Origin of the sequence: Planococcus beijingensis (assembly GCF_016820615.1) — a bacterium.
GTDB lineage: Bacteria > Bacillota > Bacilli > Bacillales_A > Planococcaceae > Planococcus > Planococcus notacanthi.
Genome location: NZ_JADHDZ010000005.1, coordinates 173,015 through 229,724, shown reverse-complemented (window position 1 = coordinate 229,724; position 56,710 = coordinate 173,015). Strand labels below are relative to the sequence as shown.

At 46.0% G+C, this 56,710-nt stretch carries 48 protein-coding genes (1 of these 48 only partly in view); 29 read left to right on the top strand and 19 right to left on the bottom strand.

All coding sequences use genetic code 11. From position 1 onward, the window contains the following. Window positions 1-133: 133 nt before the first annotated feature. On the bottom strand, window positions 134-955 hold the full coding sequence (locus IRE19_RS14190; RefSeq protein WP_203340916.1) for a CPBP family intramembrane glutamic endopeptidase: 822 nt from the start codon (window positions 953-955) through the stop codon (window positions 134-136). Between the two features lie 361 nt (window positions 956-1,316). On the opposite strand from IRE19_RS14190, the gene IRE19_RS14185 reads away from it, so the two are divergent. Both IRE19_RS14185 and IRE19_RS14180 read left to right on the top strand, forming a co-directional pair. Beyond that, window positions 1,317-1,826, top strand: a complete 510-nt coding sequence (locus tag IRE19_RS14185; protein ID WP_191716283.1) for a YfiT family bacillithiol transferase — start codon at window positions 1,317-1,319, stop codon at window positions 1,824-1,826. A gap of 378 nt (window positions 1,827-2,204) precedes the next feature. Further along, window positions 2,205-3,017, top strand: a complete 813-nt coding sequence (locus tag IRE19_RS14180) for a TspO/MBR family protein (RefSeq protein ID WP_203340915.1) — start codon at window positions 2,205-2,207, stop codon at window positions 3,015-3,017. 72 nt (window positions 3,018-3,089) lie between these two features. Here the strand turns inward: IRE19_RS14180 and IRE19_RS14175 are convergent, their stop codons facing one another. Then, window positions 3,090-3,965 (bottom strand): YitT family protein, encoded by an 876-nt coding sequence (locus tag IRE19_RS14175; RefSeq protein ID WP_191716281.1) that lies wholly within the window; start codon window positions 3,963-3,965, stop codon window positions 3,090-3,092. 398 nt (window positions 3,966-4,363) lie between these two features. Here IRE19_RS14175 and IRE19_RS14170 point away from each other — a divergent pair, with 398 nt between their 5' ends. After that, window positions 4,364-4,912: a flavodoxin family protein gene (locus IRE19_RS14170; RefSeq protein WP_203340914.1), complete on the top strand. Its 549-nt coding sequence runs from the start codon at window positions 4,364-4,366 to the stop codon at window positions 4,910-4,912. A 298-nt stretch (window positions 4,913-5,210) separates the two neighbouring features. Further along, entirely contained in the window at window positions 5,211-5,990 is a 780-nt protein-coding gene (gene nadX / locus IRE19_RS14165; RefSeq protein ID WP_203340913.1) for an aspartate dehydrogenase, read from the top strand. A gap of 122 nt (window positions 5,991-6,112) precedes the next feature. Here the strand turns inward: nadX and IRE19_RS14160 are convergent, their stop codons facing one another. Next, complete coding sequence (locus tag IRE19_RS14160; protein ID WP_203340912.1) at window positions 6,113-6,817, bottom strand: IclR family transcriptional regulator; 705 nt, start codon at window positions 6,815-6,817, stop codon at window positions 6,113-6,115. Between the two features lie 105 nt (window positions 6,818-6,922). Here IRE19_RS14160 and IRE19_RS14155 point away from each other — a divergent pair, with 105 nt between their 5' ends. The 4 genes from IRE19_RS14155 to IRE19_RS14140 all read left to right on the top strand — a co-directional run bounded on the left by IRE19_RS14155 (window position 6,923) and on the right by IRE19_RS14140 (window position 12,007). Next, complete coding sequence (locus IRE19_RS14155) at window positions 6,923-8,335, top strand: sodium:solute symporter family protein (RefSeq protein WP_203340911.1); 1,413 nt, start codon at window positions 6,923-6,925, stop codon at window positions 8,333-8,335. Window position 8,336: 1 nt separating this feature from the next. After that, window positions 8,337-9,689 (top strand): hydantoin-5-propionate amidohydrolase, encoded by a 1,353-nt coding sequence (locus IRE19_RS14150; protein WP_203340910.1) that lies wholly within the window; start codon window positions 8,337-8,339, stop codon window positions 9,687-9,689. A gap of 18 nt (window positions 9,690-9,707) precedes the next feature. After that, window positions 9,708-10,889: a Zn-dependent hydrolase gene (locus IRE19_RS14145; RefSeq protein WP_203340909.1), complete on the top strand. Its 1,182-nt coding sequence runs from the start codon at window positions 9,708-9,710 to the stop codon at window positions 10,887-10,889. Between the two features lie 143 nt (window positions 10,890-11,032). Next, entirely contained in the window at window positions 11,033-12,007 is a 975-nt protein-coding gene (locus IRE19_RS14140; RefSeq protein ID WP_203340908.1) for an alpha/beta hydrolase, read from the top strand. A 73-nt stretch (window positions 12,008-12,080) separates the two neighbouring features. Here IRE19_RS14140 and IRE19_RS14135 read toward each other — a convergent pair whose 3' ends face one another. Continuing rightward, a complete protein-coding gene (locus tag IRE19_RS14135; RefSeq protein ID WP_203340907.1) occupies window positions 12,081-13,385 on the bottom strand; it encodes an acetamidase/formamidase family protein in 1,305 nt (434 codons plus the stop codon). Between the two features lie 126 nt (window positions 13,386-13,511). Between IRE19_RS14135 and IRE19_RS14130 the strand changes: the two genes are divergently transcribed. Both IRE19_RS14130 and IRE19_RS14125 read left to right on the top strand, forming a co-directional pair. Then, on the top strand, window positions 13,512-13,712 hold the full coding sequence (locus tag IRE19_RS14130; protein WP_203340906.1) for a hypothetical protein: 201 nt from the start codon (window positions 13,512-13,514) through the stop codon (window positions 13,710-13,712). 220 nt (window positions 13,713-13,932) lie between these two features. Beyond that, window positions 13,933-15,465 carry a glycine betaine uptake BCCT transporter gene (locus IRE19_RS14125; protein ID WP_191716269.1) on the top strand — a complete coding sequence of 511 codons (1,533 nt, stop codon included), beginning with the start codon at window positions 13,933-13,935 and terminating at the stop codon, window positions 15,463-15,465. Window positions 15,466-15,688: 223 nt separating this feature from the next. On the opposite strand, the gene IRE19_RS14120 is transcribed toward IRE19_RS14125, so the two are convergent. After that, on the bottom strand, window positions 15,689-15,928 hold the full coding sequence (locus tag IRE19_RS14120; protein WP_203340905.1) for a hypothetical protein: 240 nt from the start codon (window positions 15,926-15,928) through the stop codon (window positions 15,689-15,691). A 15-nt stretch (window positions 15,929-15,943) separates the two neighbouring features. After that, window positions 15,944-16,453, bottom strand: coding sequence for a glycine/sarcosine/betaine reductase selenoprotein B family protein (locus IRE19_RS14115; protein ID WP_203340904.1), 510 nt, complete (start codon window positions 16,451-16,453; stop codon window positions 15,944-15,946). Between the two features lie 290 nt (window positions 16,454-16,743). Between IRE19_RS14115 and IRE19_RS18535 the strand changes: the two genes are divergently transcribed. Next, window positions 16,744-17,262, top strand: coding sequence for a YcxB family protein (locus IRE19_RS18535; protein WP_203340903.1), 519 nt, complete (start codon window positions 16,744-16,746; stop codon window positions 17,260-17,262). A gap of 123 nt (window positions 17,263-17,385) precedes the next feature. Here the strand turns inward: IRE19_RS18535 and IRE19_RS14105 are convergent, their stop codons facing one another. Next, the gene (locus IRE19_RS14105) at window positions 17,386-18,462 is read right to left on the bottom strand and encodes a CdaR family transcriptional regulator (RefSeq protein ID WP_203340902.1); all 1,077 of its coding nucleotides are present in this window, start codon (window positions 18,460-18,462) and stop codon (window positions 17,386-17,388) included. Window positions 18,463-18,593: 131 nt separating this feature from the next. On the opposite strand from IRE19_RS14105, the gene IRE19_RS14100 reads away from it, so the two are divergent. From IRE19_RS14100 to IRE19_RS14070, 7 genes are all read left to right on the top strand, one after another. Further along, window positions 18,594-19,724, top strand: coding sequence for a glycerate kinase (locus IRE19_RS14100; protein WP_203340901.1), 1,131 nt, complete (start codon window positions 18,594-18,596; stop codon window positions 19,722-19,724). A 13-nt stretch (window positions 19,725-19,737) separates the two neighbouring features. After that, complete coding sequence (locus IRE19_RS14095) at window positions 19,738-21,087, top strand: GntP family permease (RefSeq protein ID WP_203340900.1); 1,350 nt, start codon at window positions 19,738-19,740, stop codon at window positions 21,085-21,087. Between the two features lie 232 nt (window positions 21,088-21,319). Continuing rightward, on the top strand, window positions 21,320-22,516 hold the full coding sequence (locus IRE19_RS14090) for a M14 family zinc carboxypeptidase (RefSeq protein ID WP_238943236.1): 1,197 nt from the start codon (window positions 21,320-21,322) through the stop codon (window positions 22,514-22,516). A gap of 316 nt (window positions 22,517-22,832) precedes the next feature. Beyond that, window positions 22,833-24,335 carry a phytoene desaturase family protein gene (locus IRE19_RS14085; protein WP_203340899.1) on the top strand — a complete coding sequence of 501 codons (1,503 nt, stop codon included), beginning with the start codon at window positions 22,833-22,835 and terminating at the stop codon, window positions 24,333-24,335. Window positions 24,336-24,681: 346 nt separating this feature from the next. After that, on the top strand, window positions 24,682-26,028 hold the full coding sequence (locus tag IRE19_RS18515) for a M20/M25/M40 family metallo-hydrolase (RefSeq protein WP_284700319.1): 1,347 nt from the start codon (window positions 24,682-24,684) through the stop codon (window positions 26,026-26,028). A gap of 24 nt (window positions 26,029-26,052) precedes the next feature. Beyond that, the gene (locus IRE19_RS14075; RefSeq protein WP_203340898.1) at window positions 26,053-27,498 is read left to right on the top strand and encodes a M28 family metallopeptidase; all 1,446 of its coding nucleotides are present in this window, start codon (window positions 26,053-26,055) and stop codon (window positions 27,496-27,498) included. A gap of 291 nt (window positions 27,499-27,789) precedes the next feature. Next, the gene (locus IRE19_RS14070) at window positions 27,790-28,023 is read left to right on the top strand and encodes a hypothetical protein (RefSeq protein WP_203340897.1); all 234 of its coding nucleotides are present in this window, start codon (window positions 27,790-27,792) and stop codon (window positions 28,021-28,023) included. Window positions 28,024-28,117: 94 nt separating this feature from the next. On the opposite strand, the gene IRE19_RS14065 is transcribed toward IRE19_RS14070, so the two are convergent. Further along, window positions 28,118-28,603, bottom strand: a complete 486-nt coding sequence (locus IRE19_RS14065) for an SRPBCC domain-containing protein (protein ID WP_203340896.1) — start codon at window positions 28,601-28,603, stop codon at window positions 28,118-28,120. A 148-nt stretch (window positions 28,604-28,751) separates the two neighbouring features. Beyond that, window positions 28,752-29,336 (bottom strand): helix-turn-helix domain-containing protein, encoded by a 585-nt coding sequence (locus tag IRE19_RS14060; protein ID WP_203340895.1) that lies wholly within the window; start codon window positions 29,334-29,336, stop codon window positions 28,752-28,754. A 302-nt stretch (window positions 29,337-29,638) separates the two neighbouring features. Between IRE19_RS14060 and IRE19_RS14055 the strand changes: the two genes are divergently transcribed. From IRE19_RS14055 to IRE19_RS14030, 6 genes are all read left to right on the top strand, one after another. Next, window positions 29,639-33,412, top strand: a complete 3,774-nt coding sequence (locus IRE19_RS14055; RefSeq protein ID WP_203340894.1) for an AAA domain-containing protein — start codon at window positions 29,639-29,641, stop codon at window positions 33,410-33,412. A 4-nt stretch (window positions 33,413-33,416) separates the two neighbouring features. Continuing rightward, window positions 33,417-34,187 (top strand): hypothetical protein, encoded by a 771-nt coding sequence (locus IRE19_RS14050; protein WP_203340893.1) that lies wholly within the window; start codon window positions 33,417-33,419, stop codon window positions 34,185-34,187. 172 nt (window positions 34,188-34,359) lie between these two features. Beyond that, window positions 34,360-34,875 carry a hypothetical protein gene (locus tag IRE19_RS14045; RefSeq protein ID WP_191716249.1) on the top strand — a complete coding sequence of 172 codons (516 nt, stop codon included), beginning with the start codon at window positions 34,360-34,362 and terminating at the stop codon, window positions 34,873-34,875. 298 nt (window positions 34,876-35,173) lie between these two features. After that, window positions 35,174-35,536, top strand: a complete 363-nt coding sequence (locus IRE19_RS14040; protein WP_203340892.1) for a hypothetical protein — start codon at window positions 35,174-35,176, stop codon at window positions 35,534-35,536. Window positions 35,537-35,855: 319 nt separating this feature from the next. Beyond that, window positions 35,856-37,808, top strand: a complete 1,953-nt coding sequence (gene ltaS, locus IRE19_RS14035; RefSeq protein ID WP_203340891.1) for a lipoteichoic acid synthase — start codon at window positions 35,856-35,858, stop codon at window positions 37,806-37,808. 153 nt (window positions 37,809-37,961) lie between these two features. After that, entirely contained in the window at window positions 37,962-38,768 is an 807-nt protein-coding gene (locus IRE19_RS14030) for an alpha/beta hydrolase (protein WP_203340890.1), read from the top strand. A gap of 67 nt (window positions 38,769-38,835) precedes the next feature. Here the strand turns inward: IRE19_RS14030 and IRE19_RS14025 are convergent, their stop codons facing one another. The 5 genes from IRE19_RS14025 to IRE19_RS14005 form a co-directional block, all read right to left on the bottom strand. Beyond that, complete coding sequence (locus IRE19_RS14025; RefSeq protein ID WP_203340889.1) at window positions 38,836-39,399, bottom strand: DUF4256 domain-containing protein; 564 nt, start codon at window positions 39,397-39,399, stop codon at window positions 38,836-38,838. A gap of 240 nt (window positions 39,400-39,639) precedes the next feature. After that, on the bottom strand, window positions 39,640-40,737 hold the full coding sequence (locus IRE19_RS14020; protein WP_191716244.1) for an ABC transporter ATP-binding protein: 1,098 nt from the start codon (window positions 40,735-40,737) through the stop codon (window positions 39,640-39,642). Between the two features lie 147 nt (window positions 40,738-40,884). Next, on the bottom strand, window positions 40,885-42,363 hold the full coding sequence (locus tag IRE19_RS14015; protein ID WP_203340888.1) for a UDP-glucose--hexose-1-phosphate uridylyltransferase: 1,479 nt from the start codon (window positions 42,361-42,363) through the stop codon (window positions 40,885-40,887). Continuing rightward, entirely contained in the window at window positions 42,360-43,361 is a 1,002-nt protein-coding gene (gene galE, locus IRE19_RS14010; RefSeq protein WP_203340887.1) for a UDP-glucose 4-epimerase GalE, read from the bottom strand. Before galE ends, IRE19_RS14015 begins: the two co-directional genes overlap by 4 nt. A gap of 2 nt (window positions 43,362-43,363) precedes the next feature. After that, a complete protein-coding gene (locus tag IRE19_RS14005) occupies window positions 43,364-44,545 on the bottom strand; it encodes a galactokinase (protein ID WP_203340886.1) in 1,182 nt (393 codons plus the stop codon). Between the two features lie 128 nt (window positions 44,546-44,673). Between IRE19_RS14005 and IRE19_RS14000 the strand changes: the two genes are divergently transcribed. The 5 genes from IRE19_RS14000 to IRE19_RS13980 all read left to right on the top strand — a co-directional run bounded on the left by IRE19_RS14000 (window position 44,674) and on the right by IRE19_RS13980 (window position 51,239). Then, on the top strand, window positions 44,674-45,828 hold the full coding sequence (locus IRE19_RS14000; RefSeq protein ID WP_203340885.1) for an ROK family transcriptional regulator: 1,155 nt from the start codon (window positions 44,674-44,676) through the stop codon (window positions 45,826-45,828). Window positions 45,829-46,109: 281 nt separating this feature from the next. After that, the gene (locus IRE19_RS13995) at window positions 46,110-47,162 is read left to right on the top strand and encodes an aldose epimerase family protein (protein ID WP_203340884.1); all 1,053 of its coding nucleotides are present in this window, start codon (window positions 46,110-46,112) and stop codon (window positions 47,160-47,162) included. Between the two features lie 48 nt (window positions 47,163-47,210). Continuing rightward, window positions 47,211-48,107 carry a PucR family transcriptional regulator gene (locus IRE19_RS13990; protein WP_203340883.1) on the top strand — a complete coding sequence of 299 codons (897 nt, stop codon included), beginning with the start codon at window positions 47,211-47,213 and terminating at the stop codon, window positions 48,105-48,107. A gap of 150 nt (window positions 48,108-48,257) precedes the next feature. Continuing rightward, the gene (locus IRE19_RS13985) at window positions 48,258-50,483 is read left to right on the top strand and encodes an MMPL family transporter (protein ID WP_203340882.1); all 2,226 of its coding nucleotides are present in this window, start codon (window positions 48,258-48,260) and stop codon (window positions 50,481-50,483) included. Between the two features lie 189 nt (window positions 50,484-50,672). Further along, entirely contained in the window at window positions 50,673-51,239 is a 567-nt protein-coding gene (locus IRE19_RS13980) for a hypothetical protein (protein ID WP_203340881.1), read from the top strand. Between the two features lie 94 nt (window positions 51,240-51,333). Here the strand turns inward: IRE19_RS13980 and IRE19_RS13975 are convergent, their stop codons facing one another. The 5 genes from IRE19_RS13975 to IRE19_RS13955 form a co-directional block, all read right to left on the bottom strand. Then, the gene (locus tag IRE19_RS13975) at window positions 51,334-51,723 is read right to left on the bottom strand and encodes a hypothetical protein (protein WP_203340880.1); all 390 of its coding nucleotides are present in this window, start codon (window positions 51,721-51,723) and stop codon (window positions 51,334-51,336) included. 15 nt (window positions 51,724-51,738) lie between these two features. Then, window positions 51,739-53,133, bottom strand: a complete 1,395-nt coding sequence (locus IRE19_RS13970) for a sensor histidine kinase (RefSeq protein WP_203340879.1) — start codon at window positions 53,131-53,133, stop codon at window positions 51,739-51,741. Then, entirely contained in the window at window positions 53,130-53,801 is a 672-nt protein-coding gene (locus tag IRE19_RS13965) for a response regulator transcription factor (protein WP_191716220.1), read from the bottom strand. Before IRE19_RS13965 ends, IRE19_RS13970 begins: the two co-directional genes overlap by 4 nt. 75 nt (window positions 53,802-53,876) lie before the next feature. Further along, a complete protein-coding gene (locus IRE19_RS13960) occupies window positions 53,877-55,976 on the bottom strand; it encodes an MMPL family transporter (RefSeq protein ID WP_191716219.1) in 2,100 nt (699 codons plus the stop codon). A gap of 197 nt (window positions 55,977-56,173) precedes the next feature. After that, window positions 56,174-56,710: the 3' portion of a hypothetical protein gene (locus IRE19_RS13955; protein ID WP_203340878.1), read on the bottom strand. Its footprint extends 183 nt past the window's final position; 537 of the gene's 720 nt are visible here — the last part of the coding sequence; its start codon lies beyond the right edge, outside the window; it ends in the stop codon at window positions 56,174-56,176.

Here is a 56,710-nt window from a genome sequence, read left to right as displayed (position 1 = left end):
TATAAAAAAAATAGTAGGACAAACCAATGCCTTGGTTCGTCCTACTAATCTTAGTATGTTTTTTATGATGTGCTCGGATTATTTAAAGGATTGGTGCTGAAAAGAGGATGGCACGTTTTACTTCATCGCTATTTTATTTCCATAGAACGATGGTTTCTTTGATCCGGTTTTCCAATCCTCGTGCCAGCCGCGCGATGATTACTAGCAGTACTGCCAAACTCACGATCAACACAACAAGATTCGGTGTGCTCTTCGAATACAAATCATTGATATTCGATACCATGAGCCATTGCGGGAAAAATGGATTCATGAAGCTTTGATAGACGGCGATCAGGTTGTTGGCGATATGGAGAAAAATCGGCACGAGCAGATTGCCGGTCTTTAAGTAGAGGAGCGAAGCGACCACCGCGAATAGGAATGCGCCGAAGAAGTTGACGTGGAAAAGGGCGAAAATCATACTCGACAAACCGAGCCCGCTCCAAAAGCCGAATGTTGCCATCAATCGGTTTAAAATCAGTCCCCGAAATACGAACTCTTCTGCGATCGGTGCGATGATCGACAAGATGAAGCTGGTCGCGATTAAGTACCACAAAGCATCAGGGAACGGCTGCGGCGTCAGCGCGAAATTGACCGTAGCGGGAGCGATGGGCAGGAGTGCTCTTAACTGCAGCCAGTAGACACTCATGGAAAATGCCAATACCAGCGCGGTAAGGCCAAAAATCGGCAATACCCACTGGAGGATGTTGCGGAAGAAAACCAGTTGGCGCAGTTTGACGCCCCGGTTTTTAAAATGATAGCTAAGAAATGACACAGGCAAAACGATATAGAAAATCAATTGAAGTGCGACACTGATGAGGAGCACGTTTTGTGTAGCCTGCAGTATGATGAAAATCGCCACAATGAATGCACCCGCCATCCAGCCGTGTACAAATCGGGATCTTTTTTCCTCGAACATCCTCAACGCCGCCTTTCGTTTCAGGTTGCAATCGATAGATACCATGAAAAATATAAATGATTTCGCAATATGCTTTTGAGAGAAAATTATTATTAAGTCAAATTAATAACTTTAATTTATTTTAATAATAGCATGGCTTTAGACTTTAAAAATATTTATCCGACTCTAAATGGGCGATAAAAAAGTTCTGTAGTAGAAGAACCTTAAATTTGTTTTGCTTGATCTCGTAAGCCCAAACAACAAAAGGATAGATTGGCGGTTTTCGTATCTGGACTGTTGGTTTACAAAATTAGGTTCCATTGGTATATTGAGCGTGAATGCGATAGTCCGCAAATACGAATAAGGAAAAGAGGTTGGAAGAATGGATGTAAAATTCCCTATTGGAAAATTAGAAGTTCCTGAAAACGTGAAAGCTGAGCATATCGAGGAATGGCTCGGGAAAATCGGAAATTATACCGTGCGGTTGCGGGAAGTGGTCGATTCTTTGAGTGAAGAGCAATTGGGCAAAAAGTATCGGGAGGGCAGCTGGACAGTTCGTCAGCTTGTGCATCATATTGCAGATTCCCAACTCAATATGTACCAGCGCCTGAGACTGGCTTTGACGGATGACAACCCAACGGTTCCCGCTTTCAATCAGGAAAAGTGGGCGGAACTTCCGGACAATGAATTGCCGGTGGAAAGCTCGATCCGCATCCTGGAAGGGCTGAACGAACGGATTGTGGCACTTGGGCAGCAACTGGATGAAAAGCAATTGGACCGTGTCTTTACCCACGAAACGAACGGTGAAATCAGTGTCGCTACCAAACTGGCGAAACTCTGCTGGCATGAAGAGCATCATTTTGAGCATATCAAGATCGCTTTGGGAAAATGAGTTGTTCCTTTATTTCAATCGACATTAAGGCTGAATAAGGAATGGGCATTTACGTGATTCCGCACAAGAGCTGAAAGCCGCTAAACAACTCTAATCGAATGCTTACGCAAACGAAAATTCATATTCTTAACTTTCCACACCTGAGGCAGTACACTATCGGGTGTGTTTTTTTATTCATGTGATGACATTCAAGGTTCTGAAAAAGAATGCTCGTCCCTATTTTCATTTCTTTTACGGCGAACAGTTTTAGGGATTAACCAATTAGGGAAGAGAGAATGTAGAAGGCTTGTATAACGAATAGTTACTGTTGACTGGATTCGGCTGTGTAAAGCACAATTCACGGAACAATAGAAAAAACGACTGAAAGGGTGCGTTAGGATGAATGAAAGTACGGTGAAAAAAACAACGATCTTCACCATAGTAAATTTGGTTTTATATTTTTTGACGCTCGGCGTTAATTACCTCGGTTCTTCCGGATTTTTCAATGGCCAAAGCCAAGGAGATATCTCCGACCAATACTTGACGCTGATTTCCCCAGCGCCTTTTACGTTTTCGATTTGGGGCGTCATCTATAGTCTGGTGCTGATTACGCTGGTCTATATGTTTATTAAACGGAAAGATGCAAAAGTCAGCAAGTTGGCCTTGTTGATCACGCCATGGTTTGTCTTACTTTCGCTGTGCAACATGGGTTGGATCATTGCATTCTCTTATGAGCGATTGGGCATTTCCACGGTTTTGATCATCGGCATGTTGTTCTCATTGCTCGTCATCATCGGGAAAATCTATACGCATCGTTTTGAAGTTCCATCGACGCTTGCAGGACTGAGCTTCACGTTCTATTGTGCATGGGTGACCATCGCGACCGTCGTCAATGTCTCGTTGCTTTTGGTTCAGCTGGAATGGAACGGTTTCGGCATTTCTTATTCAGTTTGGACGCTGATCATCTTGGCGGTTGCTGTCGCATTTGTCCTCATTTACTTGAAGAAGTATAAAAATGCGGCCTATCCACTGCCTTTGGCATGGGCGTTTTTCGGAATTTATGGTTCGTATGCGAGCGGGCGGGTCAATCCGGAATTAGCAACGACCATCCAAGGCTTTTTGATTGCCGGTATCGTGATTTTTCTGATTGCGGCAATCTGGAGATTCATTAAGAACGGAAACTCTCTCTTCTTGAGACATTCGGATCAATAAAGTTTTTAAAAATAAAAGCAGACACAAAAGCTCTTTTTCGGAGTTTTGTGTCTGCTTTTTCTTTCTGCCCAATTAATGAATATCCCGTTTCCTGAAACTTCCGCCCCGAACTTCGGCTACATCGTAAACTGCGACGAATGCGTTCTTGTCAATTTCAAAAATGATTTCTTTCATTTTGCTGTCTTCCAGCCGATTGATGATGCACGTAACTTCTTTATACTGTTCGTTGGTGTAGGCACCTTTCACGAAACTGTAAGTGGCATTGCGTCCAAGCCGGTCGTAGATGGTCTGGACAAGCAATTCCGGTTCTTGCGAAATGATTTTATACGTCTTGGATCCGCTGAAACCTTCTTCAACCAGATGGATCACTTTAGAGGCAATGAAATAGGCGATTCCTGAAAGAAACGCGCCTTGCAGGCCGAACACAAAGGAGACGACAATAAAGACAAAGATATTCAGGAACAAGATCATGTCACTTGTCCCGAATGGCAATTTGCGTGAAAGCAGCACGGCCAGCATATCGATGCCATCGAGCGCCCCGCCGTTGCGGAGTGCAAGGCCCATGCCGAAACCGATGATGATCCCGCCGATCACCGTAACCAATAAGGTGTCTCCTTCAATGATGGTCGGGATGTGGTGCATAATTGTTGTTGCGTAAGCAAGGGAAGCGATGCCGATGATGGAGTAGATGGCAAAGCTTTTTCCAATCTGCTTATAACCTAAATAGACGAATGGAATGTTCAGTACAGCAATCAGCAAGCCAAGCGGTAAGCCGAATAATTGGGAGCCGACGATGCTGAGGCCTGTGATTCCGCCGTCTGAGACATTGTTCGGAATCAAGACAGCTTCAAGGCCGTACGCGGTGATGAACGCACCGATGATGATGGGCAATGCCCGTAATATCACTTTTGCTTTGTTCGCTTTTCGTTTCGTGTCTGGTGCAGTCATTTTAATCCTCTTTCCTATCGTTTCATGATGGTAGTTTTTCTCTCTAACTATTTAAATATAATCCTTTTATTGTTATTTTAGTAGAGTGAATTTGAAAAAACGCAATCTGGTACAGATAAAATCCCAACGAATCTTTGTTCAATAGGGAAAGAGAAATTCTGGTGGATGTCGATGAAATATGGTTTTTGCCATCGTATTTGATTGGTTTGTATTGTGAAGACGTTAGATTGACAGAGTCTTGAAATTGTACTATTATGACTTTGAATTTTATAAGAGATTACCGGTTTTATTAGGAATAAATGCACTCTGCCAAAAAACCTTAAAGCCAAATTTTCGGAAGAGACTAAGCCGCCAGCCAGCCATGGTTCCTCAATGCCAAATACTTAGGAGGTTCTCCCATGAAATCGTTAATCGTCTATTATTCCCACTCAGGAAATAATGAAAAACTGGCAATTGAACTGCGCGACAGAATCGGCTGTGACATGTATGAAATCAAAGAGAAAAAGAAACGGAAAGATTTGGCCATCCTTATGGATTTCCTGGTGAAGCGCAATTCGCGCTTGGCTCCGTTGGATTTTGATGTCAGCGACTATGGACCGATTATTCTCTTGGCACCTGTGTGGGCAGGAAAAGTTGCCGCACCGATGCGGACATTCATCCAAATGGAAAAAGACAAGTTAACGGATTATTCCTTTATCACCTTATGCAGTGGTGCAGCTGGACAGCGGGAAAAAATAGCAGCCGAACTATCCGCTCTGACGCCGCAAAAACCAACAGCAGTTGCTGAACTGTGGATCAACAACCTGCTTCCGGAAGAGCAGCGTAATAAGATCAAGTACGCCACCAACTTCCGCGTTGAAAAGCAGCATCTGCAGCAATTTAATGAAGAAATTCAATTTTTTATTGAAATGGCCTTGCATACCCGAAAAGAAAAGGTGCTCCTGTAAAGCAACAGACTGTAGACCCGAGTCGTTTAATCGAGTGGGTATACAGTCTTTTTTGGCTATAGAGAGAAGCAGATAGATAATGGAGATTGACCGCAAAGTTACAGGTGAAAATGAAAATGCTTTCTGTGAATGAAGGAATTCGGTTACGGTAAGAATAGAATATAAGAAAATGCCATCTTTAAATATGTGAAGATGGCATTTCTCTGTTTAAGGGTATAGGGAAGTATGCACAGTTTTATGGATCAGCGAGAAGGGGGAGGCAGAAAGTTTTCGCCTATTTACGTAAGGAGGGCCAATCATGGATATTGGAATCATCGGAACCGGCAATATTGCTACGTATTTATTGGAACAAGTGAACCATAACGGGCTGGCGAACGGAAGAATAACCGCAGTTTTTGGGCGCAACGAGGAGGCAGGCCATCGGTTGAGTGAACGGTTTCAAGTCGATTTCTATACAGATCTTCAAGCATTCTTGAAATTGCCGCTTGATATCGTAGTGGAAGCAGCTACTGTGGAAGCGGCCAGCCTCTATCTGAAAGATGTGGTGGCTCATAAGAAAGACCTCGTTGTCAGCAGCATCGGGGTGTTTAAAGAAGCTGCTTTTTTTGAAGAATTGAAAAGTCTGGCGGAGTCTTCGGGTACGTATATCTATTTGCCGTCCGGTGCCATCGGTGGGCTGGACATCCTGCAATCGGCCAAAGCGGCTGGCGGCTTGGAACGGGTCCAAATCACGACCAGAAAATCACCCGCTTCGCTTGGCGTGGAAGCGGACGAAGAGAAAGTGATATTCGAAGGATCCGCATATGAAGCCGTCGGGAAATTTCCGAAGAACGTCAATGTGGCACTGGTGCTTGCGATTGCTGGAATCGGTGTCGACAAGACAAAAGTGCGTATCATCGTCGATCCGGCCATTGAACAAAATACCCATATGATCGAAGCGGAAGGTGAATTCGGGAAGATGCAGCTGCAAGTCGAAAACAACCCGATGCCAAGCAATCCGAAGACGAGCCTTCTTGCGGCATTGAGCATTCTGGCCGTTCTGCAGAATAAAGATTCCGCGTTGAAGATCGGGAACTGAAGATAAGCAGATGGGCAGTGAAGGCAGACTTCCTACGGATCGTCTTACTTGCCATTCATTGAATTCATAGCAAAAGACGTCTCCTGCAAAGCCAATAATGGCTATGCTGGAAACGTCTTTTGTTATTCCATCATCAAAGAAATGTCTGCAGCCGCTTCTTTCAAACGATAGATATACTCTTCTATTTTGTCTTCGTTTATCCGGAAATCCGGTCCCGCAATAGATAGGCCACCAAGTATATATTTACCTCCCCGAAGAATTGGGGCAGAGATGCCGATGGCGCTCTCGTCGACTTCGGAATTAGTCAGTGAGTATCCATTCTTTCTGATTTCAGCCAATTCCCGCTCCATTGTTTCTTTATCTGATGGGGAAGAGGCGGAGTTGATTAGAAATTGCTGGTGTTCTTCAGCTAAATAGGCCAGCAGGATTTTGGAAGAAGCTCCTCTGAAAATATCGAGAACTTGCCCTTCTTCGTAGGAGTATCTTAGGTTGTGCTTGCTTTCCAAATGTGCCAACACGACTACTTTAGAACCTTTGACTGCGGTCAGGTTGATGGATTCGCCTAAATCGTCACTGAGTTCCTGCATGATCGGCAATGCTGCCTCAATTAGCGAGGAGAAGGAATTTTCTTTAACGCGTGAAATTTCATCGACCAGCCACCCTGGTGCATAAAGGCCCTTTCCTACTGTTTCCAAAAGTCCTGCTTGAAGCAGTCCTTTGATTTGGCGGTATAAGGAACTTCTGGGGATACTGGTTTCAGCCAAAATCTTATCGATATGAAGTGGCGAACTGTTTGTATGGAAAAGCTGCAAAATTTGAAAGCTCATCTACCCACTCCTAACAGTCCCATAATTCGAGACATTTTATTTGTCTTAATATTCTTTATAATATACGATTCCACATAATAAATCAAAGCACAAAGGGGTTAATTTATGAGCACAAATGTAATTTTGTTTCTAACTATCGGGATTGTGTTGTTTGGGATTGTTCTTTTTTCTTATTTTTTGGGACGAAAAAAACAAGGGATTGAAAATTGGTATGTAGGAGGCCGTTCACTTCCGCTTTATGTTCAAATCGGCACTCAGTTTGCGACGGTCATGGGAGGCGCTGTAATTGTTGGTCTGGTGGGAACGGCCTATTCGAGCGGTTGGTCGACGTTAACGTATGGATTGTTGACCATGATTGGTTTTATTCCGTTCCTGTTTATGGCGAAATGGCTTCGAAATAGTGAGTTTGAAACAATGCCGGATATCATCAAAACAATTTATGGAAACCATCCGGTTTTATCTGTCTTAACGATTTTGAGTACCTTGATTGTTCCGTTCGGGTGGATGATTACACAGCTCGTCGGTTTCGGAAAGATCTTCTCGACCATTACTGGGGTGGATGCATCACTGATGGTAACGATTTTTGCGGTCATCAGTTTGGCATTTGTCTTGCCTGCAGGAATGACTTCAGTGGCTTGGACAGATTTTATCTTCGGTTGTGCGATGGCTGTCGGAGCTATCGTTGCTTTCTTCATGGCGATGGATATGGGCGGTGGGTTCCAAACCATCATGACAAATACACCAAACGAGATTTCGGATTTTCCTAGCGGGCTTGTCGGTGTGGGAATGGGGACAGTGCTGTTTTGGGTATTTGGAGTCATGCCAGGAAATTTGACCAATCAGCAATTATACCAGCGTATATTCTCTGCAGATAACTCAAGAAACGCGACCATTTCCATTGGTGTAACCGCTCTATTGTTTGCGCTTGCAACATTTTGGTCGTCTACAATTGGTTTGACTGTACGTTCTCTTAATCCTTCTTTGGATAACCCTGAAAATGCGACTGGTTGGTTTTTGACCCAGACACCAAGTTGGTTTTTGATTATGTTTGCTGTATTCATCGTGGCCACAATCATGTCTACTTTGAGCAGTGCGGTCCAATCAGTCGTTGTGACTATCACGAAAGACATTTACACAAATTACGTTAATCCAAAAGTGGAAGAAAAGAAACTGGTTTCGGTATCACGAATCGTATCAGTAGTTGTCTTGGCATTGGCGGTTTCGCTGGCAAACTTCTATCCCCAGGCACTCAGTTGGATCGTCGCGTCATTCGCCTATTCGGTATCGGCATTGCTCGTTCCCATTCTGGGAGGGTTTATCCTGAGAGATAAGAACGTCTTGGATCATCGTGCCGGAATCGCCAGTATTGTCATGGGAATAGCAGGTTCTGGAATTGCCCATTTCCTTGGTTCAGACTTGTATGTCCTATATGGCTTGATTGCATCAATGGTGGGGTTAATCGCATCGTATATCGTTTTATCGGTCGCGAACACATCCACGAAAGTGAAGGAGAATTAAAATGAAATTCGAAAAAGTAATCAAAGGACATATTGTGGCACCTAATGAAGATTTCTTAGGTGAAATTGGAATAAATAGTGGAAAGATAAGCGGAATTTCAAAGACAACAGGTGTGCTTGAAGGGGAAGATGTTCATGATTACGGAGAAAACTTCATATTCCCTGGATTTATCGATGCCCACGTCCATTGCTACAGCAATCCAAATGAAGGAATCAAACAGGCTTCTTTTGCAGCGGCGAAAGGCGGAATCACAACTTTCCTGGATATGCCGTATGATTTGCCGGTCCCAGTAGCGAATGCCGAAGTGCTGAACAAGAAAATCGCAATCATCAATAAAGAGTCCGTAGTTGATATCGCCTTATGGGGAACAATTCCAAAAGAAAATGGCACAAAAGTAATCGATGAGTTGGCGGATGCCGGAGTGGCAGCCTTTAAGTTATCGACCTTTGAAACCGATCCATATCGTTTTCCGAGAATCGCGGACGCGGATATTTTGGAAGCAATGAAGAAAACGGCGGAGCGAGATTTGGTCATCGCTTTCCATGCTGAAAATGATGAATTGCTGACACGGTATATCGAAGAAGCCCAAACGAACAATCAGTTGAAACCGATTTACCACAATTTGACCAGACCACCAGTGACAGAAACGACTGCGGTCATCAAGTTGCTGGATATGGCTTCCTGGACAAATGCAAAACTGCATATTGTCCACGTCAGCCATGGGAGAAGCTTGGATTACATCAATTGGTTCAAGCAGCAGGGAACCAATGTCACAGCGGAAACTTGCTACAATTACTTATTGTTGACTACGGAGGATCTGAAGAAACACGGTCCTAAAGCAAAAATTAATCCACCTCTGCGACAGCCTCAGGAAGTGGCGGAACTTGAAGGCTATTTGCTCGATGACAGCATTGACTTTATTACATCTGACCATGCACCGTGGCAAAAAGCGGATAAGTCAATCGGTGATGACGATATCTTCAAAGCGAAATCAGGAACTCCGGGTCTGGAAATCATGATTCCGTTGCTGTTTGATTATTTAATACGGAGCAAGGAGCTGTCTGTAAGCCACTTTGCTGATTTGCTGGCACTCGCTCCTGCCAAGCGTTTCAATCTACTCCACAAAGGATCAATTGAGTTGGGGAAAGACGCTGATATTACGGTTATTAAAAATAATACAGCATGGGAAATAGATGAAAATAACTTTCTCTCCGTATCTGATGTTTCGCCTTACCATGGCCATCAAGTAAACAATCAAATTGAAGCGACATTTGTCAGAGGACAAATGGTGTACTCCGCTGAGGTGGGTGTGAACGAGCGTGCAACTGGCCGTTTTGTTAAACCAAACGAATGATTGGAGATGTAGCAGGAAATGAAAGTGAACAATCAACGATTAATGGAACTCTTAGCTGAAGTGAATCAAATCAGCTCAGACGGTGAAGGCATTACTCGTCTGGCTTATACGGAACAAGAACAAACAGCTTTGGACTGGTTCATTGAAAAATGCCGGCAGTATGCTATCCGAACGCATCGTGACGCCATCGGTAATGTATTTGGAACTATAGGGCCGGAAAGTGGGAACGGTATTCTGATCGGTTCGCATTTGGATTCGGTCAGAAATGGAGGCGAATACGATGGGGCATTGGGTGTGGTTGCGGGATTGGAAGTGTTAATCACATTGGCGGAGAGCGGAGAACCATTGGACAGACCTGTAACAGTTGTGGCTTTCCGTGGTGAAGAAGCCAATATTCTGGGCGGCACATTTGGAAGCCGTGCATTTTGTGGACAAATTCAGTTTGACGATGATTTTATCCAAAGGCTGGCCAATACACCATTTACTCTTCAGCAAGTGAAAGAAACAGCAGGTACGGAACATTACAGTAATTATTTGGAGCTTCATATCGAACAGGGTAAAAAATTGGAAGTCAGCAGTACGGATATCGGAATCGTCCACGCGATTGCTGGAATCAAGCGGCTTGACGTCACGGTTCATGGAGAAGCTGCGCATTCGGGTACTATGGGGATGAATGAACGGGATGATGCGTTGATCAGCACAGCGAAGATTCTATTGGAGTTTGAACGAATCGTTAAAACATTCGGCGAGCCGAACGTTGGAACAGTGGGAGAATTGGCTGTTCACCCGAATTTAGCCAATGTGGTGCCGGGACAAGTTGATTTCACGCTCGAAATCAGAGGCACAGACATCAAAATGATGCGTGAAATTGCGGACCGATTTTCAAGTTACGCAACTGTCCATCACAAGGTGACGATCAATCCGAATATCGAAAAAATCCCTTCTGACCTATCGGAAAAATTAATTGCGACAACCAAACAGGTCTGCAAAGAAACTGGAGTGGATTACCAGGTGATGATGAGCGGAGCCAACCATGATGCCAACTCATTGGCAGCGGTTATGGATTCAGGCCTCATCTTTATTCCTTGCCTTCATGGCATCAGCCACAACCCAAAAGAATATGCAGCTCCCAGTAATATTGAAAAAGGTACCAATGTACTACTGGGAAGTGTTTTGAAGTTGGCTGCGGAATTAAACTAGTGGATTTCATGTCTCAGCATCCCACCACATTCGAAGCGGACTTCGAATGTGGTTTTTATTTTTCAAACTTTTTAATTTGAAAAATTTGGCTTACTATTTAAGAAATATGAAAGAAATGCAGATTGTTTGAAAGGGGAGAAAACATGAAATTTTCGTGCGCAATGGTCAATAAGCAATTGAGATTCAAAGGGATGCTGCTGGATAAGTTGGTAACGAAATCGTCGGAAGAGGCGTTTATCCAGTCGATGCACAATTCGAAAAAACAGATGGATAAACGGTTTAAAGGGAGAGACAAGGAAGGCTTGGTGTGCAGCGAAGAGTGGGTGAGCCGCGGAGATGGTTCTTCTATTCGTGTACGAATCTATAAACCGCTCCGGCGGGTGAAGAATATACCTGGAGTCTTATGGATTCACGGCGGCGGTTACGCGCAAGGAGTTCCGGAGATGAGCGACGACTTGTACAAGCGTTTGATCGACACAAGCGACTGTGTCATTGTGGCACCGGATTACCGGCTGTCGATCGACGCGCCTTATCCGGCAGCGCTGGATGATTGTTACAAAGTCCTGTTATGGATGAAAGCCCATGCAAAAGAACTGGGAATTCGCGACGATCAGCTGATGGCAGGAGGCGAAAGTGCGGGTGGTGGATTGACGGTTGCACTGGCATTGCTTGCGCGTGATAGAGGAACTGCAAATCTGGCATTCCAGATGCCGCTTTATCCAATGCTCGATGACCGGATGCTATCGGAATCCGCACGTGACAACAACGCCTATGTGTGGAATTCAGACACGAACCGGTGGGGCTGGAAATTGTATCTTGGTGAATTGTTCAACAAAGATGTGCCCATCTATGCCGCTCCCGGTCGTGCAGCGGATTACCGCAACTTGCCGCCAGCTGTCACGTTTGTCGGAGACATCGAGCCGTTCCGTGATGAGACGATCCAGTATGTCAATGATTTGAAAGCTGCCGGTGTTCCTGTCGACTTCAGAATGTACAGAGGCGCATACCATGGCTTTGACATCATCAGTCCAAAAGCAGACATCAGCAAGGCGGCAAGGGACTTTTTGATGGAATCTTTCAAGTATGCGGCTGTACATTACTTTGCGCCTCAACGTTAATCAACTAGGGGAGATTGTGGCTATCTTATAATAAAAATAAACCGCCATTCCTTTTCCGGAATGGCGGTTGTTTCTATTGTCCGTATTGGGTTTTTACCAGCTCCAGCAGATCGGTTTTGCTGAGGTATTTTTCGGGAGCCAGGAAGGTCACGGTGACGACGCCCGGATGGCGGCCGATTTCAATGGCGCCGGTGATGGTCGAACGGTTCATGATTTCAGGAACAGTGACGCCGAAGAAATCTGCAGCTCGCTGGAGTCCATTTTCCGTAGCATCGTTCAAGTTCGGCCCGGATCCGATAAAAGACACCGGATAGGATTCTTCGATTTTGGTGACGTTCCAGGTGTCTGCAATCTGCTGGGCGGATTGTTTTTCCACTGCGGTGAAAGGTTTCGCCGTGTACGGCAAGTCTTCAACGTTCGGCAGCAAGATCGGTCCTTTTATGTTCAAGCCTTTCAGCACATGAACCTGGAGGTGGGCGATGCCCGAAACGTCTGCAGTGTGGCCAGCGATTTCACCGTCACCTTGCATGGCGTGCATATCGCCGAGGTAAACACCGCCGCCGGGAACTTTCACCGGACAAATCAATACAGCGCCGGCACGCACCCGGTTGACGTCCAGATGGCCATCTGTCCGGTGGGTTTCCAACTCTTCCTGTGTGCTCTTGTAATCATGTGCAGCACCTACCAGAAAAGAACCGAAATCGCCGGCGTTGTGGGAATCGGGGGTCGGGCGTGATGGTGTGGTCCCTAATTGGCCAAGAAATGGCCGCATGCGTGCCATCGTGCCGACTAAGTCGTGCGGTGCGAACGTCACCACTGGATTCTGAACGGAAGCTTCGGGTGTTTTCATGAACGTCCGTCCAGCTTTCGCAATGGTTTCGGCAGCTTCCTGAGGCAAGGTCAAGCCGACATCGCCTTTTTCACCGAAAAAGATGGTATAGCCATTGGTGAAGACAAAAGGAGTCGCATCCGCTCCGCAGTTAGCACAGCGTATGGCTTCCATGCCGATGCCTTTGATGACAGTTTCCGGATTTTTTGTGCCGCATTCCGGACACTTGGCGGCTACGTAGCCATCGCCGTCTGCGCGGTCTTCGATCATTTGGTCGTTGCCGGAAGCCGTGGCTTGTGAAGTTACGGTAATGGATTGAATCCGGATGGCAATGGCATCTCCGGGTTCAGCCCCTTCTACGTAGACGGGCTTGGTCACTTCGTGGCCGCCTTTAATGCTTGGCGTAATCATCGGTCCCCAACAGCCCGGCGCCGTATTGGCGATGATCGTTCCGCCGTCTTTTACTGGTCCCAGCATTTCTTTTCCGGGATCCAGAATGCCATCTACAAAATGATTCACGAATAATGTCTCAACCGCTGTTTTATTCACAAAAATCCTCCTCTTCCCTTAAATTGTCTGACTACTTGAATTATAGTATGTGGAAAACATCTTTAATAGTTTTCAGCTTCGGCATGTACCGTTTTCTGAAAAGAGCTATAAAGGAGGTGCTGCCTAATGATGAAAATATTCGTACTGTGTTTAGCTTGTTTCTTTGGAATTTCAGGTCTGTGGTTAGCGTGGATTAATCTACATCTAGTGGGTGGGGGTGAAAGTGAGGCGGAAATCATGTATAATGGTCTGATGGCTCGTTACAAAAACATGGGAAAGATCACGGGAAGAGTGGTTTTGGCTGACAAATGCCATTCGCTTCCGTGATGAAAAAGCAGGGAGACAGACCGGTTTAACAGGTGTTAGGAACAACTAGTTAAGTGGAAAACTGTCCGGTCCGTTAGCTGGCCGAAACAGTTTACAAGGGTTAAATACGATTGCTTCTTCAAAAAAAATAAGAGTTATATTGGTTTTTGCATGTATACATATGTTGTCCAATGGAAGTAAACCCGCCGCTAATAATTTAAGACGGGAGCTATACGTTAAGATGAAAAAAGTTTCAGGAGTATTTTTTAGTTCAGTGGCTATCATGTTGGTGCTTGTTTTGTTCGGTATCACCATGCCGGATACACTGGAAAAAGTAACAGGCAATATGCAGGCGTTTATCACGACGCATTTTGGCTGGTATTATTTATTGGTTGTCACGTTTTTTGTAGCAGTTTGTGCTTATTTCTTATTCAGCCCAGTTGGCCGGATCAGACTTGGGAAACAGGATGAAAAGCCTGAATTTTCACGCCCGACTTGGGTTGCGATGATTTTCAGTGCCGGTGTCGGCATTGGATTGATTTTTTACGGTACAGCTGAACCACTCAGCCATTTTGCAATCAGTTCACCAACGGGAATCACGGGAACCGAGGAAGCCGCAAAAGACGCCATGCGGTATACGTTTTTCCATTGGGGCATCCACGCCTGGGCGATTTATGGGATTGTCGGACTGACCGTTGCTTACTTTACGTTCAGAAAAGGCGAACTCGGCTTAATCAGCAAGACATTGCGCCCGCTATTAGGCGATCGTGTTGACGGATTCGTCGGAAAAGCGATCGATGTCATCGCTGTGGTGTCAACCGTAATTGGGGTAGCGACTACCCTTGGCTTCGGTACCGCGCAAATCAACGGGGGCTTGACCTACTTGTTTGGCATTCCAGCAAGTTTCTTGATGCAGCTTGTCATCGTACTTGTGCTGACGGTTTTGTTTTTGGTTTCAGCATCAACCGGTCTGAGCAAAGGAATCAAGATTCTAAGCAACGCCAATATGGGATTGACGGCTGTCCTGTTTGTTTTTGTATTGATTTTTGGGCCGACTTTATTAATTATGAATTTATTCACAGACACGCTTGGTGCGTATGTCCAGACATTCGTCAATATGAGTTTCCGCTTGGCTCCGTTCAATGAAGAAGGCCGCGAGTGGATCAATGGCTGGACCATCTTCTATTGGTCTTGGTGGATTGCCTGGTCACCGTTTGTCGGTATTTTCATTGCCCGGGTTTCAAGAGGCAGAACCATCCGGGAATTTGTCGTTTACGTCTTGTTGATTCCTTCGCTTATCGGGTTTATTTGGTTCTCGACATTTGGGACAGCAGCAATTTCAGGAGAAAATACGGGTGCTGTGGCTCTTTCCTCATTACCGACTGAAGCTTCGCTCTTCGGTTTGCTGGAGCAGTATCCATTCAGTTTAGCGTTGTCGATTTTGACCATTCTGATCATCATCACTTTCTTCGTCACATCTGCCGATTCAGGCACTTATGTTCTGGGAATGATGACGTCGAATGGATCACTTTTCCCGAGCGTTCGAATCAAATTGATTTGGGGCTTTTTCCTTTCTACTACAGCGCTTGTCCTTCTCTATTCGGGAGGGCTGCAGGCATTGCAGAATACCATGATCATTGTGGCTTTCCCGTTCTCCATGGTTATTGTTTTGATGACTTTCAGTCTGATCAAAGCAGTCAACCTGGAAGCGAGAGAAATGGGTATTGGCCAGTTGAAAAAGAAAGAATCCAAAAAAGAAGTAAAAGTTCGATAAGAAAGAAGGAGTTTGCAGTGTACGATCTCCCAAAAGACACGTTGACGAGCTGAACATTTGGTCTGTTGTCTCTCTTCCTGCTTATTACTCTTTCATTGGTGAAAATTGAATCATAAAAAAGGGGATACCAACGACTCAACGAGTTGTGGGTATCGCCTTTTTTGTTGAAACGTATTTGGAAGAGGAGACGAAGTTCATCAACTGGAACTGCATCTCCTCTTCTTTATGATTTGTCCTGGTAGATAGCTCTTGTACCAGGAGGCAGAGTCAACAATTCCAGCAATTGATCCACCACTTTTTTTCTTGTCTCAAAGTCGAAAGGCTCGCCGCATGGACGGCCCATTTTAAAGGGAACATAGAGCGTGCGCGGAGCTCCGACTTTGTCCGTGATTTCCGGGAACAAGGTGACCATCGCGGTTGGAATATGTGAAACTTCTAAAGCCCGGGCATACAGCCCAAGCACGTTATGGCAAGATCCTCAGCCAGGCACCAGAAGTGCTGCATCAATGCCTTCGTTATTGAACAGTTCGACCACTTTTGGAATGAAATCTTTTTCGGCTATGGCCGTATCCAGAATGCCGCCGTTCAATCCAATGTTCACATTGGAAGCCACGCCAACCTTTCCATCCGCTGCTGCTTTTTTCAGCTGCTGGAGCGGAAACACGATGGACGGATCGGTTTTGGCGAACTTTGTATCGATATAGATATGCGTCACTGTCAGTTCCTGTTCGGTGACGTCATTGGGGATGAGCCGAAACGAAGGGTCTCCGGCCGGGTTGTCCACGTCAAACGGTTCGTCCGATTTCAAGTGGACGCCAGCAGTCGAAACAAGTGCCACTTTACACTGAGACAATGGCTTTTGCAAAAAGGCTTCGGGCAGACTTTTGTTTTCTTTCATATGGTTCATGGTGAATTTCTGGTAGGCCTTCGTGAAATTACTTGAAAATGTCCGTGACAGCTTCGATTTGACTTGTGTCTTCATTTTCATGATCAGCCATTCCTCCAGTTTCATTCGTTTACTGGATAGTATTCGCTGGCTTCTCGGAAATTCCTTTAAGATTTTTGTGATTTTATTGCGTGGCCATACAGCTGCTGTTTTTCTTCACCGTTTAGATCCATTTTCATGAAATGAGAAGAGTGGAAATAACATAAAAAAGTAACTGGAAATGTGTTAGGAATTATTTCCTGCTATGTTACTATTAGACTGTGTAAACGAGTCAGCTGGTGTTGAGGTGAAGACTTGGAAGCAGATCTGAAAAGTGGAAGGGAGCCGGACAGGTGGAGTTCAACTACAATATATCCGAAGAGGCCTATCTGCAATTTAACGACTACTATGCAAAGAATTCAGAGACAGTGAAGAAATCGTTGATGATTCAACGAATAACAGTACCGATCATGTATTTGGTGATGGCCGTTTTTTTGTCTTTTGTATTGGATATGCCGGTTCTCTTTTTAATGATTCCGTTCTTTATTCTTGGGGTTTTATGGGCTGTTTTTTATCCTGCTTATTTCTATCGCCTGATCCGGCGCAATGCCCGGAAGATGGTTCGAGAAGGGAAAGGTGAAGGGATATTGGGAGACCATACAATGATTTTTACCGAAGAGGGCCTTCGGGAAATCAGTTCTACAGGTGAAAAAATGCAGTCTTGGTCAGGAATCGAAAAAATAGGCGAAGACCCATCCAACTTTTATTTATTCAATAGTGGAATGTCTGCTTATATTGTATCTAAAAATAAGATGGATGATGTTGATGGCGTCAGAAGATTATTGCATAGCAAGATTACTAAAAAAGTGTAAGTCCTATACTCATCCACTAAATGTCATGTATCGATACAGTGGCAGCTCCCCCAACAAAGCAGCCCGGCAGATGATTCCATCCGCCGAGCTGCTTTGTCATTTAAAAGAAATCGATAACCCGCTTTAGCTTCTTAGCGCCAATGCCAAATACATAGCGACCGCGTCTTTGAACTCCGACGGGTCCAACCCGGTAATGTCCCGGATCTTTTTCAGGCGATAGCCCAAGGTATGGCGGTGGATTTTTAAGCGGTCAGCGGTTTCACCCTGGCTTTGATTAGCGGCGAAGTAGGTGGTCAGTGTCTGGCATAGGGATTCGTTCAATCCTGCAAGAATTCTGCCGGTGAATTTGGCGACTTCATCTTCGGGATTCCGTTTCAACAGCGCCAACAATTCCACATCTTCGTAATAAATCAATTGCTGGCCGGGGGTTCCGAAATCCAGGGCATTCCGCGCTGCCAGGTAAGAAGTCCGGACATCGAATATGCTGTCGACCATAATGCCGACGCCGATTCTGCCCGGTGCGTTCTTTTGCAGAAAATGAAGCATATTGTATAGTTTGGCTTCCAACTCGGATGGATTGTCATTTGCCACCAACAGGAAAATTTCATTGAGTTGAGAATGGCCAGCGACAACGGCATGTCCTGAAAATTGTTCTTCCAGCTGTTCGATAATCCGATGGTAAAGGGAAGGCATTTTCTTCAGTTCAATCAGTAATGTGACAAATGAAATCTTGCCTTCCAAGCCCATTTGGAAAATCCGTTCATGCACAGCGGCGGACAAGGGCTTGCCGCTGGTCAGTTCATCGAATATCAACTCGTTGCGTTTTCGGTTCCATTCGACATGGGAAGTGATGAGGGATTGGTGGACCATCATTTCCGTCGTCAATTGGACCAGCGTTGAAATCTCCTGGAGTTCTTCCGGCTTGCCGGTGATGCCGATGACCCCGACTAATTTTCCTTGGAAGTGGATTGGCATATTGATGCCCGGTTTCACGCCGTGCCAATTGTTTAAATCCTCTTCTGCGATGGATAATGTCTCACCGCTTTTGGCTACATTCGCGGCGCCTTCGTGAATCTTTTCGATTCGTTCGGCTTCGCCTGAAGCCAAGATCATGCCATTGGGGTCCATGACGTTCAAATTGCGGTTCAGGCGGATCATGGTTTGTTCGACGATTTCTTCGGCTAACTGTTTTGTGATCATAACTTCTCCTCTATGTATATTTATTCTAACTATTCCGCCAAAAATATATACATCAAGTATAATGTATCTCCCTGACCTTTTCATTATAATTTTATGTAAGCGCTTTAACAGAATGGCAAGGAGGTTTTGCAGTGAAAATCATAGTAGCACCCGATTCATTTAAAGGCAGCTTGTCTGCAACAGGCGCGGCTCAGGCAATGGCGGCAGGAATCCATGAACTGGACAGTGGAGTAGACGTGGTTCTGCTGCCTGCAGCCGATGGCGGTGAAGGGACGATGAACACGATGGTGGAAGCGACTGGCGGAAAATTGGTCGCTAAGCAAGTCGAAGATCCGATTGGAAGAACAATTTCTGCAAGCTACGGGATTTTGGGCGATGGCAAAACCTGTGTGATTGAAATTGCGGAAGCGTCCGGATTGCCCTTACTTAAAAAACATGAACGGAATCCGCTCATCGCTTCTTCTTATGGCACGGGCGAATTGATTCGGCATGCATTGGACGCTGGTTTTAGGAGCTTCATCATCGGACTCGGCGGCAGTGCCACAAACGACGGCGGTGCCGGGATGCTCGAGGCACTCGGCATGAAACTGTTGGACGAGAACGGCAAGGCATTGGCACGCGGCGGAGGGGAACTTGGGCGACTGGTGACACTGGATCGTTCTGGATTTGACTCGCGCATTGCAAAAAGCACATTTCTGATTGCTTCTGATGTGGAAAATCCATTGGTCGGTGAACACGGAGCTTCTGCGGTATTCGGACCGCAAAAAGGAGCGACTTCTGAAAATGTTCGGCAACTCGATGGCAACCTGCGAAATTTTGCAGACATCACCGAAAGGCTCACCGGCGTGAAACTCCATGATAAAAAAGGAGCCGGTGCAGCAGGAGGTGCCGGTGGTGCGATGCAGGCGTTTTTCGCAGGGGAGATGAGGCGCGGCGTCGATGTGGTGTTGGAGGCAATTTCGTTTCAGCGCTATGTGGAAACAGCCGACTTGATCATCACAGGAGAAGGCAGAACAGACAGCCAGACCTTATCCGGCAAAACACCTTTTGGCATTGCAGAAGCTGCGAAAACAGGGGGCAAGCCCGTAATCTTAATTTCCGGGATGGTCGACCGCCGAAGCCTTGTCTTGCTGAAACCGTATTTTACCGAAATCCACTCGGTGGTGGGCGGTGACATAACGGCGGAACAATCGAAAAAAGATGCGTTCCGCCAGTTGAAACACAAAACACACAAGGTCGTTGAAACGTACCTGAAAAAATAAAAGGGGTGTTGAGATGTTATTCGTGATTATTGCTATAAGTGTTGTATTGGTTGTGTTGTTGACAGCCGTATTGAAACTCCATCCTTTCCTGTCCTTATTGATCGGCGCATTCTTCATGGGAATCGCCTCCGGCATGCCGCTTGCGGATGTCGTACTCAGCGTCAACGAAGGCTTTGGCGGATTGATGACCAGCATCGGGATCGTTATCGTCGCCGGTACCATCATCGGTGTCATTTTGGAAAAATCCGGTGCTGCTTACCGGATGGCGGAAGTGGTTTTGCGCCTGATCGGAGAAAAGCGGCCGCAGCTGGCTATGTCGATCATCGGCTTTATCGTTTCAATTCCTGTTTTTTGCGATTCTGGATTCATTATTTTATCAAGCTTGAAAAAAGCCTTGGCGAAACGTGCGAAAGTGTCGATCGCTTCCATGTCAGTAGCGCTTGCCACCGGTTTGTATGCGACGCATACATTGGTGCCGCCTACACCTGGGCCGATTGCAGCTGCCGGCAACATCGGTGCTGAAAATTACTTGGGAACAATTATTCTGATTGGTTTGGTTACCGCGATTCCTGCGACAATTGTCGGTTATTTCTGGGCAGTCAAAGTCGCTTCGAAAATCGAAGTGCCGGAAGATACCATCAAAAGCGGAGATTTGAGCTATGAAGAAGTCATCAAATCCTTTGGGGAAATGCCTTCTACATTTAAAGCCTTCCTGCCGATTGTGCTTCCTGTCGTATTGATTGGAGCAGGTTCGATTGCCAGTGTCCTTGGCGGAGAAGATTTGTTGACCAATATTTTGAAGTTTTTAGGATCACCAACTGTAGCTTTATTGCTTGGTGTATTTGCGGCTTTCTTCTTGCTTCCGAAATGGAACGAAGAAACCTTGTCTGGTTTGGTTGGACAAGGGCTGGTCAGCGCAGCACCGATCTTGTTGATTACAGGAGCTGGTGGAGCATTCGGCCGTGTCATCACGAATTCGGGCGTGGCAGACGTCATTTCAGGAATGGACCTGTCTGCACTGGCAGGCGGTTCGGTGTTCCTGCTGATTCCATTCTTCATTGCTGCAGCATTGAAGACAGCTCAAGGGTCTTCAACGGCAGCACTTGTCATCACGTCGACTTTGGTTGCGCCTCTTTTGCCTTCACTTGGCGTTGAAGGGGCAGTGCCGCTTGCGCTTGTCGTCATGGCTATCGGAGCCGGTGCGATGACGGTGAGCCATGTAAACGACAGCTTCTTCTGGGTCGTTACACAGTTCAGCGGAATGAAAGTGACGGATGCGTATAAAGCCCAAACTGCCGCTACGTTGCTGCAAGGGGTAACAACAATCGTCTTCACGATGATTTTATGGACGATTCTTGTGTAAATAATAGTAAGTGTATGCGAAACCATCTTTCTTTGGAAAGGTGGTTTTTGTGTGGCATTATTTAGTGGGCCGAAGTATTTACCTTGTTCTATGCCTATTGATGCAGAAATATGAAAGTGGATAAAGCTTAAATGATACTAAAGAATTGAATATTCTAAATATATTTACTATTTTTTATTTTATTGCTATGCTATTTTCCAGTTAAGTAAAACAAAAGAAGGAGTGGGTGTTTTTGAAGAGAAGATGGGCGAGTACGGTTGGGGTATTAGGGTTATGTACGGCATTAGCGATGCCGGTGTATGCGGTTGAAAATGAGGCGAAGCCTGCACAGCATCACCATGATAACAGCATCTCTGGATTTATCGACTATCAGGAGCTGCAAAAAAGCTTGAAGCAAATTGAATCCAACAGTAAAGGGACCGTCCTAGTGAACGTAGCAGGACAATCGCATGAAGGCCTGGACATCTATACCGCGCGCGTTGGAACCGGGGACAAGGTTCTTTTAGTGCAAAGTGAAATCCACGGCAACGAAAAAACGGGTACGGTCGCTATTCTTAACTTGCTGAAAACCTTGTCCAACAACTCGAAACAGTCAAAGGCAATCCGCGAAGAAGTGACGATCGTCTTCATGCCGATGATGAATCCCGATGCGTCGGAAGCGGATAAACGCCGCAACAGCCTGACGTGGAACGAAGCGCTTGAAAGTTTCCCGCAGCTTGCAGGGGCATCGCCTTCATGGAATTATTTGGACCGCGGCATCAGCCAAAGTTATGATTACGGTGCGAATCCAGGGTTTGACGTAAACCGTGACTTCAACCCGGACCTTGATTACGTGCCGCAAGCACAGGATTTTCCGGGAGCATCAAACCAACCCGGCTGGTTCATCACACCCGAAGCTCAAACTTCCCGTGACGTCTATAAATCCTTGCAAGATGAATTCGGCAACGTAGATGTCTTTGTCGATTTGCACCATCAAGGGCTTTACTATGTCGATGGCACTGCTGATCCTGTAACGCTTTCCCTGTCGGCTCAATTCGTACCGGATCCATCCACTCCGGAAGGCGCGAAGTATGCCGAGTATGCGGATAGCTACGATTACGATTTCTCAAGACAATTGAACTTGCTGGCATACAATGAACTTCAGTCTTACGGCCAGTCGAAATTCACTAACATCTCGCTTTATTCGCAAGGCTTGGATCTGCCAGGAACCGCGCTTGGCACCTATGCATTGAATGGCAGCGGAACGGTGCTCTTTGAAGTTAGGGGACAGACGCAAAGCCTTGGGCAAAAGGAAAAAGGGCAACTGGTCAAATCGGTTGAACGCGGCTTATCCGGAATTATTGAAGGCGTTGCAGACGGCTCAGTTGATCAACTGGATCCGGAAGCGTACGAAGACATTCCGCTGACAGCTTACCAGCCGGCATTTTAATCTTGGCGCCACCCACCTGTTCTTCCTTTTTGGAAAAGTAGGTGGGTTTTTGTGTGCGGTGATTTTCTGTATGGGCTATTAAAGGAAATAAATAACCCGATATGCTATCTTGAAAGTAGCGTATAATTATTATACAAAGTCTATACAAAACAGGTTTTTAAAGCATGAAGTCAGGGAATTAGAAGGATTATGACTATATTTTGAAGAACTTTAATCTAAGGGCATCATGAGGAACATAAAGGCTCGTATGCGTAAGTGAATCTGCTGTGATGCAGATCTGTTAAAAAATACAGTAGAACAGAAGGGCGGCACATGTATGATGAATCCTGGTAAATCCGTAATCGTGATCGGCGGCGGCCTCGGCGGCTTGTCCGCAGCGATTTCCCTGGCACAAAAAGGGTACGCGGTTTCTTTATATGAGAAGAATGAACACATCGGCGGAAAAGTAAATCGCTTAGAGCAGGATGGCTTTGGTTTTGACTTAGGACCGTCGATTTTAACCATGCCGCATATTTTTGATAAATTATTCCAAGGCAGCGGCAAGCGGATGGAGGACTATGTGCCGATCCAGCGCCTTGAACGGGAATGGCGTTCTTTCTTCCCAGATGGCACGGTGCTTGATTTGTATCATGACCTGCGCTTGATGGAACAGGAGAATCCGGCCCTTTCCAAAAAGGATATGAAAGAGTATTATGCGTTGTTGAAATACGCGCAACGCATCTATAAAACAACGGAACACAGCTATTTGAAGGAAGGCTTTGAGTCGCCGCGAGAGGCAGTTGCGCAAAACGGAATCCTCGCGACTTTGACCGGATTCGACTTGACGTCGACCATGTACAGCGCCATTTCCAAACGCATCAGCAATCCGCATCTGCGCGACATGCTGTCCTACTACGTCAAATACGTCGGTTCATCTCCGTACAGTGCGCCGGCAGTGCTTAACATGATGATTTACATGCAGCATGCACAGGGCTGCTGGTACGTCAAAGGCGGAACGCATAAGCTGGCAGAAGGCCTTGAGCGTTTGGCAAGAGAAGAAGGCGTCCAAATTCACACAGGGGTGGGCGTGGTCCGGGCCCATACCAATCAAAACAAACAAATCGCAGGCGTTGAACTGGCAGACGGTTCATTTAAGACTGCCGATTATTATGTGTCGAACATGGAAGTCATTCCGTTCTATCAAAAGATGGTGGATGCAGACAAGAAGTTTGTTGCGAAACTGGTGGATAAATACGAACCTTCAAGTTCGGGTCTGGTCCTGCATCTCGGCGTCAAGAAAACCTATCCATTCCTGAATCACCACAATTTCTTCTTTTCGGAGAACCTGCATGAACAGATGGACAAAGTGTTTGAGAAGCACGAACTTCCGGACGACCCGACAATTTACTTGGTCAACGTCAACAAGACCGATCCAACACAGGCGCCCCCTGGGCATGAAAACATCAAAATCCTGCCGCATATCCCGTATATCCAGGACAAGCCTTTTACACCGGAACAGTACCGGCAGTTTGAAGAACGCGTGCTCGATAAATTGGAACGCATGGGACTGGAAGGATTAAGGGAGAATACTGTTACGCGCGATGCCTGGACACCGCATGATATTGAACGCGTTTACGGTTCGGATCGCGGAGCCATTTACGGCACCGTTTCCGATAAAAACAAGAACGGCGGCTTCAAACACAAAAAACAAAGCGAACTCTACGACAACCTGTATTTTGTCGGGGGTACTGTCAACCCAGGAGGCGGCATGCCGATGGTGACGCTCAGTGGCCAGCAAGTAAGCGATAAGATTGTGAAGCGGGATTTGGGGAAAAAGTAGAAAGATTTCAATGTCCGGGCAATTGACATGCTCATTGATTTGCGAAGAAAAAATAAAGGCAAAAGCAGCACTTTGGAGATCATTCCACAGCGCCGCTTTTGTCTTTTTTTGTTTTAATGAAGCCTTCATGCAAAGAAAGGCCGACAGGAATCCATGGTATTTTTGTAGGTGTTTTAAAAGAAAATTACTGAAAATACAAGATTCGATACAGTTCTTTTGGTTTGTTTATCAGAAAATTCAGGTACTTTATTCCTTATTTGTTTTTTAAGGAAGGATTTATCCAAGATGGAAAGGAATAACTGTTATGGCTTAATAAGAGCCGACCATCACAAAGGGGGAAGGGAATTTGAAAAATGTGAAGTTGAAAACCACGTTTTTATCCGCTCTACTTGTTACATCGAGCCTTTACATGGCTCCTGCCGGTGTTTTCGAACCGGCAAAAGCGGTAGCAGCACCCGGACAAAGCGCGGCAGCGTTTGATCAGAAAGTCATTAACCGAATCAGTGCAGACCGGATGTATGAAGATGTCTATCATCTGACAGAAACGATAGGGCCGCGTGTGGCAGGTACGCCGGCAGAGAAAGAAACAGCTGATTTTATTAAAGAGCGTTTGTTGTCCTACGGATACGACGTCGAGATTCAGGAGTTTGCCATCAGCGACACGGTACTTGGCCATTTACAGACTGATGCAGGAAATGAAGTGCTTGTGAATGTTCCAGCTGGATCCGCAGCGACAGCCGATACCGGATTGACTGCCTCTTTATATGATGGCGGCCTGGGGTATCCGGAAGATTTCAGCACAGAAGCTGTTGGGAAAATTGCCCTCATTTCGCGTGGTGGAATCCCATTTGCAGAAAAAGTGAATAATGCTTACGCAGCTGGAGCAGTTGGTGTATTGATCTACAATAACATCGATCAGCCTGGGCCAATTAATCCATCACTGGGTTCTGCAGCTGTGCAGATTCCTGTTGGAGGCATTACAAAAGCGAGTGGAGAAGCATTGCTTGCCGATGTTGAAGCTGTTGGAGGCAATGTGACACTGACCGTTTCGGCGATTGAAAATGCCACGTCCCAGAATATCATTGCGACCCGTACTCCGAAGAAAGGTGGAGGGGATGGGATTGTCCATGTGACCGCACATTATGACAGTGTTCCTTTTGCGGCTGGAGCAAGTGACAATGCCTCTGGCACAGCCACAGCTCTGGAAATTGCACGGGTCTTGAAAAGCTATCCGATTGATGAGGAAGTGAGATTTGCTTTTGTGGGAGCTGAAGAAATCGGGCTTGTCGGTTCACGCTATTATGTGTCGCAGCTGAGCCAAGATGAAATTTCCAGAAGCATCGGGAATTTCAATATGGATATGGTTGGAACTTCGTGGGAAAATGCAACCGCTATTTACATGAATACTTTGGATGGCCAACCGAACATTGTTTCAGAAACAGCGGCGGCCACTGGTAAACGAATCGGTACCCCTTCTGAACTCATTCTTTATCAGCGAGGGGCATCAGATCATGTTCCATTTTATGAAGCAGGCATCGCGGCTGTAAACTTTATTCGCCGGGAACCTGGAACCGCCAATTTAGAGCCTTATTATCATACACCGCTCGATACGATTGAATTTGTCAGTGCAGAACGGCTGAAAGAAGCAGGAGATTTGGTGGGGGCTTCTGTCTACCAGCTAATCAAGAAATAAAACCAGGAAATGGAGCGATGATTGATGAAAAAAATTTCATGTTCTGCAGAAGCTAAACCGAAAAAAATGAAAAAGGCATTGTTGAGTTATACACTTGCAGGGGCTATGGTGCTCTGCCTATCACCGTTCGCATCACCGGTTGCTGATTTCAATGCCGGTACAACCGCTTATGCGGCAAACGGAAATTCCGGAGCGGCGCAGGACCAGAAAATTGTTAACCGCGTCGATGCGGAACGGGCAATTGACCACATCCGCTATTTATCGGAAGAAATCGGTTCAAGGCCAGGCGGAATGGAAGCTGAGAAACAAGCGGCGGACTATATTGCAAATACATTGAAGGGCCTCGGTTTTGGCGTGGAGTATCAGTATTTCCCGGTGGCGGATCAGTATATCGCGGATGTGAAATTCGCTGATGGAACGCTTTGGGAAATGGGAGCTTCCAGCAATGGAAAAGTCAGCAATGAAGCCGTAGAAGCGGAAGTGGTTTATGTAGAAGGGGGACTCAATCCTGCTGATTTCCCGGCAGATACTGCGGGGAAAATTGTTGCGTTGACGCGTGAAGCCTCCACTGCTGCTTATCGGACACAAGTCGACAATGCAGTGAATGCAGGTGCAGCAGGTGTCATCTTGCAGAGTGTTGTGGGAAGCCGCGGCAATTATGGCTCCACCTTTAATCCGAGCCTCACGAAGAAGTACGATGTTCCTGTATACGGAGCAGCGTTTATCCAAGTGGAGTGGCTGAAAGAGCAGCTTGCAGAAGGACCGGTCACATTAAATCTGACGGCAACTCATTATTCAAATCTTCAATCAGTCAATGTCATCGGAACGAAAAAAGCAAAAACAAAGACTGCTTCCAGTAAAGAGGTACTTCTAACTTCTCATATGGACAGTGTTGTGGGGGCGCCAGGTGCAAGTGATAATGCTTCCGGAGTTGCATTAATGCTTGAGTTGTCTCGTGTATTCAAAAGCTACAACACCGACAAAGATTTGAAGTTTGTGGCATTCGGTTCTGAGGAAAGGGGATTATTGGGATCGCGCTATTACGTGGACCAATTGTCTCAGTCTGAACGCGATAACATCGAAGCCGTATTCAATCCGGATATGGTGGCAACAAGCTATGAAAAAGCTGAAAACCTCTATGCGATGACTGTGGATGGCAGCACCAATATCATCACAGATTCCACCGTTGCCGCAGGAGCACGTCTCGGTAATTCAGATATTTTACCAGGTAAATTCGGATCCAGCGACCACGTACCTTTCCATAATGCCGGCATCCCTGCTGCGTTATTCATCTGGATGGGCATCGACAGCTGGGATCCGCTCGTTTACCATATCGAGAAAGTCTACCACACACCTGAAGATACAATTGAAAACAACATCTCATCTGAAAGAATGCAATCGGCTTTGGAAATCATAGGTTCGGGGCTATTTGATGTTGTGCGGAAAGATGTGCCAGCTGCAAAACCATAATCAGTACCACTACAGCGGTAGTCAATTCTTCTTAAAATGCATATTTTTTAAACATCTCTAACGATCTTCCCAGGTAATAACTATAAACCAGGCGCCTCCATCTAAGGAATGACAGATGAAGGCGGCTGGTTTTTATCTGTCTTAATGGTAGGATCACATTAATTATTTAAATCAATTTAAACTGAGTTCCTTGATTTACCATAATTAAATATACCTTATATTGGCTATATACTAGTCTTAAAGTTATGGGTATAATAGCCTTTAAGGTCTTGGCGAAAGGAGAAAATCGCAGTGAATAAATCATTGAAGGCAACTCTAATTGCTAGTTTATGTATCTGTGCAGCATTAGCAGGTTGTTCATCAAATATGCATGGACTGTCGAATGAAGAGTACAGGCTTGTTGATAAATACATTGACGCAGACGAAATGGTAGAGGAACTCCAATTATCTGGATACAGTGAGGAAGAAATTGAAAAAGAGTTACGAGCTGCCTTGGATCAAATCAATTACGAAATGGAAGAATAGCATAAAAAAGTATTTTCCGTATTTAGTTTGATGAAATACTCAGTAAAAATTTATAAATGAGTTTGAGAAACAATAATTTATTCAAGAAAAAAACTCACCCAGTCTGTACTTCTATAAACTGGGCAAGATTTTCAAGTGTGGAACCGAGTCCTTCGTCATGATCTTCCTTCCGTATTCCTTCAGGGACATTTTCGCAAACGATGGTGACTTTTGTGCCTTCTAAAACGGCTTCCAAATACCAGGTCTGAATCATTTCGCCGGCAAATGCCGGATCTTCAGAATCGAACTTCCCGGCCATTACGATTTTCGTGTCAGGCACCAATTCCAGAAATCTTCCTTGGGAGACGTCGGTATGGTCCGAGGTCTTTCCAGGGTTTGAATGGTCGGCTTCATACATTAGCGTCAACTTGTAGGAGCCGCCTTGACGAGGCTCGAACACATCGATACGCGCCGACATACCTTTAGGCGGAAGCCAGGAACTTAATGCTTCCGGATCCAGAAATGCCTGGTAGATGGCTTTTGGCGATGCCAAGATCACGCGTGAAGCCGAATCGATTCTGTTGTTGGATGGATGGGGCATGATCAACAACCTCCTGAAGTATAGTTGATATACTATACCCGCCTTGAATCAAAATCTACCTGTCTACACGCTGCAAATAGATCAAATGCAATATTTTATATTAACGAGTTATTCTTTATTCATAATATTTCTGCTTAATCAATGATTTTCACACAAGCTGATAGTACAATCCAAACTGCGTGTCATACCATAATAATTTCCCGTGTTTGCGTTTCGGAATGCGGGATTGCATACTCCATTCGGGAAACTGTTTGATTAGCTGGACTTGGTCGCCTGTTGCAAAAGCGAGGAACGAGATGTAATGGTCTTTTGTCATCGGATGGTTACTCGAAATGAACCATTCCTGATCGCTTTCAGTCATAATCAGCTTTTCATCTTCTGTTGCTTTTTTCGCTTCCAAAGGCTCTAACTTTCTGCCGCAGCACGACAAGGTAATATCGCCGGTTGCAAGGACGATGTTGGTACATGACGGACAAACAAAATAATTCGATTTTTTCATATTTCCTCCTATGAATTCATTCGACGGCAAATCGCCCCCGAGAATATTTTCGATATTTACCCCAAACACCGCAGACAAGCGGGGAAGGAGAAAAACGTCCGGACAGCCATGTCCGCGCTCCCATTTTGAAATTGTGCGGTCCGAGAGATTCAGCTGATCCGCCAATTGTTTTTGTGTGAGTTCTTTTTCTTTTCGCAAACGATAAATTAATTCTCCGACTTTACGAGTATCCATTGTTTTCCCCTCCTGCACTCTTCTCATCTTATGAAATTGAAATGCCAATCGCAACAAACGCTTCGTGGAGTTTCTACGGAAATGCTTATAGGGTCAGATCATACATTTAAAAAAGCACAATCACAAAATGCGTTAAACGCGGCTGTATTTGCCTTGCAAGAAATAGAGGCGAACGTATATTCCTGTAAAATTTCTAACTTTCAAGCTCTTATCCACCAATTGATGATATGATTAGATGAAAACAGATCAGGTGGACAGAACCGGTTTGAAATTTCTTCAGCTTTAAAAGAACAGGTGATTAGATGGTTAAAGCACATACAGCAACAATCAGAACGTCAATACGGTTGACCAAGACGGCTATGGAAAAAATGGGAGGGTTCGGCATCAGCGAACGCTCGTTTTTTGTTGCGGACAAAGCGTTTAAAGTCTTTATTGAACGCTACCCATCCAATGCGGAAGGTGAGCTTTCGGTGGCGCTGATTTTGGACAGTGCGGAGAACGTCCGGCTGGCCGGCAAAGACCTGCAAGGATCAATCGTCCTTCACGGCGTCTTTACCAATCACAATTTGCTGATTACCAACCTGACTCTCCGAAAATCCTATCAGGCGCTCGGAACCAACTGGCAGCGCGAGGAATACATGGTGTTCGACCGCTCCCGTGATCCGGCTCCGGTATCGTTGATCAATCTCGTCAACCGCATGACGCCGGCCAAAGACAGTTCAGATTATGTCAAAAAGCGAATCGGCAGCTGGGAAGGCTATTTGAAAATCCAGGAACGCGGCATGGATATTCCGGACATTAAGACTGGATACTCCAGTTTGTCGTTCAGCCATGATTTCAGCCGCATCACGCTGAAAGGGTGTCAATTGAAAGACACGGAATGGAAGTCGCTGAAAAATTTGACCGTTCGGCTCACGGGAATCTCGGGGGACATCGGCACAGTCATCAAAGCAGCAAACCGCATAGTCGAAGTGGAACTTCAAAGTTACATCGTCAAACAACTCCGTGAAAAAGGGCTGGCACTCGATAAAAAAGAAGTTGTTTTCAGCAATTTCGCAGCGTTAAGCCAAATCAGACGGCTGCGGCAGGGCTTTGCCAATTTGGAGAAAGGCCTTGCAGTCAATCCGAATCTCGACCGGATCTTGTTCGAGGAAAAACCGCCGGTCAAGCCGCTCCAAACTATAGGGAAACTAAATTTCCATAACCGGCTGAACGAATTTCAGCAAAAAGCGGTATCGGGGGCGATGGCAGCAGAGGATCTGTACGTCATCCAAGGGCCGCCGGGAACCGGGAAAACTACGGTCATCTCGGAAATTTGCCTGCAGAATGCCCGGAAAGGTTTGCGGACGCTGGTTGCGTCACAATCCAATCTGGCAGTCGATAATGCACTCGGACGCCTGCTTGCCAATAAGGACATCCGCATTTTGCGCGTCGGGCGGACCGAAAGCATCGAAGAAGAAGGCAAGAAATTCATTGAAGAAAATGTCGGGCAGTATTGGAAAGACCATACACTGGCAGAAATTACCGATCAATACGAAATGCGCGAGAAGCGGGAACCGGAACTAAAACGGGAACTGACAGCCAATGAGCAGGCGGCGCTGAACCTGCAGCCGGTTTATGAGAGTTTGAAAGTGGCCGTGGAAGAGAAGAAAGCAGCACAAGGCAAACATCAGTCAATTCAAAAACTGCTTGAACAAGAGCAGGTGAAACTGTCGGCATTTGAGTTCGAGAAAGGCAAAGCGATAAATGTAAGCCGTGAACTGGCTTACCGGCTGCATGAACTGGAAGACCTGATTGATGCGGCTTCCACTGTTATTGCCGGCAAGCAAGACAGCGCATGGTTTCAGGAACAGCAACAGCCTATAAGAAGTCAGCTCAGATTATTCGAGCGGGCACTCAGCCTTCCGCGTCTTGAACAGGACTTGGCGGAAAAAAGACAGGAAATCGCAGCCACGGTAGAACGGCGCGATCAAATGGCGGCGATCATCGATCAAAAAGAAGCACTCATCCAAAACATGGACAGCGTCAAGAAAATTGATGGCTTGCTTCAAGTGATCAAAGATCAGCGCGTTGAAGAGACACCTTCTCTAACTTATTTGATCAACCGTTTGGAAGCAAACCGTGAAAACATGGCGGAGTGGGGAAAACTCAATGAATACAACGAGCTTGTCAGCGCTGCGATTTCGTATCTGGAAAAATTATTAGCGCCAACCGGCCTGTCTTTTGCGGATTTTAAACAGCAAGCATTGGCACAGGTGGGAGCCTACACGTCTGCAGAAATCGATGAGTATTTGGAAAAGCTGCGGACACTTTTGAAAAGTTCGCAGCATACCGATGCGGCTGTGCTGAAAAAAGCACTTGCCGGATTGTACAGACGGCAAAACAATCTGTGGAGCAGAGGCGCCAAACTCAAGTCTTTCGATGTCTATGCCGCAGAGTCGAAGCGGGCCTTCCAGGACTTGAAGCGCGTGTTGTGCGAGCAGCTCGTCAAACAGCAAAACCAATACCGCGTTTGGGACGAAAAATGGTTCGACAAACTGGAAAAACAGCAGGAAGAGATTGCGCCGCTTGAGCAGCGCTACCGGGAAATGCCGGATCCTGCTAGTTTGCCGGACGACATCGAAAGCGCGATTCGTGAGCAAAAAGCGGAACTCGCAAGACTGGAAAAAGAAAAAGCTTCCTATGAAGAGACGCAAAAACGCATCAACGAGCATCAAGCTGAACAGGCCGTCAAAACAGCGGAACTGGAAACCAGCGATGCCCGGATCGCTGGGTTGAATAATAAAATCACACAAGTTGAACAGACGATAGCCGGTTACGGACAAGAGCTGCTCGCGTTAAATGAAATCCTGTCAGCAGATCCGGAAGGGCAGCTTGAACAGGCGGCGAAAGAACTTGCCAGCCTGTCGTTTACGAAGGAATCGCTTAAGCAGGAAATGAAGAACCTTCCTTTATTGCAGTCGGTACAGAAAAAATGGCTGGATTTATTGGCCGGGGCGAACGAGCACGATTTGGACGAGATCCGAAAACTGTATATCAAGCACGCCAATGTCATCGGAACGACGTGCGTCGCTTCGGCGCGCAAGGATTTCATCGACAACTATCCGGAATTTGATGTGGTCATCATTGATGAAGTATCAAAAGCCACGCCGCCTGAATTGTTATTGCCGATGCTGAAAGGCAAGAAAATCATTTTGGTCGGCGACCACCATCAATTGCCGCCGCTTCTGGGCAACGATACATTGGAAGAAACGCTGCAGGAAATGATCGAGGAAGACAACGGCTTTGAAGAAAAGAAAGAGTTGGAAAAGCTGTTGGAAGAGTCGTTATTTGAGCGGCTTTACAAAAACCTGCCGGCTGCCAACAAGACGATGCTGGCGATTCAGTACCGCATGCACGAAGACATCATGGAAACCATTGCGCCGTTCTATAGAATGGAAAAAGACCAGCTGCAATGCGGCATCAGAGATTCGGACCGGGAGCGCGACCATCTGCTCGAATCAACAGCAGTAACCCGCAGCAATCACCTCATGTGGCTGGACCTGCCGAACGAATCGGCTTATTTTGAAGAACGGATGAGCGGTGGGAAGAGCCTTTATAATGCAGCGGAGCTTCAGGAAATCCGTGCCTTACTGGTTGATTTGAATGAAGCGGCCGGTGAAGCGAAGCGCGCTGGAAGAATCCATCCGGAGCAGCAGAAGAGCATTGGCGTCATCAGCTTTTACGGTGAACAGGTCAAACGGCTTCAACGGATGATCGATCAGGAGTTGCGCCTGCCGCATCTGACAGTGCGTACCGGAACGGTTGACCGTTTCCAGGGAAGCGAACGGGACATCATCATCTTGAGCATGGTACGTAATAACCAGAATAAACATGGGGACATCGGCTTTGCAAAAGATTACCGGCGCTTGAACGTGGCGCTGTCGCGTGCCAAGGAGTTACTGGTATTGGTCGGAAGTTCCAAGATGTTCACAGAACGCGCCAAGCAGCCGGACACCAGAACAATGTACCGGCATGTATTGGAAGTCGTGAAACAGAAAAATGGCTTGAAAGTGTTAGAAAAGAGCAGGGGGTGAGGAAGTGGACAAGCTGATTGAAGAGTTGCGGGCAAGTGTAGCGGAAGATCCGGATCGAACCATTATTAACGAAGAGGTGTGGCAGCTGCCTGTCGTCTTGTACGATGTCAGTTTTGACCGGGTCAAACGGCTGAAGATGGATATTTTGATGAAGATGCTATTGCTGACTTTTCAGGAAGCTGATATCCGCCGGGCTGCCACTTTATCCGATATGCTGTTTGTCGAGGAGCTGTTCATCAGCGACTTAATCGCTAAGATGCAGCGCACCGGCTTGATTGGATTGGAAAAGGCGGGGTATAAACTGACGCCCAAAGGACATGACTACCTGGGCAAAGGGATTTTTGAAGAAGAAATGGAAGGCAGCAAGACGGTCATTGCCTACAGTGCGGTTCACGACGATTATCGCTTGGCAGCAAGTGAAGCGCATCCGGAAGCAGGAGATACAATGCCGTTGTATCGCTATCCCGTCAAAGGCAGTTTGAACAAGGACCGCATGTATCAGCTCTTGTTGAAGGAAGGGGCTGATCTTGGGGAAGAAAGCTTTCAAACGGTCATCACCGGGATCACTGCCTGCATCGAAAACGACACGATCCATATTCCATGCATCGAGTTTCAATTATACGACCAGAAGCAGGATCTTTTTTATGCCCGCATCTGGAATACCTGGACCTCGAGCTGGGACGAAACGTTGGAAAAGCATATTGAAGCACGGGAACTGGTGAAATGGCGCAAGGCGATGGAAGAGCAGGAAGCGGCTTTGGAAATCGGTGTTTAGGTGAAGAATAAGTGATTTTCTAAAGGAGCAGGCAGACTATTTAAGGTCTGTCTGTTTTTTTAGGTTGAAATGGATGATTGGAAAATTCCGTTCAAAAGCGTATTGTAAAAAAATGGTTGGTCTGCTACGCTGTTCACTAGAAGAACGATTACGAATTAGAGGAGACCGGATCATGTCGAATTTATCATTGGCAGAAGCTGTAAAATTGAAGTCTGTTTTGGCAAAACGCATTCATGAATTGGAAGAAGAGATGGACCGTGTGGCATTTGTGGAAATGGAAAAAGGCAGCAAGAAACCGAAACAAGCTCGTTCTTTGTCACAGGTCGAAGAAGAAATCGATGACATCCGAAAAGATTTTCGGCTTTTGGATAAACTGATGTACCGTGCCAACTTCGAAAACGAAGTGAGCTTTAATGGAGAAGAACTGGCGATTGTCGAGGCAATCGAACTGGCCACACAACTCCGCGCCAAAGCACGGAAGTTCAAGGAGTTTGGTGCTGCGGCAAAAGAAGAGATCCAATACGGATATGGAGAAGGTACGCCAATCGTCAGACGGGCGATGTTCGATCCGGAAGAATACCGCGTAAAAGCGGTTGAACTGGAGCGGCTCGCCAATCGGCTGTCCAATGCGGTCAACACCAAAAACTATTCCATCGTGTTGGATTTCGACAGCGACAAGTATTTCTGAGCCTTGGAGTGGTGAGACTCCACTCCAAGGCATGGAAGGAAACCTCTTTTGTACTTCGGTGCAATTAACTCTAATGGCTGCTGGCAAACCAATGACCCATGCCCCATTACGATTTCACCTGTTACCGATAACCAACCAAGAGCAAACGGCGGTCGATGACCACAGTCCTGTTTTCACGTTCCTTCCATGAATCCTCCTGCTTTTATGCAGGAGGATTTTTAATTGGTTATTATAGAAGAAAACGGCTGATAGCATAAAAACGGCATTCATGTACAAGACCAGAAAGGGGGGATCGGCTTTGGACAAGGTATCTGCTGACATCCGGTTGGAATCGCTCAAATCCTTCCAATCAACCATCCGCAAAACTGAAAAGGCTGTTGATCAAATGAAAGTAAAAGGCGCACAGACAGTTTTTGTGGAAAAGCGGCTCCACGCACTTCACATCGGACTTGCTGTACTGGAAACGGTTTGGAATGGAAAACCGAATTCTTTTGGCATAGAAGAACTGGTGCAAGCCCGCACTGTGCTGGCGGGTTTATTGCCAACTATAGAAAATCAGTATAACAAGTCGAAGGCAGGCAGCTCTCAACGGACGCTGCTCGAGAGGCGGATTCAATCACTGGAGTTGGCTATCATGGCAATTGATGATCTTTCCAACTGAATCAAAAATAAATACCGCCGCCAGCAAAGATTCTTTGCTGGCGGCGGTATCTTCTATTGTTTTCTTCTGTTAAACCTTCAGAAATTTGCGGATATGAATAAAGGGTGATTTTCTTTACAAATTTTAATAGCTGGCCTTTGTTGGTTAAACGCTCCTTAAATTATCTGAAAAGAACTTAAACTGTAATTTTCTAGGGTATTAGCGTATAATAGAGATTGTGATTCTTTTTACATGAAATTTACTTGAGCTTAACACGCCGAGTCCTTGAAACTTTATGTCCCTTAAATCCTCGTGAATACCCAATATGAGAAGGTGCAATATGAAAAAAAGTAAACTGACGAATAATGAAAAGATAAATAAATTTGTTCCAATTTTCCTCCTGGCCGTTTTCATGCTATGGATGAAAACCTATGTTTCCCAAAATACACAATTTAAATTAGATGTCGATGGAGCGCTTCAGGAGTTCCTGCTGTTCCTCAATCCGCTTGGTTCAGCTTTGCTGTTATTGAGCTTGTCGCTATTCTTTAAAGGATTCCGGAAATACATAACACTTTTGATCATTTATGTCGGAATGTCTGTCATGTTGTATGCAAATGTCGTGTATTACCGGTTTTTCAGTGATTTCATCACCTTGCCGACTTTGTTCCAGACTCAGAACTTCGGTGATTTGGGAGGCAGTGTCGCAAGTTTGATCCAGCCGACCGACTTCCTTTTCTTTGTGGATGTGTTGGTGCTGGGTGCTTTGATTTTCTCCAAACGAATCAAAAAAGACCGTGGAAGTTTCAAAACCAAAGCAGTTCTACCCGTCATCACCATTGCGCTCGCCATTTCGTTCTTCAACTTGGCATTGGCGGAAGCGGATCGCCCGGAATTATTGACACGCGGATTTGACCGCAATTACATCGTCAAGTATCTGGGCATGTACAATTACGCGCTTTATGACTCTGTCGAGACCTTGAAATCTTCTTCACAGCGAGTGCTTGCTGACAGCGATGACGGCACGGAAGTATTGAACTACACCAAATCCAATTACGCCAATCCCAATGAAGCCTATTTCGGAGCAGCAGAAGGCATGAATGTCGTTTACCTGCATTTGGAATCATTCCAGACATTTTTGATGGATTATGAATTGAACGGGGAAGAAGTGACGCCGTTCCTGAATTCCATGATTGATGACGAGGAAACACTGTATTTCGATAATTTCTTCCATCAAACGGCACAAGGCAAAACGTCAGATGCCGAGTTTATGTTGGAGAACTCCTTATTCGGACTTCCGAAAGGTTCTGCATTCATTACCAAAGGCCAGAACACTTATCAGGCTGCGCCTGCTATGTTGAAAGATAAAGGCTATACTTCGGCCGTGTTCCATGGCAACAATGGAACGTTCTGGAACCGTTCGGAAATCTATAAATCTTTCGGCTATGACCATTTCTTTGATATTGAATCCTATACGAACCTTGAAGAAGGCGATATGGCGGAGTACGGCGTTATGGACAAGCCATTTTTTGAGCAATCGGCACCTCTTTTGGAATCATTGCCTGAGCCGTTCTACACGAAGTTCATTACCGTTGCCCACCACTTCCCATATAAAATGGATCAAAACCTGACTACGATTGGAAAAGGCACAACCGGCGACTCAAGTGTCGACGATTACTTCCAAACGGCCCGTTATGCGGATGAAGCGATTGAGCAGTTCTTTACGCAGCTGGAGGAATCCGGCTTGGCTGACAATACGATGGTTGTGATGTATGGCGACCATTACGGGATTTCCGATAACCATAACCAGGCGATGGAGCAGGTGCTTTCAAAAGAAATCACACCGGTAGAAAATGCCAAGCTTCAGCGTGTGCCGTTGTTCATCCACGTACCAGGTGTTGAAGGCGGTATAAATCATACGTATGGCGGCCAGATTGACTTGTTGCCGACTGTGATGCATTTGTTGGGCGTTGAAACCCAAAACTATATCCAACTAGGGACGGACCTGTTGTCTGAAGAGCACGAAGAACTTGTAACGTTCAGAAACGGCGATTTCGCAAGCCCTGAAATCTACTCGATCGGCGATGTCTTCTATGATCCGGAAAGCGGTTTGCCGCTGGAAGAAGACCAGTTGGAACAAGCGAAAGTACTGCAAGAGCATGGCAATTACGAATTGTATTTGTCGGATCAGGTAATCAATGGAGATTTACTGAGATTCTATACACCGAACGGCTTTACGCCAGTCGATCCAGCAGATTACAATTACCAGGCAAATCCAGCTGGAGCAGTAGAATAAAAGACAAATGAAAGAGCTATCCTAAAAAGCGGATTTTCCGTCTTATAGGATAGTTCTTTTCTATTTATTTCTCTATTCCAATAAGAAGGTGGTTTTCATTTGATGGAGAATACTACCAATAGAATAAAGCATAAATCGAATGGAGGATGTTGGATGAGCGAAGACAAAATGATTTCATCGTTTGATGGAACGCAATTATTTACCCGCAAAGATCAGGCAGAAAAGCAAAAAGCAGCAATAGTGATCGCCCATGGGTTGGCTGAGCATTTGGAACGATACGATGTGTTGGCCAAAACTTTAGTGGACCATGGCTTTACCGTTTATCGCTACGAACAACGAGGTCATGCACGTTCAGAAGGGAAGCGAACGTTCTTCAATGATTTTAATGAAATGCCCGACGATTTGAAAACCATTACGGATTGGGCAAAGGAAGAAAATCCGGAGCAGCCGGTCTTTTTGATCGGCCACAGCATGGGGGGATTTACTGCAGCTGCCTACGCCACAAAATATCCGGGGAAAACGGGCGGTGTCATTTTATCCGGTGCGTTGACTCGTTACAACAATGAACTTTTCGGTCTACTGCCGCTGGATTTGCCGGCAGATACTTATTTGGATAATGAATTGGGGGAAGGCGTGTGCAGTGATCCGGAAGTAGTCAAAGCTTACGAAGCAGATCCGTTGGTGGAAAAGAAAATATCGGTGGGGCTTATCAATGAGTTTGCTCCAGGCATTGCCTGGTTGAAGGGAAAATCAGCAAGCTTTACGGATCCTGTACTGGTGCTGCATGGTAATGAAGATGGGTTGGTTGCTGAAAAAGACTCAAGGGATTTTTATGGGGAAATCGGTTCGAAAGATAAAACCTTGAAAATTTATGCTTCCCTGATGCACGAAATTTTCAATGAACCTTCCAAGAACAAAATCTATGAAGAGATGATTGCGTGGATGGAAGAACGCCTCTAGAGAGGAGAAAAGGCATTGCCGAAACCAGAATAGGTTTCGGCAATGCCTTTTGAATTGGAAAGTTTTATTACACTCTTACCAATCCGCGGAATCCTCTGGCTGCGTAATACGAGTCGGCTCCGTTATGGTAAAGAAAGACATGGCCATAGCGGGAATCACAGAACAGGGCGCCGCCTTTATCCCGGATGTCGGGAGGCGTTTGCACCCAGCTGGATGTTTTGACATCGAATGTGCCGTGCTGCTGCATGAGGCGGTATTGTTCTTCCGACAGCAATTCGATGCCCATTTCCTCGGCCATCGCCATGGCACTGTTCTCGGGTTTGTTTTTCTTCCGGGAATCAAGCGCTTTTTGATCGAAGCAAACACTTCTTCGGCCGCTTGGGCTTTCGGGGGAACAGTCATAAAAGACGTATTCATTATTGGCTTCATCAAACTCCAGGACATCCGGTTCTCCGCCAGTCCGTTCCATTTCATGGAGCGACCACAGCTTTTCGGGATTAGCTTCCAACCGTTCTTGAATCTTATCCCACTGCATCCATTCGTGGCGCTCAATCGTCTTCTCAAAGCGTTCCTTCAATGTAATAAGCAATTCTTGACGTTGTTCGGCAGTTAATTCATGTTTCGGGGTCATGGCGTTTTCCTCCTCTTTGTAATAAATGCTACTCGTCATGGCTTAAGTATAGTAAAAAATCAGGAGGAATACGACTACGGTTTAACGGGCTGTGCTTGATCGAATCGAATGCTACTCAATGAACTTTTAAAAAAACAGCAGAAAATAGATACAACAGACTACAGAAAAAAACCAGTAAACAAGAAAAATTCCAGACGAAGGCTCGTCTGGAATTTCTTATTGATATGAGAAGCTGACATCTTATTTGATGCGCAACTCTGATTCAAGGTCGAAGAAATGAGCTTTGTTCATGTCGAATGCCATGTCGATGGTTTGGCCAGCTTCTACATTGAAGCGGGAATCCACACGGGCGACGAAATCCTGTTCGTTCACTTTTGAATAAAGAACGATTTCCGATCCCATCAATTCAGCGACTTCCACAAATGCTCTGATCTTCGTATGAGGCGAATGCTCAAGGAATAACGGTTCATCGTGAATATCTTCCGGGCGAATTCCCAATGCGATTTCCTTACCTGTATATCCTTGGTCACGCAGCATAGAGAGTTTGCCCTCTGGAACACGGACTTTGATGCCTTCCATCACAAATGAATCGTCAACGATTTGTCCGCGCAGAAAGTTCATGGAAGGAGAGCCGATAAAGCCGCCGACAAACATATTATCCGGTTGGTCATATACTTCTTTTGGTGAACCGACTTGTTGGATAAAGCCATCTTTCATAACAACAAGGCGAGTAGCCATTGTCATCGCTTCGGTTTGGTCATGCGTTACATAAACCGTAGTCGTCTGCAGGCGGCGGTGAAGTTTCTGGATTTCCGTACGCATCTGTACACGCAATTTAGCATCCAAGTTGGATAACGGCTCATCCATCAAAAATACTTCAGCATCGCGGACAATCGCACGTCCTAGAGCAACACGCTGGCGCTGACCGCCTGATAGCGCTTTCGGTTTACGGTTCAAATATTCATCCAAACCAAGGATTTTAGAAGCATTTGCGACACGTGCTTTGATGTCGTCTTTTTTCATCTTGCGCAATTTTAAACTGAACGCCATGTTGTCATAGACACTCATGTGCGGATAAAGTGCGTAGTTTTGGAATACCATTGCGATGTCGCGGTCTTTCGGCGATACATCGTTGACTCTTCTGTCACCGATAAACAAGTCGCCTTCTGTGATGTCTTCCAGACCTGCGATCATGCGAAGCGTCGTAGATTTCCCGCATCCTGAAGGGCCAACAAGTACGAGGAACTCTTTGTCGCGTATTTCAAGGTTGAAATCCTGTACGGATACCACACCTTTTTCATATTCTTTTCTGATATTCACTAAGTTCAAGCCTGCCATTTGATTCCCTCCAATTTGTGTAAGTGCTTTCATTGATTAGTAAAAGCATACCTTGTAGTCAGAATTTTATGAATGGCAAGTATGCACAAAATTAGGAACACTCTTCGTGCATATTTGCCAATCAACATCAAATCTCGGTATTTCCGTTCATTTATTCAGCGTATTGATAAAGCGCTTGAATGCTTCGCCGTCTTTCAAGACGCCTGCATCTTCTAGGACTCGGACGAATTTTTTCCCCACTTCTTTACGCAGGAGAACTTCCGCTTCTTCCCGTCGTGAAACTGGACCATACTGAGCTTTTAATTGTTCGGCCCATACGAGGTGGGAGGAGGCGACATCATGAGCATTGCCCAGCAAAAACTCTTGGATTTCAGCCAGCTCCTCTTTTAAGCGTGGTGGCAAAACGGCAAGCCCCATCACTTCAATTAAACCGATGTTTTCTTTCTTAATGTGATGGACATCTTCATGCGGATGAAAGATTCCCGACGGATATTCCGCAGTTGTCCGGTTGTTCCGCAGCACCAAATCGATTTCGAACAGCCCATTGCGGTTTCTCGCGATCGGGGTGATGGTGTTGTGGGGCGTCTCACCGGTAAAAGCGAGAACGTCCACGGAAGGATCGGAATAATTTCGCCAAGTCTGCAAAATGTCATCAGCCGCATCGACCAAGGCGACGATTTCCTTTCCTTTCAAACGAATAACCGACAGCGGCCATTTTACGACAGATGCCACAATGTCAGGGTAGGCACTCAAACGGAATGAAAACAGATCCTCCGCTTTGGTCATGGCGAATTCATAGCGGCCGGCCTGGTAATGGTCATGGCTCAAAATGGATCCGCCGACAATCGGCAAGTCGGCATTTGAACCGACAAAATAATGAGGGAAAAGTGCCGTAAACGTCAGCAGCCGCTCAAATCCATTGCGGTCAATTTTCATGTCCCGGTGTTCTTCGGAGAGCAGGATGCTGTGCTCGTTATAGTAGACATAAGGTGAATATTGCAGGTACCAGTTTTCTCCGGTAAGTGGGACGTTGATGACGCGGTGGTTTGCCCGCGCCGGATAGCCGACACGTCCTGCATAGCCTTCATTTTCCTTACATAACAGACATTTAGGGTAGCTGAGCGTTTGCTTCATCTCGCGTTCTCTTTTGATTTGTTCCGGATCTTTTTCAGGTTTGGACAGATTGATCGTAATGTCCATCTGTCCGTATGGCGTATCGGTTTTATAAGAAATGTTTTTCTGGATACGGTTCATCTGGATGTAATTGCTGTTTTTGCTTAATTCGTAAAAGTAGTCAGTAGCGGCTACCGGCGATTCAACGTATTTCTCATTAAAGACAGCATTGATGACAGAAGGCCTGGCGACAAAACAATTCATGATAGTTGCGGACAGCATTTCCTTGTCATCAAAAATATCCTCGATAATGCCTTGTTCCACAGCATACGCAACCATATTTTCCAGCAGGTTTGGAATGGTGTCATCTGCCGGTTTGATTTCCTCTTCAGGAAAAGAGGCCAGACCAAGCAGACTCATCACTTGGTTGCGGACGTAATCGGTATCTGCTCCTTCTATCAAATGGGTGTCGAGTGCTTTTTGGATAAGCCCTGCAAGAGTTTGGTGGATCATCGTTCCACTTCCTTTTCATAGCCTGTCGGATGTGCAGAATGCCATTTCCATGCATCGCCAATGATTTTAGCCACTGATGTATGGCGGGGATCCCAGCCCAAGATTTGTCTGGCTTTCTCTGAACCGGCAATCAAAATGCTGGGGTCTCCTGCCCGGCGTGGACCTGTTTTTACAGGAATGTCTTTTCCAGTGACAGAACGGGCAGCCGCAATCATTTCATTCACTGAAAATCCTTGGCTGCTGCCAAGATTAAAGACATCACTGCCGCCATCATTCCTTAAATAATCCAGTGCCAACAGGTGTGCAGAAATCAAGTCTTCCACATGGACATAGTCGCGGATGCAGGTTCCGTCCGGCGTGTCATAATCATCGCCGAAAACCGTAATTTCCTTTCGCTGCCCAAGTGCTGTCTGCAGGATGAGCGGAACCAGGTGGGATTCAGGGCGATGGTCTTCTCCAATTTCAGCTGTTTCGCGTGCACCCGCCACATTAAAATAGCGCAAGGAAACGAATTTCAACCGATGGGCTAATTCCGTCCATTTCATCAATTTTTCCATTGTCAGCTTTGTTTCGCCATAGGTGCTGGTCGGATTGGTCGGCATCGTTTCAGTGATTGGTACAGCTTCCGGCTCGCCATAAGTGGCAGCAGTGGAAGAAAAGACGATTTTCTTTACATCATGATCGACCATGGCTTTCAACAGAACCTGTGTGCCGTAAACATTGTTGTCGAAATATTTTAGAGGGTTTTCCATCGATTCGCCGACCAAAGAGTTGGCCGCAAAATGAAGAACCTCGTCAATCGTTTCGTTTTCAAAGACGCTGTCCAGAAATTCGGCATTCCGAATATCGCCTTCGTAAAAAACAGCTTCAGGATGAACGGCTTGTCGATGTCCTGTTTCTAAGTTATCAACCACAACAACGTTTGTCCCTCGATCGATCAATTGATGGACTGCGTGGGAACCGATGTATCCGGCCCCACCTAATACTAAGACGCTCATGTTCAAAACTCCTCTGCAAGTTCTTTGGCACCATCCGAAATTTTTGCTTCGTAAAAGGAAGGAGGGTATCCGAATTCTTCGCTGTAGGTTTCCGACAGCTTCTCCTTAAAATGTTCAATTTGCGTCTGATGAACGATGGCAATGGCGCATCCGCCGAATCCAGCTCCCGTCATTCGTGCACCAATAACTCCGGGGTGGTTCCAGGCGGTTTCTGCAATCTGATCGAGCTCCGCGCCAGTGACTTCGTAATCGTCACGAAGAGACACATGGGACGCATTCATCAATTGCCCGAATGCTTGAATATTGCCTTGTTCCAGTTGCTGGAGCGCGAGCAAGGTCCGTTCATTTTCATAGACTGCGTGTTTGGCCCGTTTGCGGTTGGTGTCGTTTGTGATCAAGTGTTTATACTGCTCAAACTTTTCGGATGTCAATTCACCTAAACTGCTGATTGGCAGTTCAGTCCGCAAGTCATCCAGCGCTTCCTCGCATTCGGCGCGGCGTTCGTTGTATTTTGATGCAGCCAATGTCCGTTGTTTATTGGAGTTAATGATGACGATTTCATGCTCTTTTAAATCGAGAGGAGCATAGTTGAATTCAAGCGTTTGGCAATCCAATAAAATCGCAAAGTCTTTTTTCCCTTTGCCGATCGCAAACTGATCCATGATGCCGCTGTTGACGCCGATATACTGATTTTCAACATGTTGCCCCATTTGAATCATATGCAAGCGATCAATCTCCAAATCGAATAACCCCTCAAGTACCACGCCTGTCGCCATTTCTATTGAAGCGGAGGAGGAGAGGCCGGCACCGTTCGGAATATCTCCGTAGAACAGAATATCCATTCCATGAGAAATTGAATAACCGTTTTTAATAAAATAATAGATCATGCCTTTCGGAAAGTTTGCCCAGTCATGATCCGGATTATAGGACAAGTCAGCCAGATCGCACTCAATTTTGCCGCGTTCCGGAAAATTCATCGAGTAAAACTGCAGTTTTTGGTCTGTGCGTTGTCGGGCAACGGCATAAGTTCCAAAAGAAATGGCGGCGGGAAATACATGGCCGCCATTGTAATCGGTGTGTTCACCGATCAAATTGATGCGGCCAGGTGCAAAAAAGAAACGCGTCTTAGTAGGGGCTGTTCCAAAGATTTCATGGAACGTCCGAGACAAGTCATGCTGATTCATGATATTCCTCCAATACTTTATAAATTAATTTAATTAACACGAGTATAAAGTAATTTGTTAAACTATTCAATAATAAGATTGAAAGCAGTTACAAATGATATCAGCATGATAAAAACGGAGGAGTTACAATGCGCCAAGGTACCTTTCAATGGATGAAATCGGTGAATAAATCGATGATCCTCAATAAAATAAGAAAAGATGGGCCGATATCGAGAGCGCAGATTGCTCGGGAGACGAATTTGACGCCTCCCACAGTCAGCAGCAATGTTAAGGAATTGATTGAACAAAAAATGGTGGAAGAGAGCGATGTGGGCCAGTCACTGGGCGGACGGAAACCGACGATGCTCGTCATCAACACCGAGGCATTCTATATCATTGGCGTAGATGCGGGACCCGAAAGCATCGAATGCATTGTGGCGGATCTTGCAGGCAAGAGGCTCCAACGGTCAGAAACGAAATTGCAGCTGCCGATCAACAACCGGCAATTCATGGATGCCATCAAACAGGGCATCGCCGACTGTTTGCAAGAGCTGCCGGAAACACAAGATAAAGTCATCGGCATCGGTGTGGCCATGCACGGAGTGGTGGATGTTGCAGCAGGTGTTTCCTTGTATGCACCGAATCTCGGATTGTCCGATATTCCGATCAAAGAAGAATTGGAAAAGGCATTTGGTTTGGAAGTGAAAGTGGAAAATGATGCACGTGCTATGGCTCTGGGAGAATACTGGTTCGGAAATCACGGAGAACTGGAGAGCATGCTGGCAGTCAATATCGGCAGAGGCGTTGGCGCCGGCCTTATCATTGAGGGGAAACTGTATCACGGTTCTTCGGATATAGCAGGAGAAATCGGCCACATGACCATCGATCTGCATGGAGAGATTTGTGAATGCGGAAATCAAGGATGCCTTCAAACATTTGTTACTGGGCCGGCAATTGCCCGGAAAGTGGCTGTCAAAACATCGACAGATTCTCTTACAGCAGAGGACGTCTATGAACAGGCTATCCAGGGGAACGATGATTTTGCTGCGATCCTCACAGAAGCGGGCAAAGCGATGGGCGTCGGTCTGACCAATTTGATTCATATCGTTAATCCAGAAAAGATTGTGTTGGGTGGCGGTGTCTCCAAAGCGGAGAAGTTCATTTTGCCGGCAATACGCGAAACCATCAGAGCTTCTGCTTTGACGCCTTCGGCAAGCCAAACAACAGTGGAGGTCTCTAACTTGGGCGGCGACGCCACATTGATCGGCGCCATCACACTGTTGTTGGTGGACGTTTTTGAGTGAACACAAAGAGAGCTTATTGCTCAACTCGATAATTGCCTGCTCCTAAGCCACACTAGCGCTGGAGCACTCTCCAAAGATATGGAACAAAATAGCGGAGACCATCTCCCTCTCCATAGCGTAGCTTTAAAAACCGTGCTCCTTCGTGCTGCGCACTACGTCGCAAAGACATTGTCCTCGCAAGCTACGGCTAATGTCTTCGCAGCTGTTTTGTGGAATATCGCTAATAGGAATCATTAGTTCAACTTATATACTATAGAAAAAATGAAAAGGCGGAAGATAAAATGGAAGTTACTCAAAAGGTGTTTGGCCATAAAGATAACCAAGAAATCATAATATATACAGTAAAGAATAACCAGGGATTTCAGGTATCCTGCATGAATTACGGCTGCATCATCACTGAAATGCTGGTTCCGGATCGTGATGGAAAGTCGGAAAATGTAGTGTTAGGTTTTGACACATTCAATGAATACGAAAATAATCCGCATTATTTTGGCGCGGTGGTTGGACGTTTTGCTGGACGGATAAAAGAAGGAACTTTTAAAATTGGGGAAACCGCTTATCAAGTAGCTCAAAATTCCAATGGCCAGCATCTGCATGGAGGCCCGAAAGGCTTTCATTCTATTGTCTGGAAGTCAAAAGTCATCAAAAATGAAGAAGAAGCAATCATTGAATTCACGTATTTCAGCCCGGACGGCGAAGAGGGATTCCCGGGCAATTTGTCCATGACCGTCCGTTATATTCTCAAAAACGGCAGCAACCAGCTGACCATTTCCTATTCGGGTAAATCAGACAAGACCACCTTATTGAATGTCACCAACCACTCTTATTTTAATTTGAGCGGGAATTTCAAGCGGACCATTCTGGATCATGAATTGACGATGAACAGTGATCAGTACCTGGAATTGGATAGAGCGTTGCTGCCGACAGGGACGCTGGTTTCAGTGGAGGAAGATGAACTTTTCGATTTCCGAAACGGCAGAAGCATAAGAGCAGCAACAACGGCGGAACATCCGCAGGCCCAACTTGCCGGAAATGGCTATGATCATCCGTTTATGTTGAATAGCGATGACCAGCCTGCAATCGAATTGGCGGATAGAGAAAGCGGCCGGAAACTTCAGGTAGAAACAACTGAACCGGCAGTGGTTTTATACACAGGAAATGGTGTGGGCGGACCCTACTCAATCAAAGGAACGGAAGCACAAGACTATCTGGGGCTGTGCCTTGAAACGCAAGGACCACCGGATTCGGTGCGCCATCCTCATTTTTCATCCGCTATCTTGAAAGCTGATGAAGAGTTCAAATCGGAAACGACGTATACTTTTTCTTCTATATAATTGTTATTCGAACCGTCAATGAATCTTTTTGGAGAAAGAAGTGTTTGTATGATTGAAAACCTGAAGAAAATTTACCCTTCATTGATCCTGAATGAGGAGGGCAACCAGGACTTGGATTTCAGTCATCACTGGTTCATGACAGACAACAGTGAAATCGTCGGGATCCCTAAAAACCAAATGACTTCAAGGGATTTATCGGTAGTAGCTGCCTTTCTGAAGCCGTATCATCATGAATTTCCGGTCCAAACAAGTGAAGAGCAGAAGTGGAGAAAAATGGTCGATTCGGAAGAGCCTGCCGGAGCGGAAAGCGTAGAAGCCGGGAGTCCTTATCGCTTTGTTTATTTTTCAATTAAGAAAAATCAAATCAGTCCGGGTGTCTTCAAAGACGCCATCCACGATTTGTTTCCGGAAAAAGTACCGATTCTTTGGGAGAATGGGCATGAAGGAATTCTTGTGGAATACGGATCCGTGGGGAAAGAAGCGATTCGATATGAAGAAATCATCGATGTCTTGATGAGTGACTTGTATATAAAAATCAACTTTCTGGTCGGACCGTTCAAAGAGACCGTGGAAAATGCGCCTCATTACTATTCATTCATGCTGACGGCCGCGAAATCCATTTTTTTCAATTCCAACAAGGCAGTAGCGAATTTTAGTGACGCTGTTCCTTATTTGCTGATTGACCAAACGGGAAAAGAACAAGCCCGAGGGATTCGTGAAATGATTTTGCAAAGTTATGCAGATGATGAAGAAACCTTGAGAATGATTGAAGTGTTTACACGATGCAATTTGAATATATCGGAAACGGCGAAAGCTTTGCATCTTCACCGCAACAGCCTTCAATACCGGCTCGATCGTTTTACAGAAAACACAGGAATCGATATCCGGAAATTCCATAACGCCATGGCTGTTTACCTTGCGCTGCTTGTAAAGCCGACAGTTTAATATGGTGATGATAAACACAAATCAGACTACAGGCTATGTTTTTATTCCGAATTAAGCGGCTGGTTTAATTTGTCATAAAGCTGTCTTTTTTTGGACAATTCTAGACTTCTTCCTGCTTTATAATAGGAGAATTGGAAGGAGTTTTTGTTGATGGCAAAGTATTTATATAGATTGGGCCAATGGTCGATCCGGCACGCAAAGGCTGTTATTTTCGCAGCTGTGGCCTTGCTTCTCGTCATGGGCGGCCTTGTATTGGGGTTTGGATTTGAATTTGATGAGGATTTATCGATCCCTGGTACTTCTTCTCAGGACACCATTGAATTATTGAAAGAAGAATTTCCGGAAGTAGGGAATGCCGGTGGACAGATTCACATGGTCTTTAAGGCACCTGAAGGAAAAACATTGCTGGATCCGGATGTACAGGGAAAGCTTAGCGAAGTAGTCGCGGAAGTTCAGTCAGACAAAGCGGTGGAGATGATTTATACGCCGGAAATGCTGCAGAACTATAACGCCGATCAAACGATTGCATTTGCGATGGTTTCCTACGATTCAGTCGCAGTAGAGGTCTCACAGGATTCGATTGACCGGGTTCAAGAGGCGATCCAAATTACTGAAGACGCTGGAATCCAGACGGAATTATCCGGTGATGTCGAAGTAAATCCATTCAAAATGGAATTTGCGACAGAAGTCCTCGGTGTCATGGCAGCGTTTATTATTTTATTCTTTACTTTCGGTTCACTGCTGGTTGCAGGTATGCCGATCGTGACTGCCGGAGTGGGCTTGGTGATCGGGCTTCTCGGAATTGTCTTCGGGACGAATTTCACATCGATTTCAACGGTCTGTTTGTCGCTTGCAGCGATGCTTGGACTGGCAGTGGGAATCGATTATGCGTTATTCATCCTATCGCGTTTCCGCCAGGAATATGCAAGAGGCTATTCCGTTAACCAGGCGATTGCAATTGCCAACGGTACGGCAGGAAGCGCGGTCGTGTTTGCCGGCTTGACGGTCGTCATTGCACTGATCGGTTTAGCGATTCCGCAAATTCCGTTCCTTGCCATGATGGGCTTTACGGGTGCGCTTTGTGTATTCATTGCCATCATCGTGGCCATTACGGTTGTACCGGCTGTTATTTCTTTATTCGGCAGTCGCATGACACCGCCGGTTGACCGCAAGAGAACATTGGGTGAAGGTTTTGCAGAACGGGTGAAATTATCCGGGAAGTACATGAACGGCTGGGCGAAATTGATCAATAAATTTCCGGTAGTTGTTGCACTTGCAGGTACGCTGGTCCTCGGTGTGATTTCAATTCCGTTTTTCAATATGGAACTGGGCTTGCCGGATGACGGTTTCTACGGTGAAGATACCAACGAACGGCAAGCGTATGATTTATTGAAAGAAGCATACGGTGAAGGCTATCACGCTCAACTCGTTGTTGTGGCGAAAGCGACAGATGAAGACGGCGAAGTGATGTCGAAGCTTGAAACTTTGCAGCAGGACATTTCGGGGATGGACAATGTCAATTACATTGCCAATGTCATTCCGAAAGAAGCCGGTGATATGGCGGTTATCCAGCTGTATCCGGTAACAGGGCCGAATGACTCGGAAACCAAGGATTTGGTGAATGAAATCCGCAGTGCTTCTGCGGAATATGAAAAAGACGGCATGGAATTATTGGTTACGGGAACGACTGCCGCGAATATCGATATTTCCGATAAACTCAGTGAAGCCTTGCCGATTTTTGCGGCATTGATCATCGGCTTGGCGTTCATCTTATTCATGATCGTCTTCCGTTCGATCTTGGTGCCATTGAAAGCGGTGCTTGGATTTGTGCTGTCACTTGGTGCCACTCTCGGATTTGTGACATGGGTGATTCAAGACGGCAATTACCATGAGCTGTTCGGTTTTGCAGCAGCAGGACCGGTGCTGAACTTCCTGCCGATTATTGTAGTGGGTATTTTGTTTGGCCTGGCGATGGACTATGAGATGTTCCTGGTCAGCCGCATGCGTGAAGAATATACCCATTCCGGCAACGCGCGAAAAGCTGTACTTGCTGGACTGCGGGACAGTGGCGGCGTAGTCACAGCTGCGGGACTGATCATGATTGCCGTATTTACTGGCTTCATGATGGCTTCGGACCCGATGGTCAAAGTGATGGGCATGGCGCTTGCGTTCGGCGTATTGTTTGATGCATTTATTGTGCGGATGATGATTGTGCCGGCTGTTATGATCCTTTTGGGAGACGCCGCATGGTACTTGCCGAAATGGCTGGATAAACTTCTTCCGAACATCGACGTTGAAGGCGAAGCCATTATGGAGACTATGGATGAGCCTGAGCGTTTGAATAAGAAGAAGCCGGTTGAAGTGGAGAATATTTAACTTTCACTTCCTGCTTTAGCCAAACAAAATAGTAATAAATTAAGCTGTTCAAAGCGGTTCGCCGCTTTTGGACAGTTTTTTTTGTTTGTTCAGTAATGTATTCTAGTCTTCTTAATAACTTGAAGTAATGATGCACGGTAGTCGATATTAGAATAATATATGTATAGAAAAAGAAGAGAGGGAAAGAGTTTGAAGAAAACAGGAGAAGAACCTTTTATTATTAATAATGCTGATGCTGGAATTAAACTGTTAGATTTTTGGCAGTGGAATCAATCTGATTTGCTTAATAATGCATTGAGAGGTAAAATCGCAGAATTTATTGTAGGAAAGGCTTTAAATGCTGTGGAAGGAGTTCGTTTGGAATGGGATGCTTTCGATTTGATTACTGCTGAAGGCATTAAAGTGGAAGTGAAGTCAGCCGCTTATTTACAGTCATGGAAGCAAAGCAGAAATTCAGTTATCCAATTTAGTATACGACCCGCTTTAGCATGGGAAGCCAGTACCAATACATATGCAACAGAAGTAAAAAGAAATGCAGACGTTTACGTATTCTGTCTGCTTAAAGAACTGGATCGAAGCGCTGTGAACCCATTGGATTTGAATCAGTGGAAATTCTTTGTGCTGCCCACTGAACAAATCAATCTCGAAAAAGGAAATCAAAAAATGATTGGTTTGAATAGCTTGTTGAAAATGAATCCTGCTATTACGGACTTTACAGGATTAAAAGCCGCTGTTTTAAATTGTAATGCAAAATGAAAGGTTCCTATAGAATCAGTCTTTAATGATCATTCAACTGTAAAAAATCCACTGAAGAAAAAGCTTGGCTTTTCTCCAGTGGATTTCTTGTATTCTATTCTTTTTCCGTCAAGAACGTAATGACCAAAAACAGCAGGAATGCCAGCAACAGCAAGCTTCCGCCTACGATGAAAAAGATCATGACAAAGGTTTCATTCCAATTGAATGGGTTCAGGTTATACAACCACATGCCGCTGGTCAAGGTAAAGGCACCGACCATGCCGAGTACACTGTGGATAGCGACAAGTTTTTTGAATTTGATCGTATAGACCCGGTAGAAGATGCCCCAAGCAAAGACCGATAACCAGCCGACAAGCAAGATGTGGGCATGGATTGGACGCAGGCTGTAATCCATTTCTCCAGCCATTTGCGAACCAAGAAATGTACCGAACAAGCCAAAAATGGCTGAAAAGCGTATTAAACGAAGACTCCAAGTTTTTTCCATAATAAAACCTCCAACTTAGTATTGTGTGGGAACGGGATGCGGGAAGGCCAGGATAAATTCACTTCCTGTGCCCAGCCGGCTATTAACCCGAATGGTGCCATGGTGCAAGGTGACGATTTGGTGCACAATCGACAGCCCAAGTCCGGTGCTGTCTTTTTTGCGTGCGGCATCGACACGGTAGAAGCGATCGAACAACTGCGGCAAGGCGTCTTCCGGAATGCCTTGTCCGCTGTCTTTAAATGTAACGGTGATGCCGGTATCGTCCGACTGCAGGATGATTTCGATGCTGCCGCCGGGTTTATTGTATTTGATGGCGTTGGTCAACAAGTTGTCCCAGACATTATCAAGCAGTTCGGCATCGCCGCGGAAACGTGTTGGAGCGAGCTGGTAAGACAGGTTGATGTCTTCTTCTTCAAGCCGCCAGCGGTATTTCCGGACGACGCCTCTCAATTGTTCATCCAGCTGGAACTCTTTTGTTTTCATCGGATAAGCACCTTGGTCGAGCGATGTCAGCAGCAGCAATTGGCGTGTCAAGCTGGACAACCGCTTGGCTTCCTGGTCGATGATGGACGTATACGCTAGACGGTCGTTGTCGGAAAGCCCCGGTGACTTCAACAGATCCGCGTAGCCCTGGATGTTCATCAACGGCGATTGGAAATCATGTGACACGTTGCTGATGAACGATTTACGTGCCAAGTCGTTGTGCTGCAATTGTTTCTGCATCAAATTGAAGCTTTCAGAAAGCTGGCCAATTTCATCATTGCGCCGAATATCAAGCGGAAAGCTGTAGTTCTCGCGGGCAATATGTTTGGTCGCTTCTGTCAGCTGGACAATTGGCCGCGTCAATTGTCGCGCCATCCAGATCATGCCGATGATGCTGACAAGTGCAATTGCCACTACAAAGCCGATCAGGACGGAATGGATATCCGTCGAAACAAGCTTGGTATCGGGCCGGATGAACAGGCCATAAGGTTCACCGCTTCTTTCAAACGGCACACCGACTGTATTGTGCAGTTCATTGGTGAAATGGCCGATCATGAAAATGTCATCTGTGAAATTGTCCAGTCCCGTATAGACTTCATTTTCCGACAGAACCTGTTCGGCCTGTTCAGGAAACGCGGTATCGTCAAACGGTTTGCCGAAAAACTGCATCTCTCCGGAGCTGTCGACAAGCGCAATCTGGTAGCCAAGCTTTGCGACTGCCTGCAGGTAATTGGTGAAACTTTCATCCGAATACGGCACGTTTTGTACGGTGCTGATAATTTCTTCGGCAATGGCCACGTTTTGTTCGATCGTTTCATCTTTAGTGACCGTCACATAGAAGATATTGGCGATGGAAAACCCAATGAGGATGCTGATGGCCAGAATGAACAGCGTAGCGACAGTGAATTGCCGGTACAAAGTTTTCATTTTGAAGCCTCCAGCTTATAGCCGATTCCACGCAATGTGTGGATTTCAACATCAGCTCCGTAACGCTTGAGGCGGTCCCGGATCCGGTTGATGTGGGTATTCAAAGTCATTTCGCTGCCTTCGTGTTCTTCGCCCCAGACATAATCCATCAGCAATCCGCGGGGAGTGGCCAGATTGACGCGCGAAACCAGCAGCGACAGCAACTCGAATTCCTTCAGCGGCAAAATCAGTGTTTCTTTGCCGATGGTCACTTCGAAGTTCCGGCGATTGATCGATAGGTTTCCGGCCTGCAGATTCTCCTGGACAGAACGCTCCGAGCGTCGCAGGACAACGGCGACGCGAAACAGCAATTCCTTCGGTTCGAAAGGCTTGACCATGTAATCCTCGGTTCCGGACAGGAAGCCTTTTTCCTTATCCTCGAGCTGGCCTTTTGCTGTCAAGAGAATCACGGGAATATTGAGGTCCTGGGTCAGGATACGGGTCAGCTGAAACCCGTCCATGCCCGGCATCATAACGTCGACGATGGCCAGGTCAACAAGTTGGTCCTCAAGCAGCAGCAAGGCCTGTTCTGCATCATTTGCTTTAAAGACGGTATAGCCTTCTTTGCTGAGGTGAATTGCGACCAGCTGCTGGATATAAACATCATCGTCCACGACGAGTATTTTCATGCGGATTCCTCCCATTCAATCAGAAAGCCCGGCACATGGGTGGCCGGACTTTCCACTCTCTATATTATGCAGGGTTTACTTGTCTTTTTCAAAAAACAATATCAAAGCTGGAAGAAGCATGCCGCGCACCAGGAAAGTATCAATCAAGATTCCGATTGAAACCATGAAACCGAATACGAACAAATCAGCGATTGGCATAGTAGTCAATGCGGCAAAAGTGGCGGCCAGGATGATGCCGGCAGAAGAGATGACACCGCCTGTATGGCTGATGGCGATTTCCAGGGCTTTTTTGACTTTGTGTGATTTCCGTTCTTCGATAAAGCGTGAAACCAGGATAATGTTATAGTCAATGCCAAGTGCTACCAGGAAGATAAACGCATATACCGGTACACGTGTACTGATGGCCTCATAGCCGAACAACACATCGACCAGGAAAATTCCCAAGCCGAGCGCCGACAAGTAAGAAAGCAAAATCGTCGCCATCATATAGATCGGCATTTTCCAAGAGCGGGTCAGGACGAACAGCAATACCAAAATCAATAAGGTTTCAAGTACAACAATTTTGTAGATATCGCTATTGTTGACTTCCCGTTCATCAACGAGTTTCGGTGTAATGCCGCCGAAATGCGTGTCTCCGTCAATGGACGCACGATCAAGCAAAGCGCCGCTGTCGTTCCGCAGTTGTTCCACGAAATCAAGGGCTTCTGTCGAATACGGATTCATCGATAAGGCAATGTTGTATTTCACTGCTTCGCCATTATCAGTTTGGCCGGACAAACGGGCAGAAGCAATTTCGCCATAAGCAGTCAGCTCTTCAGAAAGAGCGGCTGCGGCTTCTTCTGTAATCGGCTCATCCCCAACAACCAATAGGGTGGAAGGCGCAATTTCGCCTTTGTCGAATTTCTGTTCAACAATTTCATAACCGACACGAGAAGGCATGTCTTCCGGGAATGATTTCACTGTATCGAATTCAAACTCCAGATTCACAATATTCAATGCTGAAACAATCATCAGAACGGCGACAAGTCCGCCGGAAATCAAAGGTTTGTTGACGACGAATTTCGCAACAGGTCCCCAGATTCCGTGTTTCACTTCTGAGGATTGGCCATATTTCGGCACTTTCGGCCAAAATGCTTTGCGGCCGAATAACGTGAATAAAGCCGGAATCAGCGTAATCGAAGCAATCATGATAACGAAAACAGCCGTACCGAAAATCGGTGCAAAATTTGCATAGTCACGGAAGTCTGCAAAGAACAGCACAAGCATGGCTGCAAGAACAGTACCGCCAGCGAAGAACACCGGTTCACCCGTTGCCCGCATGGCATGTTTCATGGCTTCGTGTTTGCTTTCGTAATGGTTCAATTCCTCACGGAAGCGTGAGAAAACGAACAGCGAGTAATCGATTACAGCCGCAAACAGCAGGATGCTCATGATCGAAGTCGTTTGGCTGGTCAGTTCCAATCCGCCAGAGCCCATGAAGGCAAGCGTCTGGTTAACCACCTGATAGACGATCACTGTCGCCAGAAGTGGAATGAATGCGAGTAGCGGCGAGCGGTAGATGACGATCAACAGTACAAGAATGATCAGGACTGTTGCAATCAACAACACAAAATCCGCTTCTTCAAACAATTTGACGGTATCGCCTGCAATGCCGGCAGGACCGGTAACGTAGAATTCCATCGAACCGGAATCAGCTGCGATGTCGCTGCCGATTTCAGAAGCTTCGTCATTGATTTCCGCAAAGTCGGCACTGCCGAGCCCTGCTTCAAGTGACATTGGAATAATCATTGTTGTATTGTCTTCGGAATAAAAACCTTCCAAAGCAGGAGGTGGCAATTGGCTTATGTCGACAATTGAGTCGATGCCTTTAATGTTTGCCTCTGTAATGCCTGTCAGAATTTCCTGGACAGTTTCGGGATTGACATCGCCTTCGCTGTTATGGAAAACGAGAATGCCAGGCGTTCCTTGGTCGTTCGGGAAATATTCTTTCAGTTTCTGGTCCGCGATAATTGATTGTGCATCATCGGGCAGTGATTGGAAATTGGCCACTTTGTAATCATTGAGTCTCGGTCCCATGCTGAGTGCAATCATTAGGACAAGCCAGACGATGATGGTGATCCACATGCCTTTTTTGGTCGATACCCAATCAGTGATTGGATTCAGGAATCTGTTCATTGCTTATTTCTCCTCTCTCTATAACATTTCTGATTTATCATAAAGGATGAATATAAATTGAATATCAATTTTTGATGGCAGAGATTTGAACAATAGAATTGTGTGTGTGCCAGGCACGCACACAATTGCATTCATGTACGAAAAAAAGACGGTGCGAGTAACTAGTCAAGTTACCTGCAACGTCTTTTCATATATGTTTACATCTTGATGGTAATGCGTTTTGTCATCAGGCGCGTGGAAATCAGCAAGACGGCAACCAAAATGAGTGAACCGGTGATGGCTAAAGCTGGTCCAGCTTCTGCAGGAATATAAGGTACCCAAGGAATAATGGAACTCAATCCACTGTCTCCAAGGAAATAGCCATTGAGGCTGAGAGCAGCAACCGCAATTCCGACGAAAACAAAGCCGATGATCCAGCCAAAGCGGTAATAGCCGATTCCAATCAGCCAACCGATCAAGTAATAAGTGAAAGCGTTGATAAAAAACGTGACGGTGGCCGAAAGCCATCCGGATGACGGATAGAACGCGCCGACACCATCTGTGCCAATGGGCAGTGCAGCGAAGCCTGAAATAAAGTGCTCAATGCCGTTGACAGCGAGCGGCACTAAAGTGACAGCCGCCGCCAATGCAAGTGCGGATAAAACGGTACCCATATACAAATCCTTGCGTGTGATGCCTTGCTGCACATAGTAGCCAAGAAAGCCATAGGCTGCGATAATCCCGCAGACCAGCAT

Bases quoted from the DNA above. Each gene is read 5' to 3' on its own strand.
- IRE19_RS14190 (WP_203340916.1), bottom strand. From the start codon at position 955: ATGTTCGAGGAAAAAAGATCCCGATTTGTACACGGCTGGATGGCGGGT.
- IRE19_RS14185 (WP_191716283.1), top strand. From the start codon at position 1,317: ATGGATGTAAAATTCCCTATTGGAAAATTAGAAGTTCCTGAAAACGTG.
- IRE19_RS14180 (WP_203340915.1), top strand. From the start codon at position 2,205: ATGAATGAAAGTACGGTGAAAAAAACAACGATCTTCACCATAGTAAAT.
- IRE19_RS14175 (WP_191716281.1), bottom strand. From the start codon at position 3,965: ATGACTGCACCAGACACGAAACGAAAAGCGAACAAAGCAAAAGTGATA.
- IRE19_RS14170 (WP_203340914.1), top strand. From the start codon at position 4,364: ATGAAATCGTTAATCGTCTATTATTCCCACTCAGGAAATAATGAAAAA.
- nadX (WP_203340913.1), top strand. From the start codon at position 5,211: ATGGATATTGGAATCATCGGAACCGGCAATATTGCTACGTATTTATTG.
- IRE19_RS14160 (WP_203340912.1), bottom strand. From the start codon at position 6,817: ATGAGCTTTCAAATTTTGCAGCTTTTCCATACAAACAGTTCGCCACTT.
- IRE19_RS14155 (WP_203340911.1), top strand. From the start codon at position 6,923: ATGAGCACAAATGTAATTTTGTTTCTAACTATCGGGATTGTGTTGTTT.
- IRE19_RS14150 (WP_203340910.1), top strand. From the start codon at position 8,337: ATGAAATTCGAAAAAGTAATCAAAGGACATATTGTGGCACCTAATGAA.
- IRE19_RS14145 (WP_203340909.1), top strand. From the start codon at position 9,708: ATGAAAGTGAACAATCAACGATTAATGGAACTCTTAGCTGAAGTGAAT.
- IRE19_RS14140 (WP_203340908.1), top strand. From the start codon at position 11,033: ATGAAATTTTCGTGCGCAATGGTCAATAAGCAATTGAGATTCAAAGGG.
- IRE19_RS14130 (WP_203340906.1), top strand. From the start codon at position 13,512: ATGATGAAAATATTCGTACTGTGTTTAGCTTGTTTCTTTGGAATTTCA.
- IRE19_RS14125 (WP_191716269.1), top strand. From the start codon at position 13,933: ATGAAAAAAGTTTCAGGAGTATTTTTTAGTTCAGTGGCTATCATGTTG.
- IRE19_RS14115 (WP_203340904.1), bottom strand. From the start codon at position 16,453: ATGAAAATGAAGACACAAGTCAAATCGAAGCTGTCACGGACATTTTCA.
- IRE19_RS14105 (WP_203340902.1), bottom strand. From the start codon at position 18,462: ATGATCACAAAACAGTTAGCCGAAGAAATCGTCGAACAAACCATGATC.
- IRE19_RS14095 (WP_203340900.1), top strand. From the start codon at position 19,738: ATGTTATTCGTGATTATTGCTATAAGTGTTGTATTGGTTGTGTTGTTG.
- IRE19_RS14085 (WP_203340899.1), top strand. From the start codon at position 22,833: ATGATGAATCCTGGTAAATCCGTAATCGTGATCGGCGGCGGCCTCGGC.
- IRE19_RS14075 (WP_203340898.1), top strand. From the start codon at position 26,053: ATGAAAAAAATTTCATGTTCTGCAGAAGCTAAACCGAAAAAAATGAAA.
- IRE19_RS14065 (WP_203340896.1), bottom strand. From the start codon at position 28,603: ATGCCCCATCCATCCAACAACAGAATCGATTCGGCTTCACGCGTGATC.
- IRE19_RS14060 (WP_203340895.1), bottom strand. From the start codon at position 29,336: ATGGATACTCGTAAAGTCGGAGAATTAATTTATCGTTTGCGAAAAGAA.
- IRE19_RS14055 (WP_203340894.1), top strand. From the start codon at position 29,639: ATGGTTAAAGCACATACAGCAACAATCAGAACGTCAATACGGTTGACC.
- IRE19_RS14045 (WP_191716249.1), top strand. From the start codon at position 34,360: ATGTCGAATTTATCATTGGCAGAAGCTGTAAAATTGAAGTCTGTTTTG.
- ltaS (WP_203340891.1), top strand. From the start codon at position 35,856: ATGAAAAAAAGTAAACTGACGAATAATGAAAAGATAAATAAATTTGTT.
- IRE19_RS14030 (WP_203340890.1), top strand. From the start codon at position 37,962: ATGAGCGAAGACAAAATGATTTCATCGTTTGATGGAACGCAATTATTT.
- IRE19_RS14025 (WP_203340889.1), bottom strand. From the start codon at position 39,399: ATGACCCCGAAACATGAATTAACTGCCGAACAACGTCAAGAATTGCTT.
- IRE19_RS14020 (WP_191716244.1), bottom strand. From the start codon at position 40,737: ATGGCAGGCTTGAACTTAGTGAATATCAGAAAAGAATATGAAAAAGGT.
- IRE19_RS14015 (WP_203340888.1), bottom strand. From the start codon at position 42,363: ATGATCCACCAAACTCTTGCAGGGCTTATCCAAAAAGCACTCGACACC.
- galE (WP_203340887.1), bottom strand. From the start codon at position 43,361: ATGAGCGTCTTAGTATTAGGTGGGGCCGGATACATCGGTTCCCACGCA.
- IRE19_RS14005 (WP_203340886.1), bottom strand. From the start codon at position 44,545: ATGAATCAGCATGACTTGTCTCGGACGTTCCATGAAATCTTTGGAACA.
- IRE19_RS14000 (WP_203340885.1), top strand. From the start codon at position 44,674: ATGCGCCAAGGTACCTTTCAATGGATGAAATCGGTGAATAAATCGATG.
- IRE19_RS13995 (WP_203340884.1), top strand. From the start codon at position 46,110: ATGGAAGTTACTCAAAAGGTGTTTGGCCATAAAGATAACCAAGAAATC.
- IRE19_RS13990 (WP_203340883.1), top strand. From the start codon at position 47,211: ATGATTGAAAACCTGAAGAAAATTTACCCTTCATTGATCCTGAATGAG.
- IRE19_RS13985 (WP_203340882.1), top strand. From the start codon at position 48,258: ATGGCAAAGTATTTATATAGATTGGGCCAATGGTCGATCCGGCACGCA.
- IRE19_RS13975 (WP_203340880.1), bottom strand. From the start codon at position 51,723: ATGGAAAAAACTTGGAGTCTTCGTTTAATACGCTTTTCAGCCATTTTT.
- IRE19_RS13970 (WP_203340879.1), bottom strand. From the start codon at position 53,133: ATGAAAACTTTGTACCGGCAATTCACTGTCGCTACGCTGTTCATTCTG.
- IRE19_RS13965 (WP_191716220.1), bottom strand. From the start codon at position 53,801: ATGAAAATACTCGTCGTGGACGATGATGTTTATATCCAGCAGCTGGTC.
- IRE19_RS13960 (WP_191716219.1), bottom strand. From the start codon at position 55,976: ATGAACAGATTCCTGAATCCAATCACTGATTGGGTATCGACCAAAAAA.